This is a genomic window from Arthrobacter cavernae (genome assembly GCF_017368795.1).
Classification (GTDB): domain Bacteria; phylum Actinomycetota; class Actinomycetes; order Actinomycetales; family Micrococcaceae; genus Arthrobacter; species Arthrobacter cavernae.
This window is the reverse complement of sequence record NZ_JAFNLL010000032.1, coordinates 1-45,270: the sequence shown is the minus strand read 5'-3', so window position 1 is coordinate 45,270 and position 45,270 is coordinate 1. Positions and strand designations below refer to the sequence as shown.

The following is a 45,270-nucleotide window of genomic DNA, read 5'->3' as shown; positions in this document are numbered from 1 at the left end:
ACGTCCCGGCCATCCCCTCGGTGGTGGCGGACACCATCGGCGCCGGGGACTCCTACATGTCCGCGCTGATCCTCGGTCTGCTGCTGCGCGGCAGCGACGGACTCGCCCCCACGGTCCTGGAACGGATCGGCACCACGGCCTCCATGGCCGCGGCCATCACCGTGGGCCGCCCCGGCGCCAACCCGCCCACCCACCGGGAGCTGCTCGCCGGAATGGCCAGGTAAGGCCTCGCACGCTGGCCGCGTCAGTCCCACGCCGATCAGGCACGCGATGCCACGCCGCATGTTGTCGGAGAACGGCAGAGGGCCGCGGTCGGTGACGCACCCGTCACGGACCGCGGCCCTCATCAACCTTCAAGATCCAGCCCTGTCAGTCCATTCCGCACTGGCCCAACTACCCGCGGTTCATGCTGTTGACAAGGCCGACGCCAACGGCAGTCCACCAACCAAGCTGTGAGACTGACAGTGAGACACACAGACGAGTGCGCAGCCGTGGGTTCACGTCGGTGAAACGGGTCCCGGGGTCCAAGGCGTGAAGGCTGCGCGTGAGCGGGATGAGAGAGACCCCGTTAAGCATGAGCACAAGGATGGAACCCAGTTTCAATTGGGTGATGGGGCTGCTGATGTCCGGTTCGATCAGTGCGCCACTGATCAGCAGTCCGCCCAAACCGCCCCAGATCAGGGGCAGCGCCGCTGACGCCAGCCGGCTGGATTCATGAAGTCGGCGTTTGCCAAGCAGCCACAGAAAACCGACCCAGTCAAGCAGAAGGATGGCGCCGAACGCGAGAACCACGAAAACGGTGTGCGCTGCGAGGGCCAAACCGTGGACGAGCGGCTCCGGCGTTACGGAACTGCCGATGGCGACTGATGCCGCCCAGGCCGTGGTGACCACGGCCGCCAGAAGCGGAATGAACCATCGGGGGCTGGCCTGGGCAGCGCTGATGGGGGCAGAAGTGGTGGTAGTCATGACACCTGGACTCTCTGTGTTTGTGGCATCTCCGTGCGGGGGCGGAGTGCCCACCGCACAACAACGTGACGGTCGTGCCTGCTGTGCAGCCAGGCGCCGACCACAATCGGCAACAGGATCAGAGCGATGGGAGTAAAATTCGACGGCGACTGCCGCGCGTTGAGAAATTCCGGGGCCCTAAGGAATGGCGCTTTACGGGCTGCGCTTCCAATTGCCCATTGTTATGACGAGGTCCATGGACCATTTATCAAATGCGGAGCCGGAAAGGCAGGCTTCAACGGAAATATTGAGTCCAATGAAACCGACAAGCAACGAATGCCCGGTTGCGGTGGCGCCCCTTTTGGGCCTTCGCAGTTGAGCATGGTCGGGGAGGCCTGGATTTGTGGCCGGGGGATGATTCTGGGCAGGGTCCGGCGACGGAAAGCCGCTACAGGTCTGGTCTCTTGGACTTAGTTTCCAGGTCCAAAAGAGACCCCGGTATGTCGAATGCGATTTCCTGCCCGGGCGGGCGCTGAAGCGATGCGGTTCTTGGCGCCGGCGATGAATGCGATTGCAGATACCACGGAAGGCGACATTGTAAATCCCTCTCAGATAAGGAATTTCTGCTTTCGAATACCCGGCCCCCCAATGTTGCTTTAGTTACAGGGTTTTCGATAGCCAGAAATTACACCACTATTCGATAGGCGAACAACACCTAGGAGTACTCGACTTTCTGGGGGCTGATACTCGGTACCCCAAAGGGTGTACTCAGGTTTCGTGGGCCCAGGCCGGGTATTACTTGGATGCCCGGAAGGGCAGACGAACGCCAGCGCTGGCAGGCCGTCGGGCTGAAGCGCGGGCGCTGGGCCGGCAAACGTCATCGGCACGAACGCCGCCACCATCGTGCTGCCCCGGCTCGCAGGCATACGCGACACCCAAGGGACGGTCTTGACTCAGGGCGGGGATAAGAGAACGGTCCCGGCCAACCCGGCCGGGACCGTACCCTCCTGCAGTAGTGAGAATCTGTCCTACAGATCAGTCCCTGCTGCCTACGGCCCAGACTTCCCAAGAGGAATTTGAGATCTTCTGGCCGTAGATGTCCGTTACGTCCTTGATGACCCAGTCGAGCTTGTCCTTCGAGCAGCGCGGTTCGTCGGTGTCACAGGGAGGGTTTTCAGAGTGCAGGGCGCGGCCAAGGGTGACGTGGGCGGTGCGGCCACCGTTTGTCAGGGTTACTGATGTGGCGTCATGTGAGTGCGGCGTGTCGTGGTCCCAGTGCGGGGCATGGAAGACCTGGAGGGACAGGTCCGTGGCTTTCAGCGGGTTGCTGAACGTCGTGTCGACGATGTGGCGATCGAGGACCTTGACATTTTCAACCCGGAACTGAGGCAGCGTGCTGCTTGTCTCAGGGTCGGATGCGCTGGCTCCAGGAGCGAGGAACACGGCGGCTGAGAGTGCGACGGCGCCGATACCGGCGGCTACGAGGACAGGAGTTTTCATGAATGCCTTTCCCTGGCATGTTGGGGTGCAATTACGCAAGGATTTGCTTGTGTGATTGCACTTAATGTAAAGGTGGTTTCAAATACCCCGCCCCCAGTCTTGCTTTAGCTGCTGGATATTCGATAGCTGGAAATTACACCACTATCCGACGGCGAACAATGCCTAGGAGTACTCAACTATCTGGGGGCTGATACTCGGTACCCCAAAGGGTGTACGCAGTTTTTACGGACCCGGCCGGGTGATTAATTGGATTAATAGCCGAGCGATTACTCCGGCAGTACCACTAAGGACACGTGATCACCGGAAAGACCCATGGCGCCACCGCAGAACAGTTGACTCCAGCTTAAGCCTGAATCCACCGGTGGAGTTTGGAGTGGTGCCGGCGTTTTGAACCGAGAATGCTCGCCTTTCGGGGAAATTTGGCTTGTTCAGAGTCAAATCCCGCGAAAATCGGAGCGCCTGAAATTGCCGGGCTACTTCGCGGATCGGCACCACGGCCTCCATGGCCGCGGCCATCACCGTGGCCGGCCAGGCGCCGACCCGCCCACGCACCGGGAGCTGCTCGCAGGAATGGCAAGGTAGAGGCCTCGTGCGCTGGCCGTTTCGATGGTTCCCTGCGCACCCGGTGGGTACAGCCGTCGAACGCGCAGGGAACCATCGAAGCGGGACCCGGCGCGGGCCCTAGCCGGTCCTGCGCCGCGTCAGCCCCACGCCGATCAGGCACACGACGCCGCCAATCAGGCCCCAGATCGACGGGACCTCATTGAGCACCGCCCAGGAGATCAGGATGGTGGTGCCTGGCACCAGGTACGTGGTGGCCGCGAGCCGGCCCGCCGAAATGAGGGACAGCGCGTACGCCCAGGTGGTGAAGGCGATGGCTGTGGGGAAGATGCCGAGGTAGGCCAGCCCCAGCGTTGCCGGCAGCGGCGCGGCCTGGACCTCCATGATGAGCTGCCCGGTCCACGGCAGGCAGCAGGCCGCGCCCACCATGATTCCGAACCAGGTTGCCTGCGCCGCCGTGAACTTGCGCAGCACCGGCTTCTGGATGATCACGCTGACCGCGGCGAGCACGGCGGCGAGGAGGCAGAGCAGCACGCCGGCCACGTCCGCCGTCGAGCGCTGGCCCGAACCGAGCGCAATCATCGCCACCCCGCCGAACGCCACCGCGCTGCCGATGATCAGCCAGCGCGGAAAGCCCTCCTTGAGCACCACGCCGGCCATCACGGCAATCAGGATCGGCGAGACGTTGATCAGCATGGCGCTGGTGCCGGCGTCGAGCATGTGTTCGGCGGCGTTCAGCGCCACGTTGTAGCCGCCGAACCACATCACGCCATAGGCCAGGATGGGCCACCACTCGCGTTTGCTGGGCCAGTGCTTGAGTGTCGGCAAGACCACCAGGCCGAGCGCGACGGCGGCAACCGCCAAGCGTCCGAGCGTCAGGGAGCCGGGGGAGAAGCTGGGGCCGACCGCGCGGATGCCCACAAAGGCGGAGGCCCACAGGACGACGGTCACGACGACGGCGGCGATGCCCAGTTTGCTGATGGGTGCGGCGGGCGCGGGGATGGTGCGCTCCTCCAGACCCTTGGAAGGCTGGCCGGGTTCGGCCGGGGTGGTGGTTGTCATACTGCCAACTTAGTCCCGCCGCAGCCTTTCGGGCTGGCGGAATCCGGACATCTCAGGGCAAGATCCTGCCAACTTTTCGAGGACCCTCCGGGGCTCCTGACGCTCGATTTGGGAATATCGCCAACCATGCTCTAAAGTTTTAGAGTCCAGTTCGGACGAGCGAGAAGCGGAAAAGCGCCCAGCGTTTGGCCCTCGTGACATCGAGCTGAGTTCAGGCCCCCATCGTCTAGCGGCCTAGGACACCGCCCTTTCACGGCGGCGGCACGGGTTCGAATCCCGTTGGGGGTACGCAAGGAAGTGGTAAAGCCAGTCGAAAAAGTCTGGTAAGCTAGAAGCCTTGAAAAAAACGCGGTAGCGATACCGCAACGCAAGGCCCTGTAGCGCAGTTGGTTAGCGCGCCGCCCTGTCACGGCGGAGGTCGCGGGTTCAAGTCCCGTCAGGGTCGCTCTGATGACTGGAAGAAATTCCAGTCATCATGGTGACATGTCACCTAGGCTCTGTAGCTCAGTTGGTAGAGCGTTCGACTGAAAATCGAAAGGTCACCGGATCGACGCCGGTCGGAGCCACCACTGGGAAGCATCAGTTCTTCGGAACTGGTGCTTTTCTTCATTTAACCCCTCTGTGCCGCAACCCCTGTTAAGTGGAGTCCGGCCGGGAGTATTCTGTCCTCGCCGGGCTGGTCATCGCATCGCACTCATAATGGGGACACCATGACATTGATCACACGCCACGGTCGTGTCGGCGGCCGTTTGCTCCTTGCCGTCGTTCTGGCAGCCGGCCTGGCAGTGAGCGCCTGCTCCTTCCCCTCGTCTGCGGCCCAGTCCACCCAGACGGCGGCGCCAAGCAGTTTAGCGCCAAGCAGCCCGGCAACCGACCAGGCGGGCAGCGGTCCCGGCGCCTTCGGCTCGATGAGCGAGGCCTGCATTGCGGTCAGTGCGACCATGTTCAGCGTTACCATCCTGCCGCTGGCCGGCCTCATGGGCGGAAAGTCCGAGGACGTGGAAAAGGCGCAGGCAGAGCTGGCCAAGGTGCAGGGGCAAGTGTCGGATGAGTTGAGGCCCCAATTCGAGAAACTGAAGGCCTTCACCGAGTCGGCGGGCACCGACTTCAGCAAATACGGCAGCGGTGAGTTCGAGGAGGCCATGAAGCCGATCGAGGAGTGGCTGGACAAGAACTGCAAGTAGGCCCGCGCGTCTTCGAGGAACTGTAGAAGCCGGGTTCCATCGGCGCGCCGAAGCCGTGTACGGCGCCGGATGTAGGGGTATGGCCCCGGCACCCGGCGTTTTGTCTGCCTCAGACGCTAGGGTGGTACCCAAGAGAAGGGGAGTGCTCGATGGAAGACCAGAACACGCGCCAAGCGGATGCGCCCAGCAACAACGGGGCAGAGCAAGGCCTAGGACGCACCGTCATTTCGGACTCGGCCGTGGCCAAGGTCGCCGGGATCGCGGCCCGCTCCGTTCCAGGCGTGTATTCACTGGGTTCGGTTCCCTCCCGTGCGCTCGGCGCGATCCGCGACGCCGTCGGGAGCTCGGACCATGCGACCGGGGTCCGGGCCGAGGTCGGCGAGACTCAGGTGGCCGTGGACATCAACCTCGTGGCCCATTACGGCTATCCCCTGCACGATGTCGCCAACCAGGTCCGTGCGGCCGTGTACCGGGCAGTTGAAGAGCTCGTGGGCCTGGAGGTCATCGAGGTCAACATCGAAATCAATGACGTTTACGTGGCCCCGCCGGCCAAAGCGGCAGGGGCCAAGGCTGGACTATCGGAAAGGGAGCCACACCAGTGAGCATGACCGTTGTGGGAATCGGGATCGGCGCCTTCCTGGCGTTCATGGCGTTCCAGTTCGGACTCTGGGGCTTCCTGATAGCGCTCCTTTTCATGGGCATCGGCGCCCTCCTGGGCCGTGCTGCCGAGGGGAAGCTTGATCTCCGCAGTGTCTTGGACGCCATCACGGGCCGGCGCTCCTCGTCATGACCACGGCCGAGGCTGTTGATACTGCCACCAGCCTGGCCGGCCACAACCGGATCAGCACCCAGGCCCTGACCACACTCGCGCAAGCAGCCGCAGCCGAGGCCCTCGGCGTCGCGGCGAGCGATATCCGGGCGGACTGGTCCGACGACGACGGCCTGCTGGCGCTGTCCATCGTGGGGCCCATCAGCGTCCCGTCCCTCAACGAGGTCCTTCGCGATGCGCGCCGCGTCGCGGGCTTCGGCGGCAGCATCTGGGACCGCGCTGTGGCGGCCAAGGGCCTTGTTTTGGAACGCGTCACGCGCCTCAGTGGCTCGCAGCTGAGCCGCGTGGACATCAGAATCAGCGGGGCACACATCACGGAGGGGGGCCGCGTCCAGTGAGCCAGATCGATCGGGACACCGCGAACACTGAACCCGACGCCCCCGGCAGCCCCCACATGCGCCGCATCCTGCATCGGGAGAGCTATTCCTCCCGCGCCGGGGCGGCCGGACTCGCAGCCGGGCTCGTCATCGTCCTCTGCGTTTACGCGCTCCTGGAATCGGCAGTCCGGGTGGTGGGCCAACCTCCGTGGCTCATCGATCCCGGCACCGCTGCACAGCGCATCATCGCGCTGCCCCAGGGCATCCCGCCGCTGCTGCTGGGTGCCAGCGGCGGCGTCATTGCCATGGTGGGTCTCTTCTTCCTCCTTAACGCGGTCTTCCCGGGGCGGCGCGCCCGGCACCTTCTACAGGACCCCCGCGTCGCCGTCGTGGTGGATGACGAGGTCATTGCCTCGGCATTGGCCCGCCGGGCGCGGACGGCCGCGGGCGTCTCGCAGGAGCAGGTCATGGTGGTGGTTTCGAAGCGGTTGGTGGTGGTGAACGTCCGTCCCACCTCGGGTGTCCGCGTGAGCGGGGACGCCATCAGTGCCGCGGTCCGGGAGGAGTTGGCACAGATGTCGCCCTGGCCCATGCCGGAGGTCCGCGTCAATCTGGCCACCTCGGGGGTGATCGGCGCATGAACGGGACCCCGCGCATCATCAACCGCATCCTGCTGTTCATTCTGGGCGTCAAGGTCCTGGCCATCGGCCTGTTGCTGGTGCTGCTGGCCACCGTTCCCGCCGTGGCCGACTGGTGGCATGGCTGGTCGGCCGGTGTCTGGGCCCGGGCCGAGGAAACGTTCAAGCAGACCCGGTTCCCGGGGCGCGAGGAAAGCTGGCTGTGGCTTGCGGCCGCGGCCGTCCTCGTGGCCCTCATCATCGCGATGGTGGCCTGGGTGTCGCAGCAAGGCAAAGGCCGGGCAAACCTGTTGGTGTCGGGCGAGGACAACGGCGATGTCGACGGCGACGTCCGGATCGGCGGCGGAGTTGCCGAACAGGCGCTCAAGGCCGCCCTCGCGGAGCGTCCCGACCTCGCCTCGGCAACCGTCTCCACCTATGAAGTGGGCGGCCGGCCGGGCCTGCGTGTAAGGATCCAGCCACGGCAGGGCGTCGCCCCGCATGCGCTGGCCGAGGACGTGTCGCGGCTGGTGGAGGCGCTGGACACCGTCGTCGGCAGGAGGACCCCGGTCCTGGTGCACATCGTTGCCGGGGCCAGGGCGAAATTTGCCCGGGCAGAGCGCGTCCGCTGAGCTCCCCACGGCTCCGGCCAGCAATGTGTCCAATTGTTCCGGCACCGCGTTTCGCCGTTGCGCTCACGAACGCATGGCCATAGTTTGAAGGCACAGGGGGATTGACTCCCCTTGCACACACCGGTCGTCGGCAGGCACAGCCGCCGGGGCTCTGACCGCCAGACGGATACAAAGGAGAGCACCATGAGCGAAGAAGCAAACGCAAGCCAAGCTGCGGAGGGCGCCGAAGGCGCTGTGGAGAACGCCAAGGACGCCGCGGCCGACGCAGTCGAGAACGTGAAGGAGTTCGCTGGCGACGCCGTCGAAAACGTGAAGGAGTTCGCTGGCGACGCCGTCGAAATCGTGAAGGAGTTCGCTGGCGACGCCGTCGACAACGCGAAGGAGGTCGCTGGCGACGCCGTGGAGAACGCCACGGAGTTCGCTGGCGACGCCGTCGATAGCGTGAAGGAGTTCGCTGGCGACGCCGTCGACAACGCGAAGGAGGTCGCTGGCGACGCCGTGGAGAACGCCACGGAGTTCGCTGGCGACGCCGTCGATAGCGTGAAGGAGTTCGCTGGCGACGCCGTCGAAAACGTGAAGGAGTTCGCTGGCGACGCCGTGGAGAACGCCAAGGAGTTCGCTGGCGACGCCGTGGAGAACGCCAAGGAGTTCGCTGGCGCCGCCGTCGAAAACGTGAAGGAGTTCGCTGGCGACGCCGGGGAGAACGCCAAGGAGGTCGCTGGCGACGCCGTCGAAAACGTGAAGGAGTCCGCTGGCGACGCCGTGGAGAACGCCAAGGAGGTCGCTGGCGCCGCCGTCGACAACGTGAAGGAGTTCGCGGGCGACGCCGTGGAGAACGCCAAGGAGTTCGCTGGCGACGCCGCCGAAAACGTCAAGGAGTTCTTCTCCGGTGACGTCGCGGAGAACGCCAAGGAACTGGCCGGAGACGTCGCAGAAAACGTCAAGGGCCTCGGCTCCAAGATCGCCGGTTTCTTCAAGGGCGAGAAGTAATACCCAGTCTTCAACGGGATGGCAGGTCTCGGCTGCTGCGCCCAGGCGCGGCACGGAACCTGCCATCCCGCGTTAAGCGCCTCCCTGCCCCGCCACCAGCCACACGGCCCGGTTGGGCTTGACGCGGCCGTGGCTGACTGCCGCGGCCTGGCTGCGCAGGAGCACCCGGTAGCCCCTGGGCAGTTCCACTGGGGCCTCGGACATGTTGGCGATGACCAGCACGCCGCTGTTCTCGAAGGCGAGGATGCCAGCCTTCGGCTTGTGGATCCGCGGCCACCGCAGCGTCCCGGTCCCCAGGGACCGCGCACGGCGCTCGGCGAGGAGCGCCCGGTAGAGTTCCAGCGTTGAATGCTCGACGCCGGACTGCTGGTCCGCGGCGTAGCGCCCGTACTTGCTGGGCTGCGGCAGCCACGGCGCGGCGGGTTCGCCGTCGTCGGGAACAGCGCTGAAGCCGAAGTTCGGCTCGTCCTTGGCCCACGGAAGGGGAATGCGGCAACCGTCGCGGCCGGTCTCCTGGCCCTTGGTGCGGATGAACGAGGGATCCTGCCGGAAGCGGGCGGCCAGCGTGGTGTGCTCGGGCAGGCCCAGTTCCTCGCCCTGGTAGATGTAGGCGGAACCCGGCAAGGCCATGGTGATCATGGTGGCCGCACGGGCGCGGGCCAGGCCAAGGGCCTCGTTGGGCTGCTCGTCCTTGCTGGAGATGCCGTGCGGGTACGTGGTGGGATCGCTGAGCCCGAAGCGGGACGGGTGCCGGACGGAGTCGTGGTTGGACAGCACCCAGGTACACGGACGGTCCACCTCGGCCACAGCCTGGAGCGAGCTCTTGATGCTGCCGCCCAGCTTTTCCGCGTCCCAGCCGGAGCACATGTACCCGAAGTTGAAGGCCTGCTGCATTTCATCCTGGCGGATGTACCGTGCCAGGCGGGACGCCGGTTCAACCCAGGCCTCGGCCACCAGGACGCGGTCGCCGTCGTACCCGGCCAGCAGCCTGTTCCAGCTGCGGTAGATTTCGTGCACGCCGTCCTGGTCGAAGTACGGGGGAGGGGGCGGGACCTTCTCCTTGGCGCGTTTCTTGGTGCCCTCCACCATGGCCACGTGGGCGGACCAGTCCGGGAGTCCCTCCGCCTTCACCATCCCGTGGGCCACGTCCACCCGGAACCCGTCCACGCCCCGGTCCAGCCAGAAACGGAGGACGTCCTCGAACTCGGCGCGGACCACCGGGTTCTCCCAGTTGAGATCCGGCTGGGCAGCGGCGAAGAGGTGCAGGTACCACTCGCCAGGGGTGCCGTCGGCCTCGGTGATGCGGGTCCAGGCGGGACCCCCGAAGAGCGAGTTCCAGTCGTTCGGCGGCACGGTTCCGTCGCCGGATCCGGGGACGGCGTCCTTGCCCGGGCGGAACATGTAGCGTTCCCTTGCCTCGGATCCCGGGGCTGCGGCCAGAGCCTCCTGGAACCACACATGCTGGTCCGAAGTGTGGTTGGGAACCAGGTCGACGATCACTTTCAGGCCGAGCCCGTGCGCCCGGTCCCGGAGCGCATCGAAGTCCGCCAGGGTGCCGAACAGTTCATCCACCTGCCGGTAATCGGAGACGTCGTAACCGGCGTCCGCCTGCGGCGAGCTGTAGAACGGGGAGAGCCAGACGGCGTCGACCCCCAGCTCCTTCAGGTGCCCCAGGCGTGAGGTGATTCCGGGCAGATCGCCCATGCCGTCGCCGTTTCCGTCGGCGAACGAGCGGGGATACACCTGGTAGATGACGGCGTCGTGCCACCAGGGGAGCGGGGATTTCGTGGCTTCAGGCATGGGATTCCTTTCAGCGGCAACGGCTTTGCCACCAGCCTAATAGTGCCGGCCGGCAACGGGCGCGACTGCGCCGTGGACGGTCCAGGCGCGGCTCGATGCCGGCCGCAAGCTCGTTTTCGCACCGTGACGGGGCTGTTACGAAACCGTGTTCTTTGGTTTGTGTAAACGCTTGCATTCCTGCCCGAAACTTTACTAGTGTGAGGCTCACCACATCAACCGCACCGCGGAAAGTCCTGGTCCACTCACCGAGGAGTCCCCCAGCTATGAAAAATCGCAAGTACCTTCTGCCGGCCGCTGTCGTCGGGGCTTTGGCCCTCACGCTGACGGCCTGCGGTCCCACCGGTGGTGGTACCACCACGTCTGACGATTGCTCTGCGTACGGCAGCTACGGCAAGCACGACGGCAAGACGGTGTCGGTCTACTCCACCATCGTTGACACGGAGGCCACCAACCTCGAAGAATCCTGGGCGCAGTTCGAGAAGTGCACCGGCATCACCATCAAGTACGAGGGCAGCAAGGAATTCGAGACGCAGATCGGCGTGCGGGCCAAGGCCGGCAACGCCCCGGACGTCGCCATCTTCCCGCAGCCCGGGCTCCTGGCGGACCAGGCCAGGGCCGGCAACCTGAAGCCCGCACCGAAGACCGTCTCCGATCTAGTGGACAAGAACTGGTCCGCTGACTGGAAGAAGTACGGGACCGTGGACGGCACGTTCTACGCGTCCCCCATGCTCGCCAACGTCAAGGGATACATCTGGTACGTGCCCAAGACCTTCAAGGACAAGGGCTGGGAAGTTCCCAAGACCTGGGACGAGATGATGACGCTCACCCAGAAGATCGCCGACGACAAGGCCATGAAGCCTTGGTGCGCAGGCTTTGAGTCCGGCGAGGCCACCGGTTGGCCGGGCACTGACTGGATCGAAGACGTTGTCCTCCGTGCTGAAGGACCGGAGGTCTACGACCAGTGGGTCACCCACGGGATCCCGTTCAATGACCCCAAGATCGTCAACGCGTTCAACACCACGGGCAAGGTTCTCTTGGACAGCAATTACGTCAACGGCGGTTTCGGTGATGTCCGCTCCATCCTGAGCACCGGCTTCGCGCAGGCGGGCCAGCCCGTCCTGGACGGACAGTGCACCATGCACCACCAGGCCACCTTCCAGGCCGCCAACTGGCCGGCAGGCACTAATGTGGCCCCTGACGGAGACGTCTGGGCCTTCATGGCTCCTCCGGTCGACGCGAGCAAGGGCGTTGCCATCACCGGCGGCGGCGAGATGATCGGCGCCTACAAGGACACCCCCGAGGTCCAGGCCTACCTGGCCTTCATGGCCAGCGCGGACTTCGCGAACAACCGGGTCAAGCTCGGCGGTGCGATCAGCGCCAACAAGGGTCTGGACGCCAACAACGCCGGATCTGAACTGGACAAACTCTCCATCCAGCTCCTGCAGGATCCCAAGACCGTCTTCCGCTTTGACGGTTCGGACCTGATGCCCGGTGCCGTGGGTTCCAACTCCTTCTGGAAAGGCATCGTCTCCTGGGTCAACGGCACGCCCGCTCAGCAGGTTGCCGACAGCATTGAATCCAGCTGGCCCAAGGGCTGACGCCTAAGGCGCTGCTTCCCGGGCTGCACTCATTGCCCCGGGAAGCAGCGCCTTTCCTTGAACTACCGACCCACGCACCCCTGGAGATTGGGCTATGGAATTTATCGGAGGGAAACTCCTTCAAGTAGTGATCGCCATCGCGGCGTTCGTTGCCATTATCGGCATCATCATGCTGCTCGTGGACAGGGCGCCGAAGTCGATCAGAGACAAAGTCACCGTTGCCGGCTTCCTGGCACCCGCGGCCATCCTGATGCTGGTCGGGCTCGTCTACCCCGCAGTCAGCACGTCCGCGCTTGCGTTCACGGATGCCAAGGGCCAGCCAAACGGGGTGGAGAACTTCGTCTGGATGTTCACGCAGCCGGAGGCCCTGGTCACGCTGCGGAACACCGTCATCTGGACCGTGTTGGTCCCACTTCTCTCGACGGTCTTCGGCTTGGCCTACGCAGTGTTCATTGACAAGGCCCGTGGCGAGAGGGTTCTTAAGGCCTTGGTCTTCATGCCCATGGCCATCTCCTTCGTGGGTGCCGGCATCATCTGGAAGCTGGTGTACGACTACCGGGGCCCCGGCATCGAACAGACGGGTGTGCTCAACTTCCTGCGGGTGGCCCTGGGCATGGAACCCAAGCAATTCCTGCTTGACGCGCCGGAGAACACCATCTTCCTGATCATCGTCATGGTCTGGATCCAGACCGGTTTCGCCATGGTCATCCTGTCTGCGGCCATCAAGGGGGTCCCTGTTGAGCTCGTTGAGGCGGCGCGCTTGGACGGGGCCAATCCCTGGCAGCAATTCCGAAACGTCACAGTCCCTGGGATTCGGGGATCACTGGTGGTGGTGTTGACCACCATCACCATTGCCACCCTGAAGGTCTTCGACATTGTCCGCACGATGACGGCCGGCAACTTTGAGACGTCCGTCGTGGCCAACGAGATGTACACCCAGGCCTTCCGTGCAGGCGAGCCGGGCCGTGGCGCCGCCCTGGCCCTTATCCTCTTCCTGCTGGTCCTGCCCATCGTGCTGTACAACGCACGAGTCCTTCGCAAGCAAAGGGAGATCCGATGACCGCCACGCCAGCACCGAAAGAGGCTGCCAAGACCGTCGGCACCGCCCGCCGCGCTCGGACGTCCGATCCCGTGGAGGACGCCCAGCCGATCATGCGGCGGGTCAAGACCAAGCTCACGTCAAAGTGGGCGACGTCGGCCGCCATCCTGATCGCCGTCGTCTGGTCCGTCCCCACGTTCGGACTCTTCGTGTCCTCGTTCCGGCCCGCACCCAAACAGATCGGTCCACGTTCGGACGGCTGGTGGAACGCGTTCACCGACTGGGACCTCACCTTCAAAAACTATGTGGATGTGACCGTCAGCGCCGGGTCCCAGTCCCCGAATCTGTCCCAATACTTCATCAACTCGATCGCCATCGTCATTCCGGTCACCCTGTTTGTATTGGTGCTGGCCTCGATGGCCGCGTACATCTTTGCCTGGGGCACGTTCAAGGGCCGCGACGGGCTGTTCATTTTCGTCTTCGCCCTGCAGATCATCCCACTCCAGATGTCGCTGATCCCGCTGCTCCAGCTGTTCACCCAGGTGCTGCACCTGCCGCCGGGATCCTATGCCCAGCTGTGGATCGCCCACACGATGTTCGGCCTGCCGCTCGGCATCTTCCTGCTGCACAACTTCATTTCTGAAATCCCCGGAGAAGTGATCGAGGCAGCCAGGGTTGACGGTGCCGGGCACAGCACGATTTTCTGGCGCATCATCCTGCCGTTGTCCGTGCCTGCACTGGCATCGCTGGCGATCTTCCAGTTCCTGTGGGTCTGGAACGACCTGCTGGTTGCCCTGGTCTTCTCCGGCGGCACGGCCGACGTCGCCCCGATCACCCAGCGCCTGGCGGAGATCTCGGGAACACGCGGCAGCAGGGACTACCTGAACCCTGCCGCGGCGTTCGTCTCGATCATCATCCCGCTGCTGGTGTTCTTCGGGCTGCAGCGCTACTTCGTCCGTGGCCTGCTTTCCGGTGGCCTCAAGGGGTGACCGGGCTCGGCCGCCGGCTGCGTGGACACTGCGCAGCCGGCAACCGCGGAATAAACTGGCTTGTCGCCGCTGGGGAAGCAAGGCGGCGCATCTGCATGCAGCCGACGAGAGGTCACTGTGTCACGAACTACGGGTAGGTCCCAGCGGGGCGGCCACACGGGCGTCAGTATTGAGGACGTGGCCGCGGCTGCCGGCGTGTCCACGGCCACTGTGTCGCGGGCAGTCCGGGGCCTTCCCCGGGTGTCGCCGGCCACGCGGGAGAAGATCCTGGAGGTCGCCGGCGCCCTTGGCTACGTGGCCTCTTCCTCCGCGTCCGGCCTGGCCACCGGCCGCACCCGGACCGTGGGGGTGCTGGCGCCCTTTGTGAACCGCTGGTTCTTCTCCAAGGCCATTGAAGGGGCCGACCGGGAACTGCACTCGCGCAAGTACAACCTGTCCCTGTTCAACCTCGGCGGCCACGGGAGCAACCGGGAGCGACTGTTCAGCTCCACCATGGTCTACAAGCAGATCGACGCACTGCTGGTCCTGTGCATGGCCTTGAGCGCGGAGGAACTGGAGCATCTGCATAAGATCGACATCCCCCTGGTGGTGGTCGGCGGGCACGTGGAGGACTGCCCGTATATCGGCATCAACGACTACGAGGCCGCCTCAACCGCCGTCCGGCACCTGCTGGAACTTGGGCACCGCGACATTGCGCTGCTGCACGGCGACGACGAAACCGACCTGAACTTCGACGTCCCCCGCGTCCGGATCCGGGCGTTCCAGGACGTCATGGCCGACGCCGGACTGGATGTCCGTCCCGAATGGGACGAATGGGGCGACTTCACGGTTACCAGCGGCCAGGAGGCGTTCACCCGTCTGTGGTCCCAGCCAGGCCCTAAGCCGACAGCGATCTTCTGCTCCTCGGACGAGATGGCCATGGGAGTGATCTTCGAGGCAGGCCGCCACGGCGTGCGCATACCCCAGGACCTGTCCGTCATCGGCATCGACGACCACGATTTCTCCGAGGCGCTCGGCCTCACCACCGTGGGCCAGCGCCCGGATGACCAGGCGGAACTCGGAACCAGGATGCTCCTGGACGAGCTCGACGGCGTGGCCGGCGCCGTACGCTCGGTGGTCGCCCCGCACGAGCTGATCGTCAGGGAGACGACCGCCCCGCCACACGCCTGAGCCGCCAACACGGCTAGGAGGCCCGGGCCAGCTGCCGGATCGGGATCCAGCGGGAGGCCAGGCGGCGGTAGGCCGCTGCGGCGCCGGTCATGTCGCCCTCGGCCAGGCATTCGATGCCCAGCCGCACATCCATGGGGGACTCGTCAGGGTAGACCTTGTCCGCCACCGCGCCGTAGTCCAGTTCCACCATGGACTGCACATGGAAGAGCTCCAGCCATTCGGTGAGCTGGGTGAGGTCATCGAGCATGTCCAGGTCCGGGGCCGCCAGCGCCAGGTGGGCCACCGCGTAGCGTGCGCGGTCCAGGGCATCGGTCAGCGGGCACCACACCCGCACCGTGCTGATCCGCCCGCCCGACTCCACCACGTCTTTGCGGTCCGATTCCTGGAACAGCGAGAACCAGCTGAACGGGATGCCCCAGGTGGAGGCCCGGGTGTGGACGCGCTTGGCGTCGTCGCCGGCGTTGATCCGGTCGATCCGCGCCTGGTGCTTGTCGCGCTGGGACATGGGGATCAGCAGTTCGGCCAGCGGGCTGTGGACACCTTCCATCAGCGCGTTGGCCGCCAAGCCGGCCCGGATCACGAGCTGGCTGGGGCAGTAAAGCAGCCGTCCGGCGTCGGGGTCGTCTGCCTCGTGCTTGGCGTGGCGACCCTGCGGAATCTTGGTCATGCGGACTAGGTCCGTGCGGCCGGTGGGGAACGGGTCCCCGCCCGGGCGGGTGATCCGGCCGAGCGAGGCCTGGAGCTCCGCATTCTCGACGTCGGCCCGGGAACCGGTGCGGCGGCCGTCGGCCAGCAGCTGGCGCTGCTGTTCTTCGGGGAAGGCCTCGATCGGTTCGTACACGCGCAGCGAGGAGGAGAAGGGCAGCCCGGCCTGACCCCTGTACAGGTTTCCAGTCATCGCAGGCCCGCCCTTCCGATCAATCCGTCAGTTCCACAATCACGGGGGCATGGTCCGAGGCGCCCTTGCCCTTGCGTTCCTCGCGGTCGATCGAGGCGCCGGCGACGCGGGCGGCCAGGGCGGGGGAAGCCATGACGAAGTCGATCCGCATGCCTTCCTTCTTGGGGAAGCGCAGCTGGGTGTAGTCCCAGTAGGTGTACACGCCCGGACCCGGGGTGTGGGGGCGCACGACGTCGGCGAAACCGGCCGTTTCAAAGGCACGGAACGCGGTGCGCTCGGGTTCGCTGACGTGGGTGAGGGCGTTGGCCTGGAAGTAGTCGATGTCCCAGACGTCCTCGTCAAGAGGGGCGATGTTCCAGTCGCCCATGAGCGCGATCTGGGCCTCGGGATTCTCGGCAACCCAGCCGGCGGCGTGGCCCTTGAGGACATCCAGCCACTTCAGCTTGTAGGGCATGTGCTCGTCATCCAGGGAGCGGCCGTTGGGCACGTACAGGCTCCAGATGCGCACGCCGCCGCACGTGGCGGCGATGGCGCGGGCCTCCTGGACGGGGTCCTTGCCGGCCTTCCCGAAGGCGGGCTGGTCCAGGAAGGTGCGTTCGACGTCGTCGAGCCCTACGCGGGAGGCGATCGCCACACCGTTCCACTGGCTCAGGCCGAAGTGGGCCACCTCGTAGCCCATGCGTTCAAAGAGTTCCCAGGGGAAGTTGTCGTCCTTGCACTTGGTCTCCTGGATGGCCAGGACATCGCAGTCACTGCGCTGCAGCCAGGCCTCGACACGGTCGGCGCGGGCACGGAGCGAATTCACATTCCAGGTAGCAATCTTCACATGACTAACTTACCCAACTCTTAGCAACTTGGCGGCCGGGAGATGCTGCCTTGCTCCGCCGAATCGGGGCACTTTGGCGCGGACACGCCGTCGGGGAAGCGGTTTGTGGCTCCTGCGGCCACCAAAGGAACCCACGACGGCGGGGCGCCCACGACGGCGGAGGCCCGACTGCAGCTGCGGCCAGCGGGAGCAGCTAATGGGCCGGCAATACGGAAGAGGTGGCGTGCCTGCGGAGCTTCACGCCGGAGACGATCAACAGCAAACCCGCGACGGCGGCGAACGTCGCCAGCAGCCAGGCCAGGCTGACGATTCCGGCGCCGGGGTTGAACACCAACACAACGCCAAACAGTGCCGTGACCAGCCCCGTCAGCAACAGGGTCCCCCAGGCTTCGGCTTCGCCTCTGGCCTCCACGGCCAGCATGATCTGCGAGACTCCCAGGACCAGGGCCCAGCTTCCTACGAGGAAGGTCAGTGCCACGGCGGTGATGCCAGGCCACGAAACGGCCACGAGGCCGGCCGCGACGGAGACCGAGCCCCCGGCCATGCTCCAGCGGGAGTGGCGCGAAGGATCGTAGAAGTAATGCGCCATGTCGGTGAGCCCATCGGTGATGGCGTAGATGCCGAACACGTACACCAAGCCAAAGACCGTGGCCACCGGCAAGGAAGCAACCAGCAGGCCCAAGGCAATGGCGAGGACTCCCCGGAACAGCAGCGCCGTTCCGGAATGCTTAAAAGGCTTGCGTCCTGAGGTGCCGGACATGCTTCCATCTTAAGGGAAAGCGGTCCGGTGCAACAGGGAATTTCCTTGCTAGCGCATGCCCTCGCGGCGGATGGCGGTGGCAATCGCCGCGGCGCGGGTTTCGACGCCGAGCTTGGCGTAGATGTGCGCCAGGTGCGTCTTGACCGTCGCCTCGGAGATGAAGAGCTGCTTGCCGAGTTCGCGGTTGCTCAGGCCCTGCGTGAGCAGGCTGAGGAGTTCGGCCTCGCGCGGGGTGAGGACCTCGTCCGGATTGCGCAGCTGCTGGAACAGCCGGCTGGCCACGGGGGCGCTCATGACGCTCTTGCCCTGGACGGCGCCCCGGACGGCCGCGAAGATCTCCTCCGGGGCGGCGTCCTTGAGCAGGTAGCCCATGGCCCCGGCGTCGACGGCGCGCACGATGTCGGCGTCGGAATCGTAGGTGGTGAAGACGATCACCGCCTGCCTGCCGTTGCGCTGCCGCAGCCGTTTGATGGCCTCGATCCCGTCCATGCCGGGCCCCATGGCGAGGTCCATCAGCACCACGTCGGGCGAGTGCTCTTCCGCCGCCTCCAGCGCGGCCTCGCCGGAAGCAGCTTCGCCGACGACGGCGATGTCCGGCTGGGTGCCCAGTAGCGCCTTGAGTCCGCTGCGGACCACGGTGTGGTCGTCGACGAGGAGGACGGAGATGGGGGTCATGGGGTCTCCTGGGACGTGGCTTCCGGAAGGTCGGCCGGTGGCAGCGGCAGCTGCGCGGCGATGATGGTGCCCTCGCCGGGGGAACTTTCCACCGAAAACACCCCGCCCAGCTGCTCGACGCGCTGCCGCATCGCCCGCAGCCCGTATCCGCCCTGTTCCGAGGGGGCCGGCACCGCTGCGGGATCAAAGCCGCGGCCGTCGTCGAACACGTCCAGGGTCACGGCGTCCGGCAGGTAGCCGAGGGTGAGGCTTGCGTTCTGCGCCCCGGCATGGAGCCTGATGTTCGCCGCCGCGCTCTGGGTCACGCGCAGCAGGGCATGCCGCACCTCGCCGGGGACGGGGCGGGGATCGCCAGTGACTTGCAGCCGGATGCCGTCAAGGTATTGGCGGGCGGCCTGTTCCAGGGCCTCGGGGAGGGGGCCCGTTTCCAGGCCCGGGGCGGAGAGCTCGTGGACCAGGCTGCGGGTGTCGGCGAGGTTCCGGCGCAGCAGGCTGCCGGCCTTCTGGACCTCGTCCTTCGCTCCGGCATCCGGCCAGGAGCGCTGAGCGGCCTCGAGCAGGAGCAGGCTGCTGGCCAGGCCCTGGGTCACGGTGTCGTGGATTTCGCGGGACACGCGCTCGCGTTCGGCGGCCACCCCGGCGGCCCGTTCGCTCGCCGCGAGCCGGTCCTGGGCCTCCGTGACCTCGTCCACCAGCCGGCGCTGCAGGGCGGCATCGCGCTCGATCTTGTCGTAGATCAGGGTCAGCAGGATGCCCGCGGCCAGCGGGCCGAGCAGCATCGCGACGTCGCTGCCGCCACTCAGGCGGAAGAGCCCGACGGCGGTGGCCGCCGCCGTCGCGCCCCCTGTCAGGTAGGCCACCCAGCCGCGGAATGCCGTGCGGGAGAGGAAGAAGAGCGCGAAGGAACACCAAGCGAAACTCGGCGCGGCAATGACCAGGGCGGCCCACGCGGCCACGAGCGCGAACATCCACGGCATCCACGGCTGGCGGCGCTGCGCCAGCACGGCTGTGATGGCATAGAGGGCACAGACGGCCGCGGCCAGGGCCACGGTCCAGAGGTTGTCCGCGGGGGAGTGCCGCATGACGTAGCGGACGCCCGAAGCCACCATGAGCACCGCAAAGCTCACGTGCACGACGGCGTCGATCCGGCCGAGCTCGGGGCGCGGATTGGGGAACGGGGCTGGCATGAGGGTCCTGTCCGGGCTGGTGTGGCGGTATAGACCATGGTAATTGCCCCTGAGCCCGCGGAAAGCGGAACCCACATGCGAGCGCTTGGCCTATGTACGGGAGGGGAGGGCAGTAGCACTATTTAGGAGTACCACCACTGCAGAACCACAGGTGCAGTATCCGAATGAGGAGAAACCCGTGAACAAGACCAGCAAGTTCATTGCCGTCGCCAGCGCCTTGGTGCTCACCGGCGGCCTCGCCGCATGCACCAACACGCCAAACGCCACCCAGAACACGTCCCCGGCGGCTGCCGCTCCGGCCGTGGACATCACCAAGACCCCCGAAACCGTTGTGTCGCAGAACCGCATCAGCGTCAGCGCCTCGGCGAAGGCCGTCCAGGCAGCCATCGCCAAGTGCGTGGAGGACAAGGTTCCGTTCGTCACGGTGGCATTGGTCGACCGGTTCGGCACGGTTCAGGCAATCCTGCGCGGCGACAATGCCGCCGAGCACACCATCGAGACCGCCAAGCGGAAGGCGTACACGGCTGCCGCCTTCGGTGCGCCCACCAGCGAGCTTGCTGGCCGGATCACCGGCCAGGGCCCCAGCATCGCTGACCTCCCCGGCACTATCTTCCTGGCCGGCGGGGTTCCCCTCAAGGTCGACGGCGTGTCCATTGCGGGGATCGGCGTCGGCGGTGCCCCGGACGGCAAGGTGGACGAGGCCTGCGCCACGGCAGGTGCCGAAGCGATCGCCGGAGCCAACAGCTAAGCATCATCGACCACGCCGGTGTCTCATACTTTTGGCTGACGGAGCCATCGGATGGGAGGACGTCGGTGTGGCTCGATGCCCGATGTGCGGCACGATCAGGCTGGTGGAGCATGGATGAGTACGTTCAATGAAGTACCCATCAGAGGAGAAACCGTGAAGAAGTCCAGCAAGATGTTTGCCTCCGCCGCTGTAGGCGCCCTTGTGCTCACTGGTGGCATCACCGCCGTCGCCAATGCGGTAACCGTCCCGCAGCAGTCGGCGCCTGCAGCGGTTCCCGCCGTCGACGTTGCGGCAAATCCGGAGACCGTCGTTTCCCAGAACCGCATCAGCGTTGGTGCTTCCGCGGATGCCGTCAAGGCCGCCCTGGCCAAGTGCCAGGCAGACAAGCTGCCGTTCGTGACCGTGGCACTGGTGGACCGCTTCGGCACCGTCCAGGCCCTCCTGCGCGGCGACAACGCCGCCGAGCACACCATCGAGGCCGCCAAGCAGAAGGCCTACACGGCAGCCGCGTTCGGCGCCCCCACCAGCGAGCTCGCGGGCCGCATCAGCGGCAACGGCAAGCCCTCCATCGCCGACCTCCCGGGCACCCTCTTCCTGCCCGGCGGCGTGCCGCTGAAGGTCAACGGTGTGTCCGTGGCAGGCATCGGCGTGGGCGGTGCCCCGGACGGCATGCTGGACGAGGCCTGCGCCACGGCCGGTGCCGAAGCAATCGCCGGCGCGGCCAAGTAGCCTCGAGTCCATGCGCACGTTCAGGAAAGCAGCCCTGCGCCGCACTTTGGCCATTGTGGCCGGGGCGGCAGCCGCCGGGCTGCTGACCGGCTGCGTGCCCGGGCCGGCTCAGCCTTCACCCCAGGCGAGCACCTCGACGCCGGCCACCTCGGGGCCGGTGCCGTCCGCCACGGCCTCCGCGCCGCCGTCGGCGTCTGCACCCGTGACCGTAAAACCGAGCCTCAGCAAGGAAGCCCAGATGGAAACAGACCGGCAGCTCATTCTGGCCGCGAAAGCCAACGATCCGGCCCGGGTCAAGGAGCTGATCGAGGCCGGCGGCAACGTCAACGCGAAGGACGCCATCCAGGACTCCGCGTTCCTGTATGCCGGCGCCGAAGGCTTCAACGAGGTCCTGGAGTTGACGCTGGCCGCGGGGGCGGATGTCCGCAGCATCAACCGCTACGGCGGTACCGCGCTCATTCCCGCGAGCGAACACGGGTACGTGGACACCGTGCGGATCCTGATCGCGGCCGGTGTGCCGGTGGACCACGTCAACAACCTCGGCTGGACCGCCATGCAGGAGGCCATCCTGCTCAACAACGGCGGGCCCAGGCAGCAGGACGTGGTCCGGCAGCTCCTGGATGTCGGTGCCGACCCCGACATCCGCGATCCCCAGGGCCGCACCGCCCTGCAGAACGCGGAGCGGCTCGGGTTTGCCGAGATTGCGGCGCTGATCCGGGCGCGCTAGCTTCTGGCCTGCGCGTCCTGACCGTCGCGGGGCACATTGGCGCGGACACGCCCGCGTTGTGGCCTGTTCCGGCGGAAACCAGCCTCAAAACAGCCCACGACGGCGGTGCAGGCACCTTGCCTGAGGTCAGCCCTACACGGCCTCCAGCACGCTCACGTAGTTGGCGATGCCCACGCCGCCCATGTTCTGGACGGCGCCGCGCCGGGCGTTGGGCAGCTGCATGGCTCCCGCGGTGCCGGTGAGTTGCATGGCCGCGATGACATGCTGCGACACGCCGGTGGCGCCGACGGGGTGGCCCTTGGCCTTGAGCCCGCCCGAGACGTTGATGGGCAGCTTCCCGTCCTTGTAGACCCAGCCTTCCTGGACCGCGCGCGAGCCCTCGCCGCGCGGCGTCAGGCCCATGGCCTCGTACATGAGCAACTCGGCGATGGTGAAGCAGTCGTGCACCTCGGCGAAGTTCAGGTCCTCAATCCCGACGCCGGCCATCCCCAGTGCCCGCTCCCAGGAGGCCCGGGTGGCGGCGAACTCGGTGGGGTCGCGCCGCTCGGCGGGGAAGAAGTCGTTCGCGTGCCCGAAACCGGCCAGGCGCACGGGCGCGGTGGCGCCGCCGGTGGCCGACGTTGAAATCACGACGGCGGCAGCACCGTCGGACACGGGCGAACAGTCCGTGCGGCGCAGCGGCTCGGCGACCACGGGGTTCTTTTCCGAGATGGTCCGGCAGAACTCCTCGCCGAAATCCCGGTGCATCTGGGCATAGGGGTTGTCCATGCCGTTGCGGTGGTTCTTGGCTGCAATGGAACCGAGGACGTCGCCCAGGCTGGCGCCGAGGATACCCGCACCGTAGCGCTTCTCGTAGTGCTTGGCCACCTCGGCGAACAGGCCGGTGAAGCCGGTGCTGGAAGCCTTCCCAGCCATCTCGTACGAGGCACCAAGCAGGGCGGCCCCCACCATGCCGGCCCCGGCGTCGGTCATCTTCTCGGCGCCGATCACCAGCACGTTGCGGGCAGTGCCGGCCAGCACGGCCTTCACGCCCTGCTGGAACGCCGCGGAACCTGAGGCGCAGGCATTCTCCGCCCGCGTCGCGGGGACGTTGGCCAGCTCCCCGGACAGCTGGAGGGCGAGCGAGGACGTGAAGCCCAGGGGCTGCATGCCCGAGTTGAACTGGCCGAGGTAGATCTCGTCGATGTCCCTCGGCTCAAGTCCGGAGTTCCGGATGGCCTCGCCGGACACCTGCACGATGAGGGACTCCAGGGTCTCGTCCGTCAGCTTGCCGAACTTGCTGTGGCCCCATCCCGTGAGCAGGATGTCTTTGCCGAATTTGTCCTGCAGGCTCATGCGTTTGCTCCTTCAAAAGTGTGTGATTCCGGGCTGTGTGATTCGTGAGCGTCGAGTGCGACGGCAAACTCCGCCTCGGTCTTGCTGCGGATCTCCGCCACGGTGACGCCCGGCGCGAGGCGGGTCAGCAGCAGTTGCCGCCCGCCGTCGTCGGCGTCCTCCACGTCCGGCACGATGTCGAAGACCGCGAGGTCGCTGATGATCCGGTTCACGCAGCCCAGCCCGGTCAGGGGGAGCGTGCATTCGCGGACGATCTTCGCTGCGCCGTCCTTGGCCACGTGCTCGGTCAGGACCACCACGCGCGGTGTCCCGGCCACCAGGTCCATCGCGCCGCCCATGCCCTTGACCATCTTGCCGGGGATGGTCCAGTTGGCGAGGTCGCCGCTGCCGGACACCTGCATGGCGCCTAGGATGGCCACCTTCACGTGGCCGCCGCGGATCATGCCGAACGAGGTGGCGGAGTCGAAGATGCTGCCGCCGGGGGTGATAGTGACGGTCTGCTTGCCAGCGTTGATGAGGTCGGCGTCTTCCTCGCCCTCGTAGGGGAACGGGCCCATGCCCAGCAGCCCGTTCTCGCTCTGCAGCACAACGCGCACGCCGCGCGGGAGGTTGTTGGCCACCAGCGTGGGGATGCCGATGCCGAGGTTGACGTAGTCGCCGTCGTTCAGCTCTTCAGCCGCGATGGCGGCCATTTCGTCGCGGGTCCATGCCATGGTTAATCTCCTAGTTTCATGAGGCGCCGACGGCGGCGAGTGCTTCAGTGCGAGGCCGGACGGTGCGCTGCTCGATGTCCTTGACGCGGCGGCTCGCCTGGACGAGCCGCTGGACGTAGACGCCCGGGGTGACGATGTGGTTGGGATCCAGCTCGCCCGGCTGCACAATGACCTCGGCCTCGGCGATGGTCACCGCACCCGCCGTCGCCACCACTGGGTTGAAGTTGCGGGCGGTGTAGCGGTAGATCAGGTTGCCGTCCGTGTCCGCGGTGTGCGCGTGGACGAGCGCGACGTCGGCCAGGATGGCGCGCTCGCGGACGTACGTCACGCCGTCGAACACTTCCAGTGGCTTGCCTTCCGCGACCAGGGTCCCGACGCCGGTCCGCGTGTAGAACGCGGGGATGCCGGCACCGCCGGCGCGAAGGCGCTCGGCGAGGGTGCCCTGCGGCGTGAACTCGACTTCGAGCCGGCCGGAGAGGTACTGCTCGGCGAAGAGCTTGTTCTCGCCGACGTAGGACGCGATGACCTTGCGCACCTGGCCGGCTTCGATGAGCACGCCCAGGCCCTTGCCGTCGACTCCCATGTTGTTCGAGACGATGGTGAGGTCCCGGACGCCGGAGTCGCGGACGGCGTCGATCAAGTCAGCGGGGATCCCGCTGAGGCCGAAGCCCCCGACGGCGAGCGTCATGCCGTCCGCCATCACGTCCCGCAGCGCTGTGGCTGGGTCTGTTTGCATCTTCGACATTCGGAACTCCTCTTTGAGCCTTGTACGCGCATGTATCCACTTTGTGGACTTCGTTGCTGGTATTGGAGCCTAGGGTTTTCCCTTGGGGTGGTCAACGGCTGACAGCGTTGGCTACTCACGGTGTGGACGCTACGCTGGAAGGTGTCCATAATGTGGATGAAATATTCGAGGAGGCGGTTTTGGCGACGCAGAACGCGGTTCAGAACCCGGTGCAGGGAGCACAAGTGGTGGGCCGCGTGGCGCTGCTGCTGCGGTTGGTGGGACGCAAGCCTGAAGGGACGTCTCTGGCGGGCCTGGTGCGCGAGTCGGGCCTGACCCGTCCCACGGTGCACCGGCTGCTGACGTCGCTGGCCGCGGAAGGCCTGTTGGAGCACGACGCAGCCACGGGCAAGTGGGTGCTGGGCCCGGAGATCTTCCTGCTGGGCTCGGTGGCGGCCGCGCGTTTCCCCATGGAGGACATTGCCCGGCCGAGCCTGCGCCGGCTGGCCTCGGAAACCGGGGAGAGTGCCTTCTTCTCCATCCGCCGCGGCAACGAAACCGTGTGCGTGCTCCGCGAGGAGGGCTCGTTCCCGGTGCGGTCCTTCGTGTTGCACGAGGGCGTGCGGTTCCCGCTCGGTGTGGCCTCCGCGGGCACGGCCATCATGGCGTTCCTGCCCCCGGAGGAGCAGGAGGAACTGCTGGCAGACTGGAAGGCGCACGCTGGCGATTTCGCTGCCGGGCATAGTGCTGACGTGGTCCGGCGCAATCTGGAGGAGACCCGGCTGACGGGCTATTCGGTGAATCCGGGGCTGGTCCTTGAAGGAAGCTGGGGGATGGGCGCAGCTGTGTTCGATCAGCAGGGGCGGCCTGCGTGGGCGTTGTCTTTGACCGGGATTGAGCCGAGGTTCCGGGCCGACCGCCAGGAATTCCTGGGAAAGCTGCTGCTGGAGGAAGCCCACAAGATCACGGCGAGGGTGCAGAGGGCCTGACGGTGGCGGTGCCCGGTTGGGTTTGTGCAGCTCAGGTCAGGTCCAGGCGCATCAGCACGCGCGGGAAGCCGTTGATCACCGAGGTGGTGTCGGCGACCTTGGTGAACCCTGCCCTCTCAAAGAGTTTGCGGGTGCCCACGTAGGCCATGGTGAGGTCCACTTTGCTGCCTTTGTTGTCCACGGGGTAGCCCTCGATGGCCGGAGCGCCGTACTTCCGTGCCATCTCCACGGCTCCTTCCAGGAGATGGTGGGAGATTCCCTTGCCGCGGTACCCGGGGCGTACCCGGATGCACCACACGGACCATACTTCGGCGTCTTCCACGTGGGGGATCTTGCGGTTCGTCGCGAAACTTGTGTCCGCACGCGGGTGGACGGCCGCCCACCCAACCACTTCGTCGCCGTCGTACGCCAATACCCCCGGTGGCGGGTCTTGCACCACCAACCGCTTGACCAAGTCTCCGCGTTCCGTGCCGTGCAAGGCGAGGTTTTGCTTGGACGGGATGCGGTAGCTCAGGCACCAGCACACATTGGCGTCGGGCCGCTTGGGCCCCACCATGGTCTTCACGTCGTCGAACACCGTCGCGGGGCGAACTTCGATTCCCATGCCGCCCATCCTGTCACCGGCGCCGAACGGCGGCTAGATTGGTCATCATCGTGTCGCTCGACCGCGCCCCCTCAGGCCACGCGCTGAAGCTGATCACGAAGCCCTATTTCTAAAGCATTTGGAGGTCGGAGCCTGCGTCGGGGCCATGGCAAACCCGCTCTTGTTCGTATCTCCTGCCGTACAACGGTGAGTAGATCGAACAAGAGCTGGCTTCAGGCGCCGGGATTCGGTGCCTGCTTTTTGTTGTGCTGACGGATGCGTCAGAGCGTCCCGAGGTCGCTGTCTACGTATGAGCCAGGACGGTTCGCGGTCCCGTGCTGGCAATTGCAGCCGCCATCGACTAGCAGGCGGACTGTCACAGGAGCGGAGGCATCGAGCGTCAAGGTCAGTGCGTCACCGCCATCAGTGGAGACGCGGAGGATGCTTTCTCGTTCTGGGGATTGGGACATGGCAGGTAAATCCTTTGTTGATTCGTTGGGAAAGTTTGGGCGCCCCGGTGGCATGTGCCGAGGAAGGCGGGTGCCACCGGGGCGAGGTGTTACCTACGGTCCGTGTCCGGGTTCGTTTTACCGACAACCGGGATGCTCCCCGTGGAGGTCCCGCCGGAACAGTCGGAGTCCGGGCACTTTTCGGCGCAGTCGTGCTTGGTCACGAGGTCGAATTGAACGCCGCCGTGTTGTTCCACGCCGGTGCGGATCGCCCGCTCCACGACGGAAGTTGCAAGGCGTCGACGCAAGGAGAGTGGATCGCGGCGCAGGTCCTTGGCGATGGCGAAGCAGAGCAGCAGCATGACCACTATGAACGGTAGCGCTGCGACGATGGTGATTCTTTGGAGGCCGGCCAAGGCTTCCGAAGGTTCATCGCCGCCGGCCAGCAACATGACCGCCGCCACCGCGCCGGTGAGGCTGCCCCAGAAGACGACCACTCCGCGGCGGGGGTTCTCGGCTCCGTTGGAGCTAAGCGATCCCATGACAATGGAGGCCGCGTCGGCGCCAGTGATAAAGAAGATCGCCACCAGGACCATGGCCAGCACGATGACGGCTGTGATGAGCCAGGCAGGCATGTTCAGGTTCTTGACCAGGTCGAAGAGTGCTCCATCGAAGTAGACGGACGGTGTCCCGTTGACCATAGTGACCAGGCCGGGGGTGTTGGCCTTGTCGGCTTCCTGCTGCACGTGGAAGGCGGTTCCGCCGAAGATGCCGAACCAGATCACGCTGACGAGGCTGGGGACCAAAAGGACGCCGGTGACGAACTGCCGGATGGTCCGGCCGCGGCTAATGCGGGCAATGAACATGCCTACGAACGGCGTCCAGGAGATCCACCAGGCCCAGTAGAAGATGGTCCAGCTTGTCATCCAGCTTCGCAGGGCTGCGTCGCCGACGGCTTCGGTCCGGGAAGACATCTCGGCGAGGTCGCGGGCGTAGTCGCCGACCGCTGAAGGGATCAGGTTGAGGATGAAGAGGGTAGGTCCAGCGACAAAGACAATGAGGGCCAGGACGACAGCCAGGACCATGTTGATGTTGGAAAGCCACTGGATGCCGCGGCTGATGCCGGAGACGGCCGAAGCGACGAAGCAGAAAGTCAGGACGGCGACAATCACCACGAGGACCGGGGTGCCGATTTCGCCGAACCAGCCATTGGAGGTCATGCCGCTGCCGATTTGCAGGGCGCCTAGGCCCAAGGACGCGGCGGTGCCGAAGAGGGTGGCGAAGATGGCCAGGATGTTGATGAACTTCCCGAGCGGCCCTTCCACCATCCTGATGCCGAACAGCGAAGTGAACGCTGCCGAGACCAGCTGCCTGCGGCCCAGGCGGTACGTGCCATAGGCCATGGCGATGCCGACCACTGCGTACATGGCCCAAGGGTGCAGGGTCCAGTGGAAGATCGAGGTGGCCATGGCGGTCTGGATGGCGGCAGGCGTGCGGCCGTCCACGGTGCCCGGTGGTGGCGAGATGTAGTGGTAGAGCGGTTCGGCCACGCCGTAGAACATGAGGCCGATGCCCATGCCGGCGGCGAACATCATCGCTACCCAGGAGACGGTGCGGAATTCCGGCTTCTCGCCGTCCTTCCCCAGCGGGATGTTGCCGAACTTGCCAAGCGCCAGCCATAGGACGAAGACGACGAACAGGGAGGCGAGGACCATGAAGAGCCAGCCGGTGTATTCCATGACCCAGTTCAGGGCGCCCTTGGACGTCTCAGAGAGGCTGTCCCGGCCGACGAAGCCCCAGACCACGAAGGCGACGGCGATGGCGCCCGTGATTCCGAAGGTGACTTTGTCGAGCGTAAGTTTGCGGTTCCGGCGTGCCGACACGGCCTGCTCGGTCTTTGCGGAGCGCAGTTCTTCGAGGATCTGTTCGTATTCTTCAGCATCCGGGAGGAGTTCTGCACCTCCGTCCTCAGCGTCGAGGACTGCGGGGTTGGTTTCGTCAGGGGAGACGCTGATGACTTCTTCAGGAGTCTCCGTGCGGGCGGGTTTGCTTGCTGCAGGAGCATCCGCCAAACGATCGTCGGCAGGCAACTCCTCGGGCGTTAGGGGTTTTAGGTCACTGTCAATAGCCATGAGCGGGTCCTTTGCTCGGCGAGTCATGGGTTTGCGTTTATACATGGCCCTGGAGTCTGAATCCGGGAGGAAGGTTGGGGGGCTTCCTCCGATTCGATGACCATGATGTTGCGATGCACGTATCGTCGATCGTGAAATTCCTGCCTTCTTCCAGCATGGAAAACGGCGATCGGCGGAGCTGTATCGAGCCGTAGCGCCTCCCCGGGAGCGAGTGCATTGAGGGGGCAGGCCTTATGCATGTTGCACCTCATTCGGTTGGTGAGACGGGTTGGTTGGGCGCTGGGCTCTTGGGGCCTTGCGAACGTTCCGCATGAATCAACAACATTCGCGCTAAGCAACAGAGTGCGCCCCGTCACACTCAAAAGTCAAGGACTTTCCCATGCTTGCCGAAACCTTGACACTACGGGTGACATGGATCATCCATGTTGCATATGATGACGATCGTTGCGTAGAAAGCGTAATCGTCGAATGGATTCCGGGCGTCGGAACGACAGCGTTTCACGCCGGGATCAGGACCATCCATCTTGCAGACGGCCGGAATGTTACGTCTTCCGGCGTCATTATTGCAACGGTGCCCGTTGCCGCCAACTGCCCGCACCGAACATCGACTGGCTTGAACGCCCCGCCTCGAACCTCAGGAGGGCGCGGTCTGCGACACGAGGGGCGGGCCTACCGGTGTCTGTAGCCCATTCGGGCGCTGATGGTCAGCCCGGCCTCGCGGAGGGCGTCGATGAGCCCTGGCTGGTCCTCGGGTGAAAAGCGGAACGCCGGGCCGGAGATACTTACGGCGGCAATGACGCTTCCCGCGTGGTTGAAGATGGGCGCTGCGACGGCGGTGAGGCCGATTTCAAACTCCTCGTGGACTGTGGCGTACCCGTTGCGGGCCACGTCCAGCAACTGCTTTTCCAGTTCCCCGCGGTTTGTCACGGTGCGTGGCGTTCGCGCGGGTAGGCCCACTGCCTTGAAAACCTGGCTTCTTTCGTCGGCGGTCAGTGCAGCCAGAAGAACCTTGCCGCTGGATGTGGCATGCAGCGGCGTCAGGCTGCCCACCCAGTCGTAGGTGGCCAGCGTTGACGGTCCCATCGCCTGGTCCACATTGACCGCATAGTTTGACCTCAGCACGGCCAGGTTGACGGTTTCTTTGTATTCGGCTGCCAGCGCCTCCAGGACTTCCCGTGCCTCATGCACCACACTCAGCCTGCCGGGGATGGAAGATGCCAGGCGGAGGATCCCAAAGCCCAGCTGGTACTTGCCCCGTTCACTGTTTTGCCGGACCAGTTCACGGCCCACCAGGGAGCCGACCAGCCGGGACACAGTGGATTTATGGACGCCCATTTCCTCAGCGATCTCGCTCACTCCGGCATCGCCTTCCCGGGCCAGGATTTCCAGGATTTGGAGTGCGCGGTCTACTGACTGGACGCCTCCACCCTGGGCGTCTGCGTCCTTGTCGAAGCCCGGGTTGTTGCGTGCGGCCATGATGCCTCGTGTCGTTGTCCAGGCAGGCGGCCCTGGGCTGGTAGCCCTGTACTGCCTGCACCCTCGTCTTTTCTCATCCTAGACCGAGTTTTCCACGGACCCTTTCACATCATGGGGGCACGCGTCATTACGCGCTGATGGCAGCCTCGGGGACAGCCTTTCGCGAGCCGGTCAGCCGTTCTCTTCCAGAGTAGACATTCAAGCTATGTCCCCGGCTGAAGCCCACCAGCGTCAGCCCGGTCTCGGCAGCCAGATCAGCAGCCAGGCTTGAGGGTGCGCTGACCGCGGACAGAATGGGAATGCCAGCCAGGGCGGCCTTCTGGACGAGTTCGAACGACGCCCTGCCGGAAACCTGCAGGACCAGGCCAGTCAACGGCAGCAGGTCCTGGCGGAGAGCCCACCCCACCACTTTGTCTACGGCATTGTGGCGGCCCACGTCCTCGCGCAGGCACAGCAGTTCCGGGATGGAACCGTCTACCTTGAAGAGTCCTGCAGCGTGGACGCCGCCGGTCCTGTCGAAAACGGCCTGGGCTTCGCGGAGGCGCTCCGGCAGTTCGGCGAGGACATCGACGGGAACGCGTAGTCCGTCCAGGGATGGATCGAAGTGGATGGTCTTGCGCACAGCCTCAATGGAGTCCGTGCCGCAGATGCCACACGAGCTGGAAGTGTAGACGTGGCGCATGGTGTCCGGCATGGGCACATCCGGCCGTAGTTGTGCTTCCACCACGTTAAAGGTCTGCGTCCCGTCCTTTTCACCAGCACAGAACCGCAGGGAGATCAGGTCCGAGTGACTGCGGATGATGCCCTCGGACACCAGGAACCCGGCCACCAGATCAAAGTCATCCCCCGGCGTCCTCATGGTCACGGCGAAGGACGTGCCTCCAATCCTGATTTCCAAGGGTTCTTCGGCGGCCAGAACGTCCTCCTTGAACCGCACGGGATATTCGGTGCCCGTCCCGTCCAGTACGAAACGATGGATTTTCCTGCGCTGCGTCATGCGTGCCATCCGGAGTGCCTTCCTCTCTGGTTCGGGGAACTGATGGGCGCTGTCCACGGCAGCGGCAGGACGGGAACTGGCGCGCCGGCTGCTACGCCTTCAGGGGGAACAGCCATGTATCCGTCTGCCCAGGCCAGCCCACGCATCATCCCGGGACCGGTGTGGGAGGCAGGGAACGCGAGTTCGTGGACAAAGGTGCAGGGTACGAGCCGTGTTTTTCCTGGGGTGGGTTCGAGGTCGGCTCCGGAAATCACGTGCCCGCTCCCTTGGAAACAATGGTTTCCCAGGGCGGCCAATAGGGGTTCACCAAGGGTCATGAGTGCCATCATGGCGGCCAGCGGATTTCCCGGTAGGCCGATGATGAAACGGCCATCGGGAAGTTCCGCCAACACTGCAGGATGACCTGGCCGCATGGCAATCCCGTCCAGGAGGAGCCGCCCACCGAGCGCCGCAACGGCATCGCGGAAGTGGTCTGTCCCGGATTTCCCGGTTCCGCCGGTGGTAATCGTCACGTCGGGCCGCTGGCCCTCATGGGCGCCGGCCAGTGCTGTCAGCCACTCATCGTACGAATCGCCAATCCTGAGCCGGCCACCCGGCACCCCGCCCAATTGCGAAATGACCGCATCCAGCTGCGGGCCGAATGCGTCGCGGACCTGGCCCGGTGCAGGCTCACCTGAGGTCACTACCTCCGAGCCCGTCAGTACGACGGCGACCCTCGGCTTGCGCTGTATCTGAAGGTGATCGTGTCCAGCCACAGCGGCGAGGGCAATATGTGCAGGGTTGAGGAGCGTCCCGGCGGGTATGAGGACATCACCCGCGGTGGCTTCTTCGCCGGCTGGACGAATGTGCCGGCCGGGGAGTGTCTCGCCCGGCTTCGCGTCGTGCTTTAGCGAGAGGTGCACGTCCCCGGAGGCCTGTCCACTCTCCTTGCGGAGCACGGCAGTGGCACCGGAAGGGAGCAGCCCGCCGGTGGCGATAACGGAGGCTCCACCAGCTGAAAGGGGACGCCCCGACTCCGTGATGGTCCATGGACCGCCGCCGTTGATGGCCCAGCCGTCCATGGCCGACGACGCATAGTGGGGAAGGCCCTGGTGAGCGATGACTTCGCTGGTCAGCGTGCAGCCGATTGCTTCAGCGAGGGTGACTGTCGAGGACGGGAGCGGGGCGGCACAGTGGTAGGCCAGCTGCCGTGCTTCGGCCCAGGTGGGGGCATGCTTCCGCTGGAGGCTGTCCGTTAACTCCCTGGTGTCCGTCAACTCCGGCGTGCGGAAGAGGGGAGTGTTGGCGGCGACTTCTTGGGCAAGCATGGATGTCCGCTTCCTGAGGTAGTGCTTCTGGTGTGGCGCAGATACCGGGGACTGCACGGCCTTCCCGTAATTCTTGCCGCGCAGTCCCCGGTATCTGTTTGGTGCGTACTAAGCCTTCACGTAGCCGTTGGGGTTCAATACGAACTTTGTTGCCGCTCCGGCGTCGAATTCGGCGTAGCCGCGCGGCGCGTCCTCGAGCGGGATGGCCTTGGCGTTGACTGCCTTGGCGATCTGGACCTTGTCATGCAGGATGGCCATCATCAGTTGACGGTTGTACCTCATGACAGGGCACTGCCCGGTGGTAAACGACAACGACTTTGCCCAGCCGGTGCCCAGGGACAGCGAGAGGGAACCGTGCTTGGCTGCCTCGTCAATTCCACCCGGGTCGCCCGTGACGTACAGGCCGGGGATGCCAAGCGCGCCGCCAGCAGCGGTGATGTCCATGAGGGAGTTCAGCACGGTGGCAGGGGCTTCGTGTGAAGCGTCCTTTCCGTGGCCACGGGCCTCGAATCCCACGGCGTCCACGCCGCAATCCACTTCGGGTACACCCAGGATCTGTTCGATCTGGTCCTTTGGGTCTCCGTTGGAGACGTTCACGGTTTCGCAGCCGAACGACCGCGCCTGCGCCAGGCGGTCTTCGTTCATGTCGCCGACAATCACGACGGCGGCGCCAAGCAACTGCGCGCCGACGGCAGCAGCAAGGCCAACTGGTCCGGCACCGGCGACGTACACCGTGGATCCGACGCCCACACCGGCAGTAACTGCGCCGTGGAAGCCGGTGGGGAAGATATCGGAGAGCATGGTCAGGTCCATGATCTTTTCCAGGGCCTGGTCTCGGTCCGGGAAGCGCAGCAGGTTCCAGTCGGCGTAGGGGACCAGCACGTATTCGGCCTGGCCGCCTACCCAGCCGCCCATGTCCACGTAGCCGTAGGCGCTGCCGGGACGATCGGGGTTGACGTTGAGGCAGATGCCGGTCTTGCGTTCTTTGCAGTTCCGGCATCGACCGCAGGAGATGTTGAACGGAACCGAGACGATGTCGCCCACCTTGATGAATTCGACGTCGGGACCCACCTCCACCACTTCGCCGGTGATTTCGTGGCCGAGGACGAGGTCCTGGGGTGCTGTGGTACGGCCACGGACCATGTGCTGGTCTGAACCACAGATGTTGGTTGTCACGGTGCGGAGGATCGCACCGTGGGGCACCTTCCGGCCGACGTTTGCCGGATTTACGCCAGGCCCGTCCTTGAGTTCGAACGTCGGGTAGTCGGTATTGATGATTTCGACGACACCGGGTTCCTTGTAGGCGACGGCTCTGTTTTCTGACATGGACACTCCTTTGGGCATGTGGGTGGTGCAGGGTAATTGCAGGCTGTCCGTTGCCCGAGAGCGGTGCTTCGGTGAGGATACCTCCCCAGGTTTCAGGCCACCGAAGCACCATTCACGGGGAACGGGACAGCTTTTCTTCTAGAGCCGTGCTGCTGCTCCTGCGGATTCGCGGGCGGCGCTGAGTACGGCATCTGCGCGGGCTTGGGTGATGTCAGACATTGTTTCTCCCTTGATGGATGTCTTTGGCGAGGAGGTGGTCTGGGTGGGCTGATGTGCCCTGGGCGTCCGATCGGCGCTGATATTTTTACTTGGCAGGTAAAGATATATCAGTTACATTCTAGGGTGGCGCCGGTCACGTGTCCAGTGTTTTCTATCTGCCGAGTATCAAGCTCAGTGCCTCGGCGCGGGCCGCCGGCAACCGTAGTTCACCGCGGACTGCGGACGTGATGGTCTTTGCTCCCGGTTTGCGGATGCCGCGCATGGACATGCACAAATGCTCGCACTCGACCACCACGATTGCCCCCAAAGGCCGCAACGAGGTCACCAGTGCGTCCACTACCTGCGTGGTGAGCCTCTCTTGGACCTGCGGCCTTCGTGCAAAGACATCCACAAGCCTTGCGAGCTTGCTGAGTCCGGTGACGAGTCCCTCTGCGGAAGGGATGTACCCCACGTGGGCCACACCATGGAACGGCACCAAATGATGTTCGCAGGTTGAGTAGAACGGAATGTCCTTGACGATGACAAGCTCGCCATGACCAAGATCGAACGTCTTGTCCAGCGCGGAGAGCGGGTCCTCATGGAGGCCGCCGAACATTTCCTCGGCGGCCCGGGCCACCCGCGCTGGAGTCTCGGCCAGGCCGGGCCTATCAGGGTCTTCCCCGATCGCCAAGAGGTATTCCCGGACCGCCTGCTCAGCTCTTTGCCGGTCCACCCGGCGGGTGGGCGCTACCGCAGGCAGGGTCTCACTCATGGCCGTCCGCACGTTCCAGGCGGACAATGACCGATTTGGACGTTGGTGTACCGCTGGTATCGGCTACGGAATCCAATGGCACCAGCACGTTGGTTTCCGGGTAGTAGGCGGCCGCGCAGCCCTTGGGAGTGGAGTACGAGACGATGCGGAAGTTTTCGGCACGGCGCTCGGTCCCTTGGAACTCCGAGACGAGGTGCACCATTTCCCCGTCCGCGAAACCCAGCTCATGTATGTCATCCACGTTGATGAGCACCACGCGACGTCCGCCGTGGATGCCTCGGTAGCGATCGTCCTTGCCGTAGATGGTGGTGTTGTACTGGTCGTGGGACCGCAGCGTCTGGAGCACCAGTCGCCCGGCGGGGATCTTGATGTACTCCAACGCATTGCCCGTGAAGTGGGCCTTGCCGGAGGCGGTATCGAACTTCCTGGCGTCCCGGGGCGGGTGGGGAAGCACGAAACCGCCCGGGTTCTGGATCCGTTCCTCGAAGTTTTCGAAACCATCAAGCACTGCTTCGATGTGCTTCCTGATAAGGGTGTAATCGTCCCGCAGCGCAAGCCAATGGGTCCTGGGCGTTTTCGGAAGAGGTTGGCCGTCACTGTCCGTGAAGAGCTTGTGGGCCAGGTTGCACACGATCGCCACTTCAGAGTGGAGGTGCTCGCTGGCCGGCTTGAGGCGTCCGCGTGAGGCGTGGACCGCGCTCATGGAATCCTCTACCGTGACTCTCTGGTCGCCCTTGCGTTGTGTGTCCTTCTCGGTTCGTCCGAGCGTCGGAAGGATCAAGGCACGGCGCCCCGTGGACACGTGGGAATGGTTCAGCTTCGTGGAAATCTGCACAGTCAGCCGCGTGTTGGCCAGGGCCTGCTCCGTAACCTCGGAATCCGGGGCCGCGCGCACGAAGTTGCCGCCCATCCCTACGAAGACCCTCACCTTGCCATCCCGCATGGCACGAATGGCCGCCACGGTGTCGTAGCCGTGTTCACGAGGTGAAAGAAACTCGAACTCCTGGTCAAGCCGGTCATGGAACTTCTCGGGCATCTTCTCGAAGATTCCCATGGTCCGGTCTCCCTGGACATTCGAGTGGCCGCGGACGGGGCAGACTCCGGCGCCAGGCTTGCCGATGTTGCCCTGAAGCAGCAGGACGTTGACCACATCACGGAGCGTGGGTACCGAGTGTTTGTGCTGGGTCAGGCCCATGGCCCAGCAGACGATGGTGGCGCTCGAGGCCAGCAGGCGTTCGCCAGTGGACTTGATTTGCTCCAGCGTCAGTCCTGTGGCCTCGACGATGTCGTCCCACTCTGCCTTTTCGAGGTAGCGAAGGTAGTCGTCGATGCCCACGGTGTGGTCCTTGATGAACTCGTGGTCCAGGACGGTGGACAGGCCGGGGGTCTTCCTTCCCCGGGCCTCCGCCTCGAGAAGGTACTTGCCGAGCCCTTGGAAGAGGGCTTGATCGCCACCGGCCCGGATCTGCAGGAAATCGTCCGTCAACTGGGTGCCATGGAGCATGCCGGCGATGTTCTGCGGGTTCTCGAACCGCATGAGCCCGGCCTCGGGCAGCGGATTGACGGAGATGATGCACGCGCCGTTCTTTTTAGCCTTCTCCAAGGCGCTGAGCATGCGCGGGTGGTTGGTTCCCGGGTTCTGTCCGGCCACGAAAATCAGCGACGCCGTTTCCAGGTCCTCGAGGCTGACGGAGCCCTTGCCGATACCGATGGTTTCGACGAGGGCCGAGCCCGAGGACTCGTGGCACATGTTGGAGCAATCGGGAAGGTTGTTCGTACCAATGCCCCGCACCAGGAGTTGGTAAACGAAGGCCGCTTCATTCGAGGTACGGCCGGAGGTGTAGAACACGGCTTGGTCGGGGTTATCCATGCCGCGGATTTCCTGGGCTATCAGCTCGTAAGCCTCATCCCACTCGATCGGCGTGTAGTGCGTTGCGCCCTCATCCAAGAGCATCGGATGGGTCAGCCTGCCCTGTTGGCCCAGCCAGTAGTCGTCACGCGTCTTCAAGTCCGTGATGGAGTGTTGTGCGAAGAATTCAGGCGTCACGCGGCGACGCGTGGCTTCCTCCGCCACGGCTTTGGCGCCGTTTTCACAGAACTCCGCAGCATTACGCTTCTCGTGTTCAGGCCACGCACAGCCCATGCAGTCGAAGCCGTCTACCTGGTTGACCGCGAGCAGCGTTTGGATGCTCCGTACCGGACCCATCTGCTCCAGGGAGATCTTCAGTGCGTTGGCGACGGCCGGGATTCCCACGGCCTTGGTCTTGGGTTTGGTGAGAGTCAGCTTTGACTCATCAATGTTCTCGCGGGGGGCTTTTGAAGCCATGTGATCTTCCCTTCAGATCGTGGCGGGGTAGGCAGGATTGGCGGGCAGTGCGCGGGGTTTGCGTACGGGCAGGCTGCCCAGCATGCCCGGCAAGCGGTGGAGGTTGTTGAAGGTGTAGACATGGAAGCCCGCAAACAGCGGGTCATGGCCAATGCGTTCGTGGATTTCCCGGATGAGCCGGTTGCTGTCGTAGTGCAGGAAATCGCCTCGCCGCCATAGGGCCCTTGCCAGGCCTGTGCCTCTCGCCAACTTGAGGGAACGGCCAACGCCAAGGCGAGCACCCAAGGCGAGCAGCTTCTTGATGGAGACCGGTCCCGGGACCCCTACCCAGACAGGAAGCTCAACACCGCTGCTGCGGAGAGTCGCAAGGTAGTCGGAGATCGCGTCCGCGGAGAAGCACATTTGCGTGACCATGGACGAGGCCATTGCTGCCTTTGCGTCCAGGCTGCGGGTCAAATCGGCAGTACCGAGCACTGGATGGCCTTCCGGGTAGCCGGCAATGCCCACCGAGAATTCCGGTGAGAAAGCCTTGACGTCTTCCAAGAGCTGGCCGCTCCAGGAGTAGGAGCCCGCTGGAGTGCGGCGGTCGCCGGCTACGAGAAAGAGCTCAGAGATGCCGGCGTCCCGGAGCTGGCCCAGGAAGGAACGCAGCTCAGCCTGGCTCGCGATGCTGCGGGCGGCCAAGTGCGGAACCGTGTGATATCCGAGCTGGGCCAGCTCGATCGACGCCGCTACCGTCCTCGCAGGGCCGTGGTGTGGAAGGCACGTCACGCTCAGCGAACCCGGAGCCTTGTAAATAAGGGGGAGTTGGCTCAGCAGCTCGGCGGACGGGACAACCTCCAGTCGCACCGATGCAACAGGTTCCGTGCTCATTGCACTCCGTTCCTTGGCTGTTAAGAACTGCCCCATTTCGCCGGACGGCGTCTATCGGGAGGCTTCGGGTTGTTGACATTCTTATGCTGGCGTATTGATATATCAGTTCTAGGAATAGTATGAACACGGAGCGTGTGCGTCAAGGCTCTGTCGCACAGCGGAAGGGACCCGGAAGTGAAACGCAGCGGCGATGTAACGGTGCAAACCGGAGGCGGGGATCTGCCGGCCAGGGAGGCCGAGGAATCCTACGCCGACTATGCCTATCGTGTTCTGTGCGACGAACTGATCGTCCTGGATATCAAGCCCGGCGAGCCGCTGAACGACGACGTGATCTCCCGAAGACTCGGCGTTGGCAGGACGCCCATCCGGGAAGCCATGAAGCGACTCGAGAGCGACCACCTGGTGGTGGCTTACCCACGCCGTGGGACATTCGCCGCAGGGGTGGATATTACGGATCTGGCCGAGATCTCCGAGATCCGCCAGCTGCTTGAACCCGCAGCGTCGGCCCGTGCCGCAAGGATGGCATCGCCCAAGACCAGGCAGGAACTGAAGGAGTTCGCCCGCGAGGTGGACCAGCTCTTGGGGAGGCAGTTGGGGCAACGGGACCTGATGCGGCTGGACATGCGCGTGCACCGGACCATCTACCGGGCCACCGGTAGCCGGCACATGGAGGACGTCCTGATCCGCTACGACAACGTGGCAACCCGCATTTGGAGCCTGGTGCTGGAAAAGCTGCCGCCGGTATCCGAACACATCGCGCAGCACATCGAGTTGCTTGACTGCATCGCGGACGGGGACGCTGACACCGCCGCGCAACTGACCACCAAGCACGTCGCTGATTTCGAGCAACTGATCCGGTCTGTTCTCTAGCCGACTAACTAGGCAGCCCCAGAATGAGGATGCAGCCCCGAAATGAGCCGGTCCCGCGCGCGGGCCGGCTCATTTCTATGGTCAACCTGCGGTTGCCCGGACCAGGGAACGCGACTGATCCCGCGCGGCCTCTGCCGTGTGCAGCAGCAGCAACGCGGTAGTGACCGAGCCGACGCCGCCGGGAACCGGCGTCAGCGCGGCCGCCACGCCGGTGACACTGGCCTCGTCAACATCCCCCACAAGTGAACCGTCGGCAAGGACGTTCGTGCCGACGTCGATCACTACCGACTTCGGCGAGACGTGACTGCCGGTCAGCAGCCCGGTCCGCCCCGCGGCAACAACCACGACGTCGGCGGGCTGGGTATAAGTCTCAAGCGCACCTGACTTGGAATGGCAGATGGTGACGGCGGCGTCCTTTGCGAGGAGCAGCAGGGACAGCGGTTTGCCCACTACCGCTGAACGCCCGACGACGACGACGTTCCGTCCCGCGACTGGAACCTCGAAGTGGTCCAGCAACTCGATGACGGCCCGCGCGGTAGCCGGCGCGAAGGCGGGTTGACCCACGGCCAGCCGTCCGAGGCTGAGGGGGTTGGCGCCGTCGATGTCCTTTTCCGGGGCGATGTGACCCACCAGTTCATCGGCACTGACCCCGGCAGGCAGGGGAGTCTGAAGAATAATGCCGTTGACGGTCGGCTCGGCGCTCAGGTCCTTCAGGACACCGGCCAGCACTTGCTCGGTGGCATCGTGTCCCAGATCAAGGATCCGGCAGCCGATCCCCGCCCGCTCGGCAGCCCGCTCAATGGACCGGACGTACCAGTGCGTGGACTCATCGTCAGTTGCCACCACCACGGCGAGGGAAGGGCGCAGGCCCTCGTTCTCGAGGAGCCGGGCCTCGTCCTGGGCCCTCTGCTGAATAAGGCCGGCCAGCCGCTTTCCGGAAAGCACTGCGGTGTTCACGCGAGGATCCTTTCGCGTACGCGCCTTGCGAGGGAGTCCGCTGCCAGGACCACCTTTTCCTCGATCCCGTCGGTCTGCTCGGCCAAACGGGCGCGGGCGGCGACATCCTTCACAGCCACGACGTTGATATCGATATTGACCCGTGCGGTGGTGGCCGCAGCGCGGGCGGCATCGGCGGCTGCAGCGACGTCGCTGATCACGTTGACGTTTGCGACGTCAACGAGCTCAGTGGCGAGGTCCACCACTTCCCCTGCAAGCTTGATGAGCGTTGCAGGGGTTTGGGCGGCCTGGACCAAGGCATCCTGGATGGCTGCGCTGCGTGCGGCTTTGAGTTCGTCAGTCCCGGACGGGAGCTTGTAGGAATCGATGACGCCCTGGAAAGCGTGCTCGTCGGCGTCCGCGAGGCGCAATGCCTCGACGATCAGGTGGTCGGCGGCGTTGACGATCCTGCCGACGAGTTCAGCGTGCTGCGCATACTTTTCACCGGTGGTGTACCTGGCCACCATGGCAACCAGGGCGGCACCCTGGGCCGCGTGAAGCGCGGCGGCGGCTCCGCCGCCTGGAGTGGGCTGACGTGAAGCGAGCCTGGAGAGGTAGTCGTTGATTGTTTCTGAACTGATCATGGGTCTTCCTGGGCGGGCTGAAGAAGAAGGAGGTAAGGCAGCGGCCCGGACTCGGTTGCGAGGAGATGAGTCCGGGCCGCTGGCCATTTAGGGGTCCGGCAGGCCGTTAGCCGCGGAGCCTGCTCATGGTGGGGTCGTACAGCGGGTCAGCGGTCACCGTCGCCTGGATGCGGCGTCCGAAGTACTCGATCTCCACCGAATCACCCAGCGAGACTGCAGCCGGGAGGTACGCGTAGGCGATTGGCTTGTTCACGGTGTAGCCGTAGGCGGCGCTGGTGACGTATCCGACTGCCTGGTCCTTGTAGAACACCGGTTCCTTGCCCAGCACGAGGCTACGGCCGTCGTCGACCGTCAAGCAGCGCAGGCGACGGGCGGAGCCTTCCTCCGTGCGTCCTTCCAAGGCGGCCTTTCCGATGAAGTTTTCCTTGGTCATCTTCACGGCGAACGCAAGGCCTGCTTCGAAGGGGTCGTGCTCGGTGGTCATGTCCGTGCCCCAGGAGCGGTAGCCCTTCTCGAGCCGGAGCGAGCTGAAGGCGGCGCGGCCTGCTGCGATGACGCCGAACGGCTGGCCGGCCTTCCACAGGGCGTCCCAAAGGCGCTGTCCGTTGTCTGCGCTCGTGTAGAGCTCCCAGCCGAGTTCGCCCACGTAGGACAGCCGCATCGCGGTGACAGTGACTCCGCCGATGGTGACCTTCTTGGCGCGGAAGTAGCGCAGGCCCTCGTTGGAGAAGTCGTCGCTGCTGACCGTGCTGATGAGGTCGCGGGCGAGCGGACCCCACAGTCCGATGCAGCAGGTGCCGCCGGTGGTGTCGCGGACCTGGACCCAGTCGCTGGCGCTTCCGTTCTCGGTCTGGTGGCGGGCTGCGCGTTCGAAGTAGGCGGTGTCGATGTTGCCGTTGGCGCCCAGCTGGAAGGTGTCTTCGCTCAGGCGTGCCACGGTGATGTCGCTTCGGATGCCGCCGGCGTGGTCCAGGAGCAGGGTGTAGGTGACGGCGCCGGGCTTCTTGTCCAGGTCTCCGGTGGTCAGCTCCTGCAGCAACTTCAGCGCGCCGGGGCCGGACACCTCAAGGCGCTTCAGCGGCGTCATGTCGTACATGGCAACTGCCGTGCGGGTCTTCCAAGCCTCAGCTGCGGCTATGGGCGAGCTGAACATTCCGGACCACGCGTCACGGGCCGGCGGCTGCCAGTCGTCCGGCATCTCCTTGAGGAGTTCAGCGTTGGCTTCGAACCAGTAGGGGCGTTCCCATCCGGCGCCCTCCAGGAAGTAGCCGCCCAACTGCTTGTGACGGGCGTGAAAGGGGCTGACGCGAAGATTGCGGGGAGAGAGCTTGGGCTGGAGCGGGTGCAGCACATCATAAATTTCCACGAAGTTCTGCTGGGACGTCTCGCTGACGTATTCGGGCGTCAGCTGGACCTCTTCGAAACGGTGGATATCGCAGTCACCAAGATCGATCTGTGACTTGCCGGTGGTCAGCAGTTCGGCAACGGCGCGGGCAATGCCGGCGGAGTGGGTCACCCACACGGCCTCAGCCACATAGAAGCCGTCCACTTCCTTGGATTCGCCCACCAGGGAGCCGCCGTCCGGGGTGAAGGAGAAGATGCCGTTGAAGCCATCCTCGATTTCGCTTTCGCGGAGGGCCGGCAGCAGTTGCTTGGTGGCTTCCCACGCAGGAAGGAAGTCCTCCAGGGTGAAGTCCAGGCGGGAGGGCATGTTGTGTTCGCTGATGCTGCTGGGCTCGTATCTGCCCAGCTCGTCAAGATCCACGGGCATAGGGCGGTGCGCGTAGGAACCAATGCCGTAGCGCTCGCCGTGCTCGCGGTAGTAGAGGTCTTGGTCCTGGTGGCGCAGGATGGGCAGGGAAGCGCCGTTGGGCAGCTCGTTCTTGCCCTGTTGTGCCGGGACGGGAGTGGTCTTGACGTACTGGTGCGCCAGCGGGAGGAGCGGGACGGACATCCCGATCATCTCGCCGATCTTGGCGCCCCAGAAGCCGGCGCAGGAAACCACGATGTCCGCGGGGATGACGCCTTCAGCGGTCTCGACACCCGTGACGCGACGGTTCGACTGTTCGATTCCGGTCACCTCGGTGTTGCCGATGTACTTCACGCCCGCGGCTTCCGTGCGCTTGATGAGCAGCTGGACTGCACGGGCAGCCAGAGCCAGGCCATCGCTGGGCACGTGGAGGCCTCCGAGGATGTCTTCCTCATTGATGAGCGGGTATAGCTCCTTGCATTCCTCGCGGGAAAGGATCTTGCCGTCGATGCCCCACGATGCCGCGTACCCGAGCTTGCGCTTCAAGTCAGCCAGGCGGGTCTCTGTGGTGGCCACTTCCAAGCCACCCACCTGGTTGAAGCAGCTCTGGCCATCCTCCGTCAGGGACAGCAGTTTCTCCACCGTGTATTTGGCGAAGAGTGCCATGGACTTTGAGGGGTTGGTCTGGAAGACCAGGCCCGGTGCGTGGGACGTGGAGCCCCCGGGCATGTTCAACGGTCCCTGGTCCAGGACGGTGATGTTGTTCCAACCGCGGGTGACCAGTTCGTCGGCGAGGTTGGTGCCGACAATCCCAGCGCCGATGATGACAATGCGAGGCGTCGATGTCATGAAAGTTTCTCCTGCTGAAGTTAATAGAGGTGAGTCTGCGGGTGTTCTGTTGCGCGGTTTAACGGAAAACCACGGTGCTGGTCTGGTCCAGCAGTACGCGGTGTTCGCAGTGCCACCTGACAGCCCGGGACAATGCCAGGGCTTCGGCATCCTGGCCCACTGTTGAGAGCGTGGTGGGACCGTAGCTGTGATCGACGCGGATGACTTCCTGCTCGATGATCGGCCCCTCGTCCAGGTCCGCGGTCACGTAGTGCGCGGTGGCACCCACGAGCTTCACGCCGCGGTCATAGGCCTGGTGGTAGGGGCGTGCACCCTTGAAGCCGGGAAGGAACGAGTGGTGGATATTGATGGCGCGTCCTTCGAGGGCACGGCACAGGTCGTCGGAGAGGACCTGCATGTACCGTGCGAGCACTACGAGGTCCACGTTGTACTCCTCCACCAGGTCCAACAGCCGCTGCTCAGCGTCTGCCTTCGTATCCGGGGTGACGGGAATGTAGACGAACGGGAGGCCTGCGGCCTCAGCCATGGCCCGGTGGGTTTCATGGTTGGAGGCAACCACTACGAGGTCACCACCCAGGCTTCCGCCCCGCCAGCGGAAAATGAGATCGTTCAGGCAGTGCCCGAACTTGGACACCATGACCAATACCCGCTTCTTGGTCTGGTCATGGAAGCTGAACTTCATGTCGAAGCGTTCAGCAATGGAACTGAACTCTTCCTCAAGCCGCTCCGGTGAGTAGGACAGCGGGCCAGAGAAAGCAGTCCGCAGATGCAGCGTCTGGCGCAGTCCGTCGTCGAACTGTTGGTGCTCTTCGATGTTGAAACCACGTTCAAACAGGAACGTGGTCACTGCCTGCACGATCCCGGCCCGTTCGACGCACGACAATGTGAGTACGAATTTCTGTGCCTGCTCGTCATTGAGCGCTGCTGGCTGCGGCAGGGTGCTTGTTGGTGAGTCTGTCGCCACGAGGGTCATGTCTCCTCCTTTAGATATATTCCTGGGTCACGTACTGATATATTAGGATTGGGAATCAGCGTATACTGGTCTCAAGGAGAGGTCAATAGGTTTTTCGGGAACTGCGGAAAGGGTCGGCACTGTGGCATTTGGATCTCTGGCAATCGAGGACGACACCAGCAGGAAATCCTTGGCCGACGTCGCGTATGAACGCCTGCGCGACCGACTGTTGATGCTGGACATCAAACCCGGCGACCTCCTCAACGATGACCAACTGGCCAAGGACCTCGGCATTGGGCGCACGCCCGTGCGGGAGGCGTTGAAGCGGCTGGAACTCGACCGCCTGGTTGTCACCTATCCAAGGCGGGGAACCTTTGCCACCCGTGTTGAGGTTACGGATCTTGCCTACATTTCCGAGATTCGTGTCCAGCTGGAGCCCCTCGCAGCCGCGCGGGCCGCACGGGTGGCCACGGAAACGACCCGGGAACACCTGCGCGACGTCATGCGCGCGGTGGAGGCGTTCGATGTCGGCGCTGCCTCAGTGGTGGAAACCCTACGACTGGATGCCAGTGTCCATCAGGGAATCTATGCGGCTGCTGCGAATCCACACCTGGAGGACGTGCTGATTCGCTACGACAATCTGGCCACGCGTATCTGGTGCATGGTGCTGGACCGGCTGCCGGATCTTGAGCATCATGTGCGCGAGCATCTGGACCTTCTGCGGGCGGTCATCGATGGGGATGAAGAAGAAGCTGCTGAACTTGCCCGCGTCCATGTCAGCGGCTTCGAGCGCGCCGTCCGTCAGGCACTCTTCGCAGCCTAAGGGCCGCTTTCGCGCAGGGGGTGGTTGACTGCGCGCCGGGCTGATTGCATACTGGGCTTCTCACTAATATATCGCCCGGATATCAGGTGGCCGTGGCATCTGGCCCAGCATTCGATCCGGGCGCTTGTGATGCAATCTCAGCCCTTCAGCCCTCGGAGTATCACGTGACTACAAGACCCCTCCTTTTCGAACACATTCCGCTCACGGGCAGCAGCCGCGTCAAGCGTGGCATGGCGGAGATGTTGAAGGGCGGCGTCATCATGGACGTCGTCAACGTCGAGCAGGCCCGCATCGCCGAAGATGCCGGTGCCGTCGCGGTCATGGCGCTCGAGCGCGTCCCGGCCGACATCCGCGCCCAGGGTGGCGTGTCCCGCATGAGCGACCCGGACATGATCGATGCGATCATCGCCGCCGTGTCCATTCCGGTCATGGCCAAGGCCCGCATCGGCCACTTCGTCGAGGC

The 45,270-nt window shown here is 64.7% G+C and carries 43 protein-coding genes, 3 tRNA genes and 1 pseudogene; 22 read left to right on the top strand and 25 right to left on the bottom strand.

The features are described 5' to 3' along the window. Positions 1–224 (top strand): PfkB family carbohydrate kinase (locus tag J1902_RS13570; protein ID WP_242701998.1); only part of this gene is annotated, 224 nt, incomplete at its 5' end. Positions 225–393: 169 nt separating this feature from the next. Here J1902_RS13570 and J1902_RS13565 read toward each other — a convergent pair. The 3 genes from J1902_RS13565 to J1902_RS13555 form a co-directional block, all read right to left on the bottom strand. Continuing rightward, positions 394–966 (bottom strand): hypothetical protein, encoded by a 573-nt coding sequence (locus J1902_RS13565; RefSeq protein WP_242701997.1) that lies wholly within the window; start codon positions 964–966, stop codon positions 394–396. Between the two features lie 1,014 nt (positions 967–1,980). Continuing rightward, entirely contained in the window at positions 1,981–2,445 is a 465-nt protein-coding gene (locus tag J1902_RS13560) for a hypothetical protein (protein WP_207616843.1), read from the bottom strand. 681 nt (positions 2,446–3,126) lie between these two features. Then, positions 3,127–4,068 carry a DMT family transporter gene (locus J1902_RS13555; protein ID WP_207616842.1) on the bottom strand — a complete coding sequence of 314 codons (942 nt, stop codon included), beginning with the start codon at positions 4,066–4,068 and terminating at the stop codon, positions 3,127–3,129. 215 nt (positions 4,069–4,283) lie between these two features. On the opposite strand from J1902_RS13555, the gene J1902_RS13550 reads away from it, so the two are divergent. From J1902_RS13550 to J1902_RS13505, 10 genes are all read left to right on the top strand, one after another. Next, positions 4,284–4,356: transfer RNA gene (locus J1902_RS13550), tRNA-Glu, on the top strand. An 83-nt stretch (positions 4,357–4,439) separates the two neighbouring features. Next, positions 4,440–4,513 (top strand) — tRNA-Asp (locus J1902_RS13545). 48 nt (positions 4,514–4,561) lie between these two features. Beyond that, positions 4,562–4,637 (top strand) — tRNA-Phe (locus tag J1902_RS13540). Positions 4,638–4,778: 141 nt separating this feature from the next. Continuing rightward, positions 4,779–5,252, top strand: a complete 474-nt coding sequence (locus J1902_RS13535; RefSeq protein ID WP_207616841.1) for a hypothetical protein — start codon at positions 4,779–4,781, stop codon at positions 5,250–5,252. Positions 5,253–5,401: 149 nt separating this feature from the next. Further along, positions 5,402–5,854, top strand: coding sequence for an Asp23/Gls24 family envelope stress response protein (locus J1902_RS13530; protein WP_207616840.1), 453 nt, complete (start codon positions 5,402–5,404; stop codon positions 5,852–5,854). Beyond that, the gene (locus tag J1902_RS13525; protein ID WP_207616839.1) at positions 5,851–6,042 is read left to right on the top strand and encodes a hypothetical protein; all 192 of its coding nucleotides are present in this window, start codon (positions 5,851–5,853) and stop codon (positions 6,040–6,042) included. The genes J1902_RS13530 and J1902_RS13525 overlap by 4 nt, the downstream gene beginning before the upstream one ends. Next, positions 6,039–6,419, top strand: coding sequence for a hypothetical protein (locus tag J1902_RS13520; RefSeq protein WP_207616838.1), 381 nt, complete (start codon positions 6,039–6,041; stop codon positions 6,417–6,419). Before J1902_RS13525 ends, J1902_RS13520 begins: the two co-directional genes overlap by 4 nt. 56 nt (positions 6,420–6,475) lie before the next feature. Then, on the top strand, positions 6,476–7,039 hold the full coding sequence (locus J1902_RS13515; RefSeq protein ID WP_207616848.1) for a DUF6286 domain-containing protein: 564 nt from the start codon (positions 6,476–6,478) through the stop codon (positions 7,037–7,039). Beyond that, positions 7,036–7,647, top strand: coding sequence for a hypothetical protein (locus J1902_RS13510; protein WP_207616837.1), 612 nt, complete (start codon positions 7,036–7,038; stop codon positions 7,645–7,647). Before J1902_RS13515 ends, J1902_RS13510 begins: the two co-directional genes overlap by 4 nt. 183 nt (positions 7,648–7,830) lie before the next feature. Continuing rightward, entirely contained in the window at positions 7,831–8,637 is an 807-nt protein-coding gene (locus J1902_RS13505; RefSeq protein ID WP_207616836.1) for a hypothetical protein, read from the top strand. A 72-nt stretch (positions 8,638–8,709) separates the two neighbouring features. Here the strand turns inward: J1902_RS13505 and J1902_RS13500 are convergent, their stop codons facing one another. After that, the gene (locus tag J1902_RS13500; RefSeq protein ID WP_242701996.1) at positions 8,710–10,437 is read right to left on the bottom strand and encodes a glycoside hydrolase family 13 protein; all 1,728 of its coding nucleotides are present in this window, start codon (positions 10,435–10,437) and stop codon (positions 8,710–8,712) included. Between the two features lie 263 nt (positions 10,438–10,700). Between J1902_RS13500 and J1902_RS13495 the strand changes: the two genes are divergently transcribed. From J1902_RS13495 to J1902_RS13480, 4 genes are all read left to right on the top strand, one after another. Further along, complete coding sequence (locus tag J1902_RS13495; RefSeq protein WP_207616835.1) at positions 10,701–12,035, top strand: ABC transporter substrate-binding protein; 1,335 nt, start codon at positions 10,701–10,703, stop codon at positions 12,033–12,035. A 94-nt stretch (positions 12,036–12,129) separates the two neighbouring features. Next, entirely contained in the window at positions 12,130–13,095 is a 966-nt protein-coding gene (locus tag J1902_RS13490) for a carbohydrate ABC transporter permease (RefSeq protein WP_207616834.1), read from the top strand. Further along, positions 13,092–14,063, top strand: coding sequence for a carbohydrate ABC transporter permease (locus tag J1902_RS13485; RefSeq protein WP_207616833.1), 972 nt, complete (start codon positions 13,092–13,094; stop codon positions 14,061–14,063). The genes J1902_RS13490 and J1902_RS13485 overlap by 4 nt, the downstream gene beginning before the upstream one ends. A 117-nt stretch (positions 14,064–14,180) precedes the next feature. Next, positions 14,181–15,233 carry a LacI family DNA-binding transcriptional regulator gene (locus tag J1902_RS13480; RefSeq protein ID WP_207616832.1) on the top strand — a complete coding sequence of 351 codons (1,053 nt, stop codon included), beginning with the start codon at positions 14,181–14,183 and terminating at the stop codon, positions 15,231–15,233. Positions 15,234–15,246: 13 nt separating this feature from the next. Here J1902_RS13480 and J1902_RS13475 read toward each other — a convergent pair whose 3' ends face one another. The 5 genes from J1902_RS13475 to J1902_RS13455 form a co-directional block, all read right to left on the bottom strand. Further along, positions 15,247–16,131 carry a DUF8083 family protein gene (locus tag J1902_RS13475; RefSeq protein ID WP_207616831.1) on the bottom strand — a complete coding sequence of 295 codons (885 nt, stop codon included), beginning with the start codon at positions 16,129–16,131 and terminating at the stop codon, positions 15,247–15,249. Between the two features lie 19 nt (positions 16,132–16,150). Then, positions 16,151–16,957 carry an exodeoxyribonuclease III gene (locus J1902_RS13470; RefSeq protein WP_207616830.1) on the bottom strand — a complete coding sequence of 269 codons (807 nt, stop codon included), beginning with the start codon at positions 16,955–16,957 and terminating at the stop codon, positions 16,151–16,153. A 193-nt stretch (positions 16,958–17,150) separates the two neighbouring features. Next, on the bottom strand, positions 17,151–17,717 hold the full coding sequence (locus tag J1902_RS13465) for an HdeD family acid-resistance protein (protein WP_207616829.1): 567 nt from the start codon (positions 17,715–17,717) through the stop codon (positions 17,151–17,153). Positions 17,718–17,765: 48 nt separating this feature from the next. Further along, entirely contained in the window at positions 17,766–18,392 is a 627-nt protein-coding gene (locus J1902_RS13460; RefSeq protein ID WP_207616828.1) for a response regulator, read from the bottom strand. Then, positions 18,389–19,579, bottom strand: coding sequence for a sensor histidine kinase (locus tag J1902_RS13455; RefSeq protein WP_207616827.1), 1,191 nt, complete (start codon positions 19,577–19,579; stop codon positions 18,389–18,391). Before J1902_RS13455 ends, J1902_RS13460 begins: the two co-directional genes overlap by 4 nt. 178 nt (positions 19,580–19,757) lie before the next feature. Between J1902_RS13455 and J1902_RS13450 the strand changes: the two genes are divergently transcribed. From J1902_RS13450 to J1902_RS13440, 3 genes are all read left to right on the top strand, one after another. Continuing rightward, a complete protein-coding gene (locus J1902_RS13450; RefSeq protein WP_207616826.1) occupies positions 19,758–20,327 on the top strand; it encodes a GlcG/HbpS family heme-binding protein in 570 nt (189 codons plus the stop codon). Positions 20,328–20,498: 171 nt separating this feature from the next. Continuing rightward, positions 20,499–21,056 carry a GlcG/HbpS family heme-binding protein gene (locus J1902_RS13445; RefSeq protein WP_242702001.1) on the top strand — a complete coding sequence of 186 codons (558 nt, stop codon included), beginning with the start codon at positions 20,499–20,501 and terminating at the stop codon, positions 21,054–21,056. 10 nt (positions 21,057–21,066) lie between these two features. Next, positions 21,067–21,783 (top strand): ankyrin repeat domain-containing protein, encoded by a 717-nt coding sequence (locus tag J1902_RS13440; protein WP_207616825.1) that lies wholly within the window; start codon positions 21,067–21,069, stop codon positions 21,781–21,783. Between the two features lie 132 nt (positions 21,784–21,915). On the opposite strand, the gene J1902_RS13435 is transcribed toward J1902_RS13440, so the two are convergent. From J1902_RS13435 to J1902_RS13425, 3 genes are read right to left on the bottom strand one after another with little or no spacing between them, the layout of a single operon-like run. Next, complete coding sequence (locus J1902_RS13435) at positions 21,916–23,118, bottom strand: acetyl-CoA acetyltransferase (protein WP_207616824.1); 1,203 nt, start codon at positions 23,116–23,118, stop codon at positions 21,916–21,918. Further along, the gene (locus J1902_RS13430) at positions 23,115–23,831 is read right to left on the bottom strand and encodes a CoA transferase subunit B (protein ID WP_207616823.1); all 717 of its coding nucleotides are present in this window, start codon (positions 23,829–23,831) and stop codon (positions 23,115–23,117) included. The genes J1902_RS13435 and J1902_RS13430 overlap by 4 nt, the downstream gene beginning before the upstream one ends. A gap of 16 nt (positions 23,832–23,847) precedes the next feature. After that, positions 23,848–24,576 carry a CoA transferase subunit A gene (locus J1902_RS13425; protein ID WP_207616822.1) on the bottom strand — a complete coding sequence of 243 codons (729 nt, stop codon included), beginning with the start codon at positions 24,574–24,576 and terminating at the stop codon, positions 23,848–23,850. Positions 24,577–24,755: 179 nt separating this feature from the next. Between J1902_RS13425 and J1902_RS13420 the strand changes: the two genes are divergently transcribed. Further along, complete coding sequence (locus J1902_RS13420) at positions 24,756–25,544, top strand: IclR family transcriptional regulator (protein ID WP_242701995.1); 789 nt, start codon at positions 24,756–24,758, stop codon at positions 25,542–25,544. Between the two features lie 31 nt (positions 25,545–25,575). On the opposite strand, the gene J1902_RS13415 is transcribed toward J1902_RS13420, so the two are convergent. The 9 genes from J1902_RS13415 to J1902_RS13375 all read right to left on the bottom strand — a co-directional run bounded on the left by J1902_RS13415 (position 25,576) and on the right by J1902_RS13375 (position 37,983). Further along, a complete protein-coding gene (locus J1902_RS13415) occupies positions 25,576–26,148 on the bottom strand; it encodes a GNAT family N-acetyltransferase (protein WP_207616821.1) in 573 nt (190 codons plus the stop codon). A gap of 538 nt (positions 26,149–26,686) precedes the next feature. Beyond that, positions 26,687–28,708 (bottom strand): BCCT family transporter, encoded by a 2,022-nt coding sequence (locus tag J1902_RS13410; protein ID WP_242701994.1) that lies wholly within the window; start codon positions 28,706–28,708, stop codon positions 26,687–26,689. A 669-nt stretch (positions 28,709–29,377) separates the two neighbouring features. Continuing rightward, positions 29,378–30,184, bottom strand: coding sequence for an IclR family transcriptional regulator (locus J1902_RS13405; protein ID WP_207616819.1), 807 nt, complete (start codon positions 30,182–30,184; stop codon positions 29,378–29,380). A gap of 127 nt (positions 30,185–30,311) precedes the next feature. Then, entirely contained in the window at positions 30,312–31,190 is an 879-nt protein-coding gene (gene fdhD / locus J1902_RS13400; protein ID WP_207616818.1) for a formate dehydrogenase accessory sulfurtransferase FdhD, read from the bottom strand. Next, on the bottom strand, positions 31,178–32,488 hold the full coding sequence (locus tag J1902_RS13395) for a molybdopterin molybdotransferase MoeA (protein WP_207616817.1): 1,311 nt from the start codon (positions 32,486–32,488) through the stop codon (positions 31,178–31,180). The genes fdhD and J1902_RS13395 overlap by 13 nt, the downstream gene beginning before the upstream one ends. Positions 32,489–32,596: 108 nt before the next feature. Beyond that, positions 32,597–33,814: a formaldehyde dehydrogenase, glutathione-independent gene (fdhA, locus tag J1902_RS13390; protein WP_207616816.1), complete on the bottom strand. Its 1,218-nt coding sequence runs from the start codon at positions 33,812–33,814 to the stop codon at positions 32,597–32,599. Between the two features lie 370 nt (positions 33,815–34,184). Beyond that, the gene (gene folE, locus J1902_RS13385; protein WP_207616815.1) at positions 34,185–34,784 is read right to left on the bottom strand and encodes a GTP cyclohydrolase I FolE; all 600 of its coding nucleotides are present in this window, start codon (positions 34,782–34,784) and stop codon (positions 34,185–34,187) included. Beyond that, entirely contained in the window at positions 34,777–37,110 is a 2,334-nt protein-coding gene (locus tag J1902_RS13380) for an FdhF/YdeP family oxidoreductase (protein ID WP_207616814.1), read from the bottom strand. Before J1902_RS13380 ends, folE begins: the two co-directional genes overlap by 8 nt. A gap of 12 nt (positions 37,111–37,122) precedes the next feature. Beyond that, positions 37,123–37,983 (bottom strand): methylenetetrahydrofolate reductase, encoded by an 861-nt coding sequence (locus tag J1902_RS13375; protein WP_207616813.1) that lies wholly within the window; start codon positions 37,981–37,983, stop codon positions 37,123–37,125. A gap of 198 nt (positions 37,984–38,181) precedes the next feature. Here J1902_RS13375 and J1902_RS13370 point away from each other — a divergent pair, with 198 nt between their 5' ends. Beyond that, entirely contained in the window at positions 38,182–38,853 is a 672-nt protein-coding gene (locus J1902_RS13370; protein ID WP_207616844.1) for a GntR family transcriptional regulator, read from the top strand. Positions 38,854–38,934: 81 nt separating this feature from the next. Here the strand turns inward: J1902_RS13370 and J1902_RS13365 are convergent, their stop codons facing one another. The 4 genes from J1902_RS13365 to purU all read right to left on the bottom strand — a co-directional run bounded on the left by J1902_RS13365 (position 38,935) and on the right by purU (position 44,005). Beyond that, positions 38,935–39,810, bottom strand: coding sequence for a bifunctional 5,10-methylenetetrahydrofolate dehydrogenase/5,10-methenyltetrahydrofolate cyclohydrolase (locus tag J1902_RS13365; RefSeq protein ID WP_207616812.1), 876 nt, complete (start codon positions 39,808–39,810; stop codon positions 38,935–38,937). Then, positions 39,807–40,433: a cyclodeaminase/cyclohydrolase family protein gene (locus J1902_RS13360; RefSeq protein WP_207616811.1), complete on the bottom strand. Its 627-nt coding sequence runs from the start codon at positions 40,431–40,433 to the stop codon at positions 39,807–39,809. The genes J1902_RS13365 and J1902_RS13360 overlap by 4 nt, the downstream gene beginning before the upstream one ends. Positions 40,434–40,539: 106 nt before the next feature. Then, complete coding sequence (locus J1902_RS13355; protein WP_207616810.1) at positions 40,540–43,032, bottom strand: GcvT family protein; 2,493 nt, start codon at positions 43,030–43,032, stop codon at positions 40,540–40,542. Positions 43,033–43,090: 58 nt separating this feature from the next. Next, entirely contained in the window at positions 43,091–44,005 is a 915-nt protein-coding gene (gene purU, locus J1902_RS13350; RefSeq protein ID WP_207616809.1) for a formyltetrahydrofolate deformylase, read from the bottom strand. Positions 44,006–44,126: 121 nt separating this feature from the next. On the opposite strand from purU, the gene J1902_RS13345 reads away from it, so the two are divergent. Both J1902_RS13345 and J1902_RS13340 read left to right on the top strand, forming a co-directional pair. Further along, on the top strand, positions 44,127–44,807 hold the full coding sequence (locus J1902_RS13345; RefSeq protein WP_207616808.1) for a GntR family transcriptional regulator: 681 nt from the start codon (positions 44,127–44,129) through the stop codon (positions 44,805–44,807). Positions 44,808–45,037: 230 nt separating this feature from the next. Further along, positions 45,038–45,270 (top strand): annotated as a pseudogene (locus J1902_RS13340) (pyridoxal 5'-phosphate synthase lyase subunit PdxS); the annotation flags it as partial.

What these genes read in the sequence shown, in the direction of transcription:
- J1902_RS13565 (WP_242701997.1), bottom strand. Translation starts at nt 966, where the DNA reads ATGACTACCACCACTTCTGCCCCCATCAGCGCTGCCCAGGCCAGCCCC.
- J1902_RS13560 (WP_207616843.1), bottom strand. Translation starts at nt 2,445, where the DNA reads ATGAAAACTCCTGTCCTCGTAGCCGCCGGTATCGGCGCCGTCGCACTC.
- J1902_RS13555 (WP_207616842.1), bottom strand. Translation starts at nt 4,068, where the DNA reads ATGACAACCACCACCCCGGCCGAACCCGGCCAGCCTTCCAAGGGTCTG.
- J1902_RS13535 (WP_207616841.1), top strand. Translation starts at nt 4,779, where the DNA reads ATGACATTGATCACACGCCACGGTCGTGTCGGCGGCCGTTTGCTCCTT.
- J1902_RS13530 (WP_207616840.1), top strand. Translation starts at nt 5,402, where the DNA reads ATGGAAGACCAGAACACGCGCCAAGCGGATGCGCCCAGCAACAACGGG.
- J1902_RS13520 (WP_207616838.1), top strand. Translation starts at nt 6,039, where the DNA reads ATGACCACGGCCGAGGCTGTTGATACTGCCACCAGCCTGGCCGGCCAC.
- J1902_RS13515 (WP_207616848.1), top strand. Translation starts at nt 6,476, where the DNA reads ATGCGCCGCATCCTGCATCGGGAGAGCTATTCCTCCCGCGCCGGGGCG.
- J1902_RS13510 (WP_207616837.1), top strand. Translation starts at nt 7,036, where the DNA reads ATGAACGGGACCCCGCGCATCATCAACCGCATCCTGCTGTTCATTCTG.
- J1902_RS13505 (WP_207616836.1), top strand. Translation starts at nt 7,831, where the DNA reads ATGAGCGAAGAAGCAAACGCAAGCCAAGCTGCGGAGGGCGCCGAAGGC.
- J1902_RS13500 (WP_242701996.1), bottom strand. Translation starts at nt 10,437, where the DNA reads ATGCCTGAAGCCACGAAATCCCCGCTCCCCTGGTGGCACGACGCCGTC.
- J1902_RS13495 (WP_207616835.1), top strand. Translation starts at nt 10,701, where the DNA reads ATGAAAAATCGCAAGTACCTTCTGCCGGCCGCTGTCGTCGGGGCTTTG.
- J1902_RS13490 (WP_207616834.1), top strand. Translation starts at nt 12,130, where the DNA reads ATGGAATTTATCGGAGGGAAACTCCTTCAAGTAGTGATCGCCATCGCG.
- J1902_RS13485 (WP_207616833.1), top strand. Translation starts at nt 13,092, where the DNA reads ATGACCGCCACGCCAGCACCGAAAGAGGCTGCCAAGACCGTCGGCACC.
- J1902_RS13475 (WP_207616831.1), bottom strand. Translation starts at nt 16,131, where the DNA reads ATGACTGGAAACCTGTACAGGGGTCAGGCCGGGCTGCCCTTCTCCTCC.
- J1902_RS13465 (WP_207616829.1), bottom strand. Translation starts at nt 17,717, where the DNA reads ATGTCCGGCACCTCAGGACGCAAGCCTTTTAAGCATTCCGGAACGGCG.
- J1902_RS13460 (WP_207616828.1), bottom strand. Translation starts at nt 18,392, where the DNA reads ATGACCCCCATCTCCGTCCTCCTCGTCGACGACCACACCGTGGTCCGC.
- J1902_RS13455 (WP_207616827.1), bottom strand. Translation starts at nt 19,579, where the DNA reads ATGCCAGCCCCGTTCCCCAATCCGCGCCCCGAGCTCGGCCGGATCGAC.
- J1902_RS13445 (WP_242702001.1), top strand. Translation starts at nt 20,499, where the DNA reads ATGTTTGCCTCCGCCGCTGTAGGCGCCCTTGTGCTCACTGGTGGCATC.
- J1902_RS13440 (WP_207616825.1), top strand. Translation starts at nt 21,067, where the DNA reads ATGCGCACGTTCAGGAAAGCAGCCCTGCGCCGCACTTTGGCCATTGTG.
- J1902_RS13435 (WP_207616824.1), bottom strand. Translation starts at nt 23,118, where the DNA reads ATGAGCCTGCAGGACAAATTCGGCAAAGACATCCTGCTCACGGGATGG.
- J1902_RS13430 (WP_207616823.1), bottom strand. Translation starts at nt 23,831, where the DNA reads ATGGCATGGACCCGCGACGAAATGGCCGCCATCGCGGCTGAAGAGCTG.
- J1902_RS13425 (WP_207616822.1), bottom strand. Translation starts at nt 24,576, where the DNA reads ATGTCGAAGATGCAAACAGACCCAGCCACAGCGCTGCGGGACGTGATG.
- J1902_RS13415 (WP_207616821.1), bottom strand. Translation starts at nt 26,148, where the DNA reads ATGGGAATCGAAGTTCGCCCCGCGACGGTGTTCGACGACGTGAAGACC.
- J1902_RS13410 (WP_242701994.1), bottom strand. Translation starts at nt 28,708, where the DNA reads ATGGCTATTGACAGTGACCTAAAACCCCTAACGCCCGAGGAGTTGCCT.
- J1902_RS13405 (WP_207616819.1), bottom strand. Translation starts at nt 30,184, where the DNA reads ATGGCCGCACGCAACAACCCGGGCTTCGACAAGGACGCAGACGCCCAG.
- fdhD (WP_207616818.1), bottom strand. Translation starts at nt 31,190, where the DNA reads ATGGCACGCATGACGCAGCGCAGGAAAATCCATCGTTTCGTACTGGAC.
- J1902_RS13395 (WP_207616817.1), bottom strand. Translation starts at nt 32,488, where the DNA reads ATGCTTGCCCAAGAAGTCGCCGCCAACACTCCCCTCTTCCGCACGCCG.
- fdhA (WP_207616816.1), bottom strand. Translation starts at nt 33,814, where the DNA reads ATGTCAGAAAACAGAGCCGTCGCCTACAAGGAACCCGGTGTCGTCGAA.
- folE (WP_207616815.1), bottom strand. Translation starts at nt 34,784, where the DNA reads ATGAGTGAGACCCTGCCTGCGGTAGCGCCCACCCGCCGGGTGGACCGG.
- J1902_RS13380 (WP_207616814.1), bottom strand. Translation starts at nt 37,110, where the DNA reads ATGGCTTCAAAAGCCCCCCGCGAGAACATTGATGAGTCAAAGCTGACT.
- J1902_RS13375 (WP_207616813.1), bottom strand. Translation starts at nt 37,983, where the DNA reads ATGAGCACGGAACCTGTTGCATCGGTGCGACTGGAGGTTGTCCCGTCC.
- J1902_RS13360 (WP_207616811.1), bottom strand. Translation starts at nt 40,433, where the DNA reads ATGATCAGTTCAGAAACAATCAACGACTACCTCTCCAGGCTCGCTTCA.
- J1902_RS13355 (WP_207616810.1), bottom strand. Translation starts at nt 43,032, where the DNA reads ATGACATCGACGCCTCGCATTGTCATCATCGGCGCTGGGATTGTCGGC.
- purU (WP_207616809.1), bottom strand. Translation starts at nt 44,005, where the DNA reads ATGACCCTCGTGGCGACAGACTCACCAACAAGCACCCTGCCGCAGCCA.